A 56821-nucleotide genomic window follows, 5' to 3' on the forward strand; every position below is an offset into this window, starting at 1 on the left:
ACTACCCCCGGTACCCGATATCCGCACCGGTCGGTACTCGATACCGCCCTACCGGTACTAAATAGCGTCGCGCGTCAGTTGCAGTCGCAGTTCGACACCTTGGAACCGTTGGAAGAGGATGAAACTGGCCGCGTCTTCGATGTGACGCGGCCAGCGGAAGAGATTGCAGAAGACGCTGCTGCTTGGATAAAGACCGGCGCTTAAAAGACTGCAGCCGCGCCGTAGAGAACTAGGACGAGTGCGAAGCCAATGGCGGAGATGAGCATCTGATTAACGGTCCATGTCTTCAGCGTTGTCATCGTGTCCATGCCCATCAGGCGGCCAACGAGCCAGAAGCCGGAATCGTTGACGTGGGAGCCGAAGACAGAACCGGCTGCGGTGGCCACAACGATGAGCGCGAGTTGGAGTTCGTTGAAACCGCCAGCTTCCACGGCGGGGACCATGAGGGCAGCGGCGGTAGTGAGTGCGACGGTGGCTGAACCCTGTGCCAGACGGAGGGCTACGGCGATGAGGTAGCAGGCCAGGATGACGGGGATGCCGAGGCCGGAGAGGGAATCGGCAAGCGCATCGCCGATGCCGGAGGTGCGAAGCACGCCGCCGAACATGCCGCCCGCGCCGGTGATGAGCACGACGGAACAGATAGGCCCAAGCGAGGAGTCAACGAGCTTTTCCAGCGCCGTCTTTTCCACGCCGCGGCGCAGGCCGAGGACTACCAGCGCGATAAGCACCGTAATCAGCAGTGCGATTGGAGTTTGGCCGAGCATGACGAAGAACCTGACCCACGTTGCATCGGCATCAATAGTGCCATAGGAAGCTAGGGCATTGAGCCCAGTATTAAAGAAGATGAGCCCCATCGGGATCAGCAAAATAGAAATCACTGTGGTGGCGGAGGCAGGTGTTAAGGGTTGTTCTTCCTTTTCAAGGACAGGCCCGGCGATGGCGTCAGTGACCTTGAATGGGAACTTCTTTCCGGCAAAAAGTCCAAAGCGGTAGCCGGAGATATACCAGGTAGGCAGGGCCAACAGCAGGCCGACGAGCAGCACCAGGCCGAGATCGGCGCCGTAGAATTCACTGGCGGCGACAGGACCGGGGTGCGGTGGCAGGTAGACATGCATGACAGAAAATGCGCCGGCGGCTGGCAGGCCAAAAGCAAGGACTGGGCCATTCAAGCGGCGGGCGACGGCAAAGATAACCGGCAGCATCACGATAAGACCAGCGTCGAAGAAGATAGGAAAGCCCATAATCAGTGAGGCAATGCCGAGTGCAAGGGGTGCTTTATTTTCGCCAAAGCAGCGAACCATGGCATCGGCAAGCGACTGAGCACCGCCGGAAGCTTCCACGAGCCGGCCGATCATGGCGCCGAGTCCCACCAGAAGCGCCACCGAGCCCAGAGTGGAGCTGAAACTCTCCGTCATCGTAGGGACAATGCCTTCGAGCGGTATGCCAGCCGCAAGTGCTGTCAGCGCGGAGACCACCAGCAGAGTGAGAAAAGCGTGGAGCTTGAAATATATAACCAGCACCAAAATCACAGCGATTGCAGCGACCGCAATCCCTAGCAGCGGACCAGTGGACAATGTGGGTTCCCACGTCTCCATAGAGAAGGCTCCTTTTCATGTGCAAACCTTTGAATACGGGCAACGTTAGCAGTAGCTCTGCTAGCCGATGCCCACATTTCCCCAACGTGGCTTATCCACCGCCCCGAAACTGGGCAGATAAAAATCCCCTGGTTCCAGTGAAGGACCAGGGGAGAAGTCGAGGCGTGCTTAGTCGAACTGACCTTGGATGATGGCGGCCGCATCGAGCGGGGTTACGTGATAGGAGATCGGGTTCTGGTTGGAACCTGCCATAAGTGCGCCGGCGCAGGAATGTCCCGCGCCCATCATGTGGCCTAGCTCGTGAGCAATGGTGCCTTGGAGCGCCTCAGGGTAGGTGGCGTTGGGCATCTTGATGGACACCAACTTGTGATCTGGGTAAGCCGAGCCTTGGACGTAGCCGCGGGGATCCGGATTGTAGATGATGGAAATGGTGTCATCATCAGCTTCGGAAGGCTTTACTTCCTTAAGGGAGGCTTTTCCCTCGAGAGCCTCGTTCCATTCGGCAACGGCGGCGTCCAGCTGCTTGCGGTATGGGAAGTTATCCGCCACTTTGTACTTTAGTACGCCATCGCTGAAATAAGGTTTCACAGAGTCCTCATCGTGGAGGATGGAAGGATCTGGAACCGGCTTGCCCTCGTTAGCCAGCTTGGTGATGGCCTTGCAGGTTCCAGGATCGATGATGGAACGTACTGGGTCGCTCTTTGCGTTCGCGGCCGGCGCGGCGATAGTGCCGAGAATGGCGGTGGTGGCAAGGGCGGTGACAGATATCTTCTTCAGAGAGCGCATCGGCAGTTAGTTACCTTTCGATTGGCTTTATCGTTCGTGGAGTGCAGTTGGCCTTAGCAATATCCGCGGGAAACAGAATTGCGTGGATGCCTCAGGCAAGCGAGTAACAATCAATTTTTGCTACACCGGGCAAAATAAAAATTTACATTGTTAGCTTCGCTTTGTCGACTCTAATTTAGACGCTCACCAGTAGTAGAGCTAAATAGGTGGATACGGTCAGGATCTGGGGAAATGCGGAAAGTGTCACCAATCGTGTAATCACGGCGAGCACTTACCAACATCCCAGTTTGTCCGCCCATGCGGGTCGTCGACTGGAGATTTTCGCCCGAGTCTGCCAAGTCGCCATAGAGGTAGGTTTGATTGCCTAGCTCTTCAACGTGCTTAACGGTAAATTCCGCGCCTTCCTCTGTGTGCACCCAATCTTCAGGGCGAACGCCAACGGTAACGGATTGCGCACCATCGAAGTCGTAATTGGCCAAGTTGATGCGAGTAGATCCAAGTGAAAGCTGACTAGAGGTGTGCGCGAGGTTGTAGATATTCATGGCAGGGGAGCCGATGAAGCCGGCAACGAAGACGTTCTGGGGGCGGTCGTAGATTTCACGAGTGGTATCTACTTGTTGTAGGACACCTGCATTAAGCACCGCGACGCGGTCACCCATGGTCATTGCTTCGGTCTGGTCGTGGGTTACGTATACCGTGGTCGTGCCAAGACGACGTTGCAAATTTGAAATCTGCGCGCGGGTGGATACGCGCAGTTTTGCATCCAAGTTGGATAATGGCTCGTCCATGCAGAATACAGCTGGTTCGCGCACGATGGCGCGGCCCATCGCTACGCGCTGGCGCTGGCCACCTGAAAGGTTTGCGGGCTTTCGGTCAAGCAGATCCTCCATCTGTAAAATTTTGGCGGCTTCTTGCACCCGCGTCTTAATCTGGTCCTTGGGTACTTTCCGGTTCTCCAAAGCGAAGGACATATTCTGCGCGACCGACATATTCGGGTACAGGGCGTAGTTTTGAAAGACCATGGCTACGTCTCGATCTGATGGGCTGACTCCAGTGACGTCTTTTCCACCGATCCGAATGGAACCTCGGTCGGTCGGCTCAAGGCCCGCGAGCATTCGTAGGCTGGTGGATTTTCCGCAGCCAGAAGGCCCGACGAGGACCAAAAACTCGCCATCGGAAATATCTAGATTAAGACGGTCAATTGCGGGGCGCTCCGCGTCTTTGGAGTAGATGCGGCTTGCTCCATCAAATGTGACAGTAGCCATGGTGTTACCTTTCAGATACTAAGGAAAATTGGCAAGATTAGCCGTTAATGACGGGCTTTACCTGGTTGTCATAAATGGACTGCAGAGTCTTTTCCAGATCCGTGAGCACCTTGGTGACATCGTCGCGGTTGGTGACGATCTTCTCGAAGGCACCACCAATCTCCTGATCTGCACCGGGGAGGAATACACGGGCGTTGTCCTGTGGGCGTGTTTCTGGAAGCTGCTTGATAGCAGTCTCGAAATTCGGGTTCTCTTCCATGAATTTCTTCTGATTTTCGTTGTCGGCAGCAGAAGAGCGGACTGGCATATAACCCACATTTTGGGACCAGTACGAGGTGTTTTCCTCGTTCGTGATGAAATCAATCAGCTTAATGGCTGCCAACTGGCGGTTCTTGCTAATACCGGAAGGAATGGCGAGGCCGGCACCTCCGGTGGGGCAAGCGCCGTCTCCCTTTGGATTGGGAAGGAATGCGGTTCCTAACTCGAAGTCAGCGGTATCAGTGATACCTGCAAGATCGCCTGTGGATAGGACAGTGGCTGCAGCACGTCCGGTACCGAATTCCATGGCCATGTCATTGCCCATGTAGGAATAGCCATTCTTGTTATCGGTAACATCCTTGAGCCATTCCACAGCCTCGATGGTTTTGTCATCAGTGAACTTCAAATCCCATTCATCGGAGTAGGCGCCGCCCTTAGACCACAAGGGGCCTTGGAAAATCCATCCCAAGTAGCCGACGGCATCGCCCCAGCCAAAGGGCTTCATTTTAGAATCAGCGCTGGCGAGCTTTTTAGACCACTCATCCATTTCGTCCCAAGACTCCGGTCCGCGGTCCGGCAAGCCAGCCTTCTTCCACGCGTCCTTGTTGTAGTAGAACAGGGGAGTCGACCGGGCAAAGGGAAGCGCGAAGTGGCCGCCGTCGTAGTTGTAGTCCTCATAGAGCGGTTGGACATAGCTTGAAAGGTCAATATCGGCTTCTTTGGCTAGATCATCAACATTGGCAATCTGCCCATTGATGGCGAAGTTATACCACCACACATCAGACAGAACCACGATGTCTGGAAGATCAGATCCTGTGAGTGCAGCATTAAACTTTTGTGCTGCTTCCTCGTAGTTCTTTCCTGCGTCAACAAGGTTGACCTTGATATCAGGGTTTTCCTTCTCGAAGCGAGAGATGATTTCTTTTTCGATGTCCTTTGAGGAAGCTGGGTGGTTGGACCACCACGTCAATTCCGTGACCTCGCCACCATCGCCACCGTCGCTCCTGCCTTGGGAACTAGTAGACGAGGTGCCAGCACAAGCGGCAAGAAATGTAGCGGTAGAAGCAGTGGAAGCTAGCGCGAGAAAATTACGGCGAAGCATGGGTATCTCCTTATAGTGAAGTCAGATTGAGAAGAATAGGGTGATAACGGCGAGCGTGATGGGGATAGAAGCCTTCTAACCTTTGACGGCGCCAGTGGTGAGACCTTGAATCATGTATTTCTGCAGGCCAAGGAAGATGACGACCATTGGAAGAATGGTGAGAACGGTTGCTGCCATTACTGGTCCCCAGTTAGTAACGCCATCATTGTTTTGCAGCATGGTCAGACCCACCTGCAAGGGAGCAACCCGTTCCGTATCCGCCATCAGGAATGGCCACAAGTAGGTATTCCATTCGTTTACTAGTGTGATCACGGAAAATGCTGTCAGTGTTGGCCAAGAAACGGGAAGCAGCACCTTGGTGAGCAAGCGAATGGGGCCGGCACCGTCCATGCGAGCAGCTTCCACAAGCTCATAAGGCAAGGAAAGGAAGTGATTGCGCATGAGGAAGGTGCCGAATGCAACACCAGCCAGCGGGACGATGATGCCGACAAAGGTATTACGCCATCCCAGGGAATTGACCAAGGCGTAGTTGGAAATCACCGTGATTTCTGCAGGGACCATCAGGGAAGAAATCACCACGATGAAGACTAGATTGCGTCCTGGGAAGCGAAGGATAGATAAGGCGTAGGCGGAGATGACACCAAGCACAATCTTTATAGCGGATAGGACCGCGGTAATGACGACGGAGTTTCGCAGGTAGGTCCAGAAGGGAACGCGAGTTGTGGCGTCTGCGTAGTTTTTGGTTTCCCACGTCGGCGGTAGCCAGTTAACTGGGTCGGTGTAAATATCACCTCTGGCCTTGAAAGAGGTCATTAAGATCCAGAACAATGGCAGTCCCACGAGCAGGAGGACGAGGATAATTCCTACGTAGCCACCGATGAGCTTGGCACGCCTTGATACAGGGGAAGAGTCTGTGATCATGTGAAGATTTGAATCAGCCATAGGGTGGGTTAACCTCGCTTATCCATGATGCGGACCTGAATCAACGTAACGACGAGCAGGATGAGGAATAGGATTGTCGCAGCAGTGGCGCCGTAACCAGCACGGAAGTTGACAAAGGTTTCGTTATAAATCTGAAAAACCAGCGTCTGGGTGCCGTTTCCTTGAGGGCCGCCTCGGGTCATGACGTTGATGATGTCGAAGACCTGCACAGAGTTGAGCAGTACTGTAATGGAAAGGAAGAAGGTGGTATTGCGCAGTTGTGGCATTGTCACGCGCCAGAATTTGCGCCAACGCCCAGTTCCATCAATGGCGGCAGCTTCGTCTAATTCTTTATCTAAGCCTTGTAGGGCAGCCAAGTAGATGACAAACGTGTATCCCAAGTTCTTCCACACGAATGTGAATGTCACCATGAACAACGCCCAGCTAGGCACGGCGTAAAAGTTTGGAGAACTAATGCCAAACCACCCAAGGATTTCTTGAATCAATCCGAAGTTGGGGTCGAATACGAATTGGAAGGCGATACCAATCGCGGCACCGGAGATGGCATAAGGCGCAAAGACCACCGAGCGTGCAAAGTTGCGGCCTCTGATTTTTTGATTGAGAAGAAGCGCAAGCGCGAGCCCAATTACCATGGAGCCGATGACCGCGAAAAAGGTGAAAATGACGGTATTTAAGACGATCGTCTTTGTATCATCGCGCGTGAACCACTCCACGTAATTATCAAAACCAACAAAAGTGGAGCTTGAACTAGAAATATTCCAGTTAAAAAAGGAAAGCCGAATATTATCTAGCAGTGGCCGGTAGGTAAAAATGGCCAACAAGATGAGGTTGGGCGCCAAAAGTACGGCAGCCAGCAACCATTCCTTATTCCGGCTCTTTGTAGCCTTTCGCACGAGCTCCGATGAATTATCGTTGCTCGGACCGGTGGCCGTGGCAGTCGCGATGCCGTTCTTAGCGTCGGCGTGGTCATCCCTGAGAGTCACACAGCCAGCGTAAACCGCGTAGATTACGGGGTGTTTCACATAGTGGAAACTCTTGATGAATTGCAAACGTCGAGCCCGTAAAGACTAGGGGACTGTTGCGTACTCGATGGAAAACAACTCCAGCGCCCGGGCCTCAGTGAAGGGCCGCAGGGCGCTGGAGCTGGTTCTCTCTATCTCTCTTGCGTTCTCTCAAACGCTAAGGAAAGTATGGCGTTAGACCCTGTTATAGGCATTGAAAAAAGCTGAAATTTTCCTGAAAGTTAGTGGAGGCTAAGAAGGCCACGGGGTAGGTACGCGGTGCGCTAATCTGGAGGGTAGAAGAATTAGCCAAAATGTGGGTGGAAGCTGGGGCAATGGTCGCTGGGAAGTGGCCTACCTCGCAGCTTTCCCGCGAGGTAGAGGTGAAAGATTTGTCGTCGCAGTATGATCCGAATTTTCACCGGCAGATGGGCGTGGAAGCTGACGTCGTCTTGCGCGTCGGAATGATGCTGATGGGGGCTGGCACATCGGGGTACCGCGTGCTGCGCGGCATGAAGCGCAGCGCCCGAGCGCTGGGGTTTGATCACTTGGATGCCAACGTGGGGCTGACCCAGATTACCTGTACCTTTCACCGGGGCGATTCCTTTCGCACCGTGATTGCGCGCACGCATTCGCCGGCCGTCGATGCCTCCCGCATTGAGGCATTGGAGGATCTCACCCATAACCACCTGTATTCCGGAATTACCGCGGAAGAGCTTTCAGGGATGCTCGATTCCATTGAAAGTGACGTGAAAAAGCGCTGGAGCGTGTGGGTCCTATCCACAGTGGCCGCGGTCGCGTGCGCAGCGTTTGCATTCCTGAACTTCTTTCCGGTACAGGCGGTAGGGCTCGTGGCGCTGGCCGCATTCGTGGGGCAGTTCGTGCGATATGAGGTGCTCCACCAGCACGTGCACCAAATTGGCGGGATCATCGCCGGTGGCGCGGCAGCTAGCATCACGTTCTTTATCCTCATCGAGCTCCTAGGATTTGCCGGGGTGGTAGAGCCGAGCTCGCTTTCCTCGGGCTATGTAGCGGCGGTGCTCTTTTTGATTCCGGGGTTCCCACTGTTTTCGGCCCTGATTGATATTGCGCGCTTTGACTTCGATGCGGGCATCGCCAGGCTGGGGTATGCGTTTACGGTCATCTTTACCGCTACGTTTACCGTCTCCATGGTCAGTTGGCTGACGGATCTCAGCCCAGATCCGCCGGTTCCCGCACCGGATACGCGGTGGTATCTACTGGCTTCTGTCGCCAGTTTCTTCGGCATCGCGGGCTTTGCCTTCCTCTTTAATTCCTCGCGCCGCATGGTCCTAGTGGCCGCAAGCGTGGGAACCGTGGCCAACGCGGTGCGCTTAGGCCTCCTGGAGCTGGGCACGACCGTCTACTTTGCGGCTTTTATTGGCGGGCTGATTATCGGACTCTTGGGTGCGGTGGCCTCCCAAAAGGCACGATTGCCGCGCATTACCACCACCGTGCCAGCCGCCGTCATCATGATCCCCGGGGTGACGATGTTCCGCGCGGTCTATTACCTTAACGACGGCCAGATGGATCAGGCAGTGGCAAATGTGGCCACCGGCTTGATGGTGGTAGGCGCCATCGGCGCAGGGATGGTATTTGCCCGTCTGCTTACGGACCGCGATTGGGCGTTGGGGCGCCTTATTGACTTCGATAAGGAAATCCCGCGAAAGAAGCCCGCCTAGCGCCGGTGGCTCGGCCTCGCGGCAGCCACCAGCAACGGCAGCCAGAGGCAGCAGGCAAAGCGGCTGCCAAAAATACGGATAGGAAAACGCCAGCGGCACCCGGTTCCTTTCGGTTCCGAGTGCCGCTGACGTCTCTCTCTACAAGGGTGTTTCCATGTATCGGTTTGCACCGCCCTCTGGAAACTGAGGGGTTCTCTCTATCTCTCTCGTATGCGCTCTCTCAAACGCATGATTTAAGTATGGGGCATATGGCTGGAACAGCCATGGAATCTATCTGATAGGTCGCTGAAAATTACTGAAAGTTTTCTGTACATCCATTTGCTCTGGTAGAGCGGCCAGAGGATTATCCTTCTAGCAGCCCTTCATCGATGAGGAAATCCTGTGCCACGGCGGTATAGTCCTCACCGTCGACGTCCACGCGGGCATTGAGTTCCTGCATCTTTTCATCCGTCAGGAGCTCCGAGAGGGGAGCGAAGAGATCTTTGATCTCTGGGTATTCCTCCAAGACCTCGGTGCGCACAACCGGGGCGAGGTTGTACTTGGGGAAGAAGAGCTCAGGATCCTCCAGCACGGTGAGGTTCAGGGATTTAATGCGGCCATCGGTGGCAAAGATCGAACCGAAGGTGCACTCGCCCTTTTTCAAGGCGGCATAGACGGCGCCGGAATCCATGATCCGGATGCGGTCGCGCGGTGGTTGTTCAACGCCATAGCTATCCAACATGGTAAGCAGGCCGTCATTGCGGGCCAAGAACTCGCTATCGGTGCAATAGGTCTGTTCGTTGGCGGGAATAACCTTAATATCTGCTAGCGATTCGAGGCCGTATTTTGCGTGGGACTGCGCGCTAATGGCTAGCGCGTACGTATTATTCATCGGCGCTGGGGGCAGCCAGGTAAGTCCGTGGTCCTTATCGGCTTCTTTTACCGCCTCGTATTGTTCTTGCGAGCCGGGGACCGGATCGGCATTGCCCAGGTAAGTAATCCAGGCGGTGCCGGTGTATTCAAACATGGAGTCCATATCGCCGACCTCTAGCGCTTGGCGCGTCGAGGTAGAGCCGGGGATATTGGTCAAGTCCTTTACGTTGGCACCTGCAGATTCCAAGAGGATCGCGCCAATCTTGCCCAAGATGACCTGCTCGGTGAAGTTCTTGGAACCGATGGAAATATTGGCGCCGTCGAGGTCAATATCGGCCAGGTCACCCTTTAATTCCCCACTCGGGATGAGGCCACCGGCGGTGCCGAGGCCGCACCCGGCGAGGAAGAACGTGCTAGCGGCGGCAAGCGTTGCGAGGACGCGTTTCATTTGATCATTCCCTTCGGGGCGAAGACAACCTCAAGAACGCGGCCCACCCATTCGACCGCTAAGGCTAAGGATGCGATGAGGACCGCGCCGGAGATGAGAATAGGGTTGCGGTAGAGGGTGATTCCGGTGGTAATCAGCCCGCCGAGGCCGCCGGCATCAATAAAGGTGGCGAAGGCACCAGCGCCGACCAAAAGCACCAGGGAGGTGCGGATACCGGTCATGATGACCGGCAGGGCCATAGGCAGCTCGACCTTGGTGAGCACCTGGAGTGGCGACATGCTGAGGCCGTAGGCGGCCTCAACAAGCTGCTTATCCACACCCCGCAAGCCCGCAATTACGTTGGCGAGCACCGGCAAGAAGGCATAGAACCAGAGGCCGAGGATGGCCACCGGTTCGCCAAAGCCCAGCCAGATGGCCAATAAGACGATGACGCCAACGACGGGCGCGGCCTGGCCAATATTCGCGATGCTGGTGATAATCGGCGCCATGAACTTGGTGGACTTACGCGTTAACACGATGCCCAGGGGAACGGCCGTGGCGATGACCAGCAACGCGGAGATGACCACGAGGACCAAGTGTTCGCGGGTCATGGTGAGTACGGAGCTAATTTGCAAGGTGCGCTCTTCAATATCATCCAGCTCGGCCGTGGCGTGCCAGATGAGCCAACCGCCCACCGTGAGCACCACCAGGATGGGGATGCCGATGATAAGGAGGCGGTCTTCACCGGTGAGGCGCTTAAATTTCTCCACCGGAATCCACCTCCTTTTCATCTAAAGCCTCTTGAGCCGCGGCGTTCATCTGCTGGATATAATCCGTGACCGTTTCGTAGTACAAAACGCCTATGAATTCGCCGCGGCGGGTGACAAGCGCGCCGCTGTGGGAGGAAGCAAGCATGGCAGACATGGCATCGCTTAGCGTAGAGCGCGCATCCACAACGGAGTTGAGCTCGAACTGTGGCTCCGGGATGGTCTCGTAGCGCTCGAGCTGGCGGGCAAAAATCCAGTCGCGGGGATGGCCCTTGTCATCGACGATAACCACCATTTCTTCGCCGGCCTCGCGCAGGCGCGCTAGCGCCTTTTCGGTGGATTCACCGATGCGCGCGGTGGCCTGATCCGCAAGTTCTAGCTCGTCCGCGCGGCGTAAGTTGAGCTGCTTTAAGGCGGAGCCGGAACCAATAAAGTCAGCCACGAAGTCATTCGCTGGCGCGGCAAGGATATTTTCGGGCGTATCGTACTGGCTGATCTTTCCGCCTGGCTCAAAGATGAGGATGCGGTGGCCCAGCTTGATGGCCTCATCGATATCGTGCGTGACGCAGATGATGGTCTTTTTCAGCTCGGATTGGATATTGACCAATTCATCCTGCAGGCGGGTGCGGGTAATGGGGTCGACCGCGCCGAAGGGCTCGTCCATCAAGACCACCGGCGGATCCGCAGCTAGGCCGCGGGCAACGCCGACGCGCTGTTGCTGGCCGCCGGATAGCTCGCTGGGGAAGCGATCGCGGTAGGTGGCAGGATCGAGTCCCACCATTTCCAAAAGCTCGTCGGTGCGCTGAGAAATCTTATCGGCCTTCCACTTCTTCAGCTTGGGCACCAGGGCGATATTATCCGCAACAGACATGTGGGGGATGAGCCCGCCGCCTTGGATGACATAGCCAATATCGCGACGCAGCTGCGTGGGGTTTTTCTTGGTGGCGTCCTCGCCATCGATATAAATGGTGCCGCTGGTCGGCTCCACCAAGCGGTTAATCATCTTCAGCGAGGTGGTCTTACCGCAACCAGACGGCCCGACGAACGCGACCAGCTCGCCCGCCGGAATTTCGAAAGACAGATCCTCGACGGCAGGGGAACCTTGGCCCGAATAAGCCTTGGTGACGTGGTCAAATACGATGCTGGCACCGCTATTGCTCGCGTCCGCAGAGCGTGTGGACGAAGCGTGCGTTGAATCAGACATTCTTAGATACCTTTCGGGGTGGTCAATTTTTGGATTCCGGCGAGAATCGCATCCACGATGAGCGCAATAATGACGACGCCGATGGTGCCCACCAGCGTGAAATTAAGTGCGTTGGTGCCGCCGATTTGGCTGAGTCCTGAGTAGATATATCCACCCAGTCCTGGGCCGAGCGCATAGGCGGCGATGGCGGCAACACCCATAGACATCTGGGTGGAGACGCGGATGCCAGTCATAATCACCGGCCAGGCCAGCGGCAGCCGGATGCGGAAGAGGATAGCCGTCGAGCTCATGCCCTGCCCGCGGGCGGATTCGATGACATCGTCGCTGACATTGTGCAAGCCGACGATGGCATTTCGCAGGATGGGAAGGACGGCATAAAAGACCACGAGGGCAACCGACGGTATGGTGCCGATGCCAAACAGCGGGATGGCAAGACCAAGGAGCGCCAGCGATGGCAAGGTCAGGCCAATGGAGGTCAAGGCATTAGCGATAGCCGCACCGCGCGGGCGCTGGGCCACAAAGATGGCAATAACCAACGCGATGACCAGGGCCACGGCGACTGATTGGATGACAAGGCTTGCGTGTTGGTAACTGCGGAAAAGGATATCCTGCCAGCGCGCAGCGATAAATTCGTTCATTTCATCACCTAAAAGAAAGAGAATAGGGCGCAGGGAAAATTATTAGGGGCACAGGCTCTTTGGTCCTTCCTCTGCGCTGATGATGTGCTTCTAGCGTACAAGCCTTTTTACGCGCGAAACAATAGCGTGACAGGCTGGGCACAAAACCGGGGGCAGTGAGCACGAGGTAATACCGGTCTTAGTGGCGACCTAGAAAAACAGCACTTGGCCGATAAGGGCAAGGGCAGCGGTAATAGCTACCACCGTGACGATGCGGTTAAGGCGCTTGGTATCGATGAAGTGGTTTAGGTAGTTGGCAATGAACAGGCCGATGACCACCAAGGGGCTGTACGCCGCTGCGGCATAGACCTGCGGCTGGGTGACCTGGCCGCTATAGCCCAGGATGAAAAGGGACATGACGGTACCGATCACAAAGGTTCCGGCGAGGCTGCCGCGGGTGCGCTGTGGGTCAAAGCGCTTCATAATCAGCGCCATCGGCGGGCCACCGATGGAAGTAGAGGTTCCCAGGAACCCGGAGGTCAGACCGGCCAGGACGGTATTGCGCTTGGTGGGCTCGGGGCTCCAGCCGAGGCTGGAGAGGGACATCGCCAAGAGCACCGCGCAGCCGATGAAGATGGAAAGGCCATCGTGCGAGAGAGAAGCGATCGCCCACGCGCCGGCAAATGAGCCAGGAATGCGGGCTATGACGGATATGCCAACTAGGCGCCATGAGGTTTCGCGGTACGTGCGCGCCAGCGTATAGATGGAAATGCACAGCGCGAGGAGCAAAATGAGCGTGGGGACTAAATCCGGGCGCAGGAGCGCGACAATGGGGGTGGCGATGGTGCCGAGCCCAAAGCCGATCGAGCCCTGAGTGATAGTGCCGACCAAAATGAGCACACCAATAAAGATGTAGACCCACGCGTCTGAAGAGATTCCCAAGAACATGATGGAAGGCAAGTATAGGGCACTTGGCCTAGAGCCGGGCGGTTACTTTCTCATTCGCTGCAATTTCATCCAGGCGGGACGCGGGGCAGAGTCCAGCGACGATGACGGCGGAGCCGCCGGCCGCTAAGGGCTCGAGGACGGCGCGGGTGAAGGAAGATTTATCGCTCCACCCGGTAGATAGCAGCCGCTCGGCGCAGCCGGGCGGGGCCACCAATTCCGGCAGGGGCTGGGTTTCACCAAAGTATTGATCGCCATAAAAACGGACGGTGGGGCCGAAGTCGATGGTACCGGTGGGCAGATCCCCGCCGGATTCAACGATGCCGTGGCCAAAGGGGTCGTCGCTGATGAGCACGATATCGGCCTGCGGCTGGCGCTCTTGGGCGGCGAGGTAGCGGGAGGGGGAGGTAAAGACGACATCGGCAAGCGCGGCCGATTTACCGAAATCAAAGCTGGGCCCGGCGGCGAGGGCACCTAAGGCAATGACGGCGGCCTGCCACGAGGTGGGCACGTCGATGGCGATGGTGGAATCCGGCTCTAAGTCGAGCTCTTCTTCCAACATATTGGCGATCTTGGCCACCCAGTTATCGAGCGTCTGGGCGGAAAAATCCATGCGCGCGCCGGTGGATTCGTTATAAACAGTCAGCCGCGGGGTGGCGGCATCGGCGTTTAAAAGATGGGCGAGTAGTTCCATACCCGCCCATCGTAGGCCAGCCTGCTTAGTTCACGCAGCGCGGACCGTGGCCGCCGGCGTCGATTTCAGGCGAGACCTGGTTGGCGCCGAAGTCATTGCCCGGTGTTCCTACTAGGTCGGTATCTTCTTCGGCTGCGGATTCCTCCGCGCTGGCCTCCTCATCGGAAGGGCCCTGGTAATCATCGGTGGCCACGACGAGCAAGGTATTGTCATCGAGCTGCGGATTTTCTACCACAGGAAGGCCACCGAGCTTTTCCGCCAGCTTCTTGGCATCTTCGCTCTCCGGGTCTGCGGCCACGACCTGGGACTCGGAGTAGATACCGGGCTGGGCGTTGGCGGAGCGCTCAACGGTATAGCCGGTGTTTTCCAGCCAGGTGCCAATGCCAGCGGCCAATCCATCGATATTGCCGGCATTGAGGACGTGGACCTCGTTATCGGAGTTGATATCGGCATCGTGCTCCGGCGCGTTTTCGGAGTTTTCCTCCTTGTTGGCCGCGTCCTCTTCGGCTTCCTCGTGCGACATGGCTAGATCCTCCATGAAGCGGTGGACCTCATTGGTATCGATGGTGACGATGGATTCGCCGTAATCGCCGCGGCCATCGATAGAAGTGACCGGGATAGTGGTGAAGGTGACATTGCCGCCGGCTAGGCCGGCCAGCTGGGTGACAAAGCCCATGATGTCCCAGCCATCATCGATGACCACGGAGCGCTCCACAGCCTTCGCAATCTTGGATAGCTTGGACGGGCTGGTCAGCGTGTCATTATCGAGCACCTTATTCACCAGCGAGGCCATATACGCCTGCTGGCGCACGATGCGGTCAAGGTCACCGCGCGGCAGGTTATAGCGCTGGCGCACAAAGGTCAGCGCCTGCGCGCCATCGAGGGTCTGGGTGCCCTTATGGAAATTGGCGCCGGACATCTCGTCCTCAACATCCTCGTTGAGGCACACCTCGACGCCGCCGACGGCATCAGTAAGCAGCGTAAAGCCCAGCAAGCCCACCTCGGCGTAGTGGTCAATGGACACGCCGGTCAGGGAGTGCACCATCTTGAGCAGGCCTTCGCGGCCGGCTTCCACGCCGTGCTTTTCGATGTCCTTATCCGAATACGGTTTCTTCTCACCCTGCGCCTCCGCCTGGGCGTTTTCCTGCTGGAGCTGTTGCACCTTGTCGTTTTTGTGCGAGGCGTAGACGGCATTGATCTTCATATTGCCGTAGTCCGGATCGTTGACATAGGTATCGCGCGGAATGGAGACCGCGGTAGCGCGCGAGCCGTCTTCTGGAATGCGCACGAGCATGATGGTGTCGGTATTTTCCTCGCCCTCGGCAACGCCGGCGTGGAGATCCGCCAGCTCCTTTTCGGAGAGCGGATTGCCCTGGGCATCGGTACGCGAGTCCTTGCCCACGAGCAAGATATCGGCGGCGCCGTCCAAGGAAGGATCGGATAAACCATCCTCGCCTAAAGATAGGTCCGAGGCGGAGGACATGCCCGTATCCAGGCGCCCCACCGTGGCATAGCCCACGCCGGAGACAGCTAGGATGAGGGCAGAAATGACGGCCACGATGGTTTTGGTGGCCGTGGAACCCTTTTGCTTAACCGCGCTAGCGGCAGAGGGCGCGGGTTGGATATTGCGCGCCCGGCGAGTGTTCTCAGAAGTCACAAGTGAAGGCTTTCTACTTTCCGGGGATCTGGAGATAGTTTAGGGGAGATCTCGCCGAAATTAGGGATCCGTGACCAGTTTCGCGTGTTTGAAACAGTGTCTGTCTCCTGACGTGGCCCCTGGCATGACTAAGCTTGGGGCCCATTGTGACTACTGAAACTACAGCTCCGCTCGCCGTTATCACCGTGACCTATAACCCCGGTGAGTACTTGGCGCGCTTTTTAGACTCCCTGCCGGACGCCGGTGCTAACGGTACCCAGGTGGTGTTGGCGGATAATGGTTCGACCGACGGTATCCCCGAAGCCGCCGCTGCGGAAGAAGAGGACGTGCACTTCCTCGATACCGGCGGCAATATCGGCTACGGCGCCGGCATGAACGCCGGTGCGCGGTGGGTGCGCGAGAACCGGCGCGTAGACGATGAGTTCTTCCTTATCTCTAACCCGGATGTCACCTTTAGTGAAGGCGCCATTGACCAGATGATCGCGTGCGCACGCCGCTGGCCGGATGCCGCGGCGGTAGGCCCGCGCATCGTGGAACCAGATGGCAGCAACTATCCGTCTGCCCGGTCGGTGCCGAATATATCCACCGGGATTGGCCACGCGCTGTTTTCTAACCTATGGCCCTCTAATCCTTGGACGCGCACGTACCGCAATGATGCCGATATGTCCGTCCAGCGCCCCGCAGGCTGGCTGTCTGGGTCCTGCCTCTTGGTGCGCTGGGACGCCTTCGATGCCATTGGTGGCTTTGATGAGCGCTACTTCATGTACTTGGAGGATGTGGACTTGGGCGATCGCTTCGCCAGCGCCGGATATCAAAATATTTTCTGCCCGGAAGCCGTCATCAGCCACGCTAAGGGGCATTCCACCCAGGCGCACGCCGGGGCGATGCTGCGGGCGCACCATAGCTCCGCGTATCGCTTCCAAGCGGACCGTCACCCGGCGTGGTGGCAGGCCCCGCTGCGCGCCGCGCTGTGGCTGGGATTGCAGGCGCGGGGCGCGGTAACGGCCGCTCGCGCCAGCACGGCCAAAGATTCAGAGGCCTGAAGCGCGTGCCGTTGACCTGGTTTCTGGCCGCGGCCGCATACACTGACCTTCGAAAAACCTCAGAATAAGATTGTCTGCATACAAAGGATGACTATGACTGAAGCAGCCACCACTCATGGTGCCACCACCGATGCGGTGATTTTGGTGGGCGGGCGCGGTACCCGCCTGCGCCCACTGACCATTGGTACGCCCAAGCCCATGCTGCCGACGGCAAATTACCCGTTCCTGCAGCACCTGCTCGCCCGCATCAAGGCCGCGGGCATTGAGCACGTGGTGATGTCTACCTCGTATAAGGCAGAGGTTTTTGAGGAATACTTTGGCGATGGCTCCGAGCTCGGCCTGGACATCGAATACGTGGTAGAAGAAACCGCGCTGGGCACCGGCGGCGGTATCCGCAACGTCTATGACAAGCTGCGCAATGACACCGTCATGGTCTTCAACGGCGATGTTCTTTCCGGCATGGATCTAGAGGGCATCTTGACCACGCACCACAACAAGGGTGCCGATGTCACCATGCACCTGCTCAACGTGGCGGATCCGCGCGCCTTTGGCTGCGTGCCCACGGATTCTGAGGGCCGGGTCACGGCCTTTTTGGAAAAGACCGAGGATCCACCAACCAACCAGATCAATGCCGGTTGCTACGTCTTTGACCGCTCCGTCATCGAGTCCATCCCTGCAGACCGCGTGGTCTCGGTAGAGCGCGAGACCTTCCCAGGCTTGCTTGCCGATGGCCGCTTGGTCGTCGGCCACGTCGATAACTCCTACTGGCGCGATATGGGCCGCCCAGATGACTTCACCCGCGGCTCCTCCGACTTGGTGCGCGGCATCGCCCCATCGCCGCTGTTGGAAGGTCGCACCGGCGAGTCCCTCGTGGAATCTTCTGCGGGCATTGCCGGCGGCGTGCTGCTGCTATCTGGCACCGCGGTGGGCCGCGGATCCGAGGTGGGTGCGGGCTCCCGCCTGGAGGGAACGGTGGTCTTTGATGGCGTGCGCATCGAACCGGGCGCCATCATCCACAACTCCATCATTGCCTCTGGCGCCCACATCGGTGCCAATGCGGTCATCGAAAACTGCGTCATCGGCGAAGGCGCCCACGTGGGTGCCCGCTGTGAGCTTGTGGACGGCATGCGAGTCTTTCCCGGCGTGACCATCCCGGATGCCGGCATTCGCTTTAGCTCCGACGCCTAAAGCGCCCGCCGCCTTCCCTCCGCACCGCCTGCAGCTCGGTAACGCCGCGCGGTGTGGAGGGCTTTGTGATCCCTGCCCGGTCGAGATTTGGGAGACACGCCGAAAGTTCCTGAAAATTGTTGACAGAAAAACCGGGTACCACTATATCTAGTACCCCCTACCTACACCCCCGGATGGCACCGGGTGTTACTAATGTGACGGATGGGGATCGTGTGCAGCGTTTTTCCGATAAAGCGCGAAAAAGGCACTAATTCAGGTTGACGATATTTAGTGATCCGGTGTGAAATTACATCAGTGCAAGAAACGGCGACCGACGCACTTGTTTTCACGGATTGGTTCGCGGATTGACGGCGATTCAGCCGCACTTCAGCCTCGTGTACAGTCGGTTGCACTGATTAGGATTACCCAACCTCGGAGAAAGGAAAAGGCGTGGACAAAATGGCTAATAACAACGCCATTCTCCGTGGCGGTGCTGCTGCAGAGGTATCGCTCGATGAACTCTTCGGTGCCGTCGAGCAGGAGTGGCAGGATCAAGCGTTGTGTGCGCAGACGGATCCAGAGGCATTCTTCCCTGAAAAGGGAGGTTCCACCCGTGAGGCAAAGCGTATCTGCCAAGCCTGCGCGGTGCGCGATGAATGCTTGGAATACGCGCTGGAGCACGATGAACGCTTCGGAATTTGGGGCGGGCTTTCGGACCGCGAACGCCGCCGCCTTAAGCGCGAGATTGGTTAATTAAGTTGTGTGCTCTAGCCCTTGGCTGCGCCCCCTGAGTGGTGCGGTCAAGGGCTAGAGTTTTCTTTGTGGTGCGAAAACCTCCCTACCAGCTATAGCGCGGGTCTACCTCCTCTGGGGCGAGGTTTAAGTAATTGGCCACCAGGGCGGTAATGACCGTGCCGAGGAGTTCCGCGCGCTCGGCGGAGGTGACGGCACGCTGCTCAATGGGCATGCGGAAGATAACGAGCCGGGCGCGAGTGGGGGTGCCAGCAGAGTCGACACCGGCGGGCACGATGCGGCCGAGCGGCACTGGGCCATCAGCAATGATCTCATCTGGCAGCACCGTCATATCCGCCGAAAGTCGCATGCGCGGGATGGTATCTACCGCAAGGTCGAGCCCGCGCAATTGCGGGGCGAAGGCGTGCTGAATGGGTGCGTAGGCCTCGAGGACGGCGGCATCGAAGAGCTCGCGGGCGCTGCGGTAGCGCGGGGTTTGCTGCGGTAGCAAGGGCCCGTGCAGGCCGCGCCCGTGACAATCGCGGGCGGGACGAATATGCGGGCGGGGGCGAGCGGCGGTCATGGCGTTGATTCTAAAGCTCGGTGACGGCGCAATAAGTGCAGCCACGCCGGGGAAGTACTATCTAAATCTCAACCAAGGGTTTAGACTATTGTCCGTGACTGAATCTCGCCATTGCTCCCGCCCAGGCTGCGGCCGACCCGCCGTGGCGACGTTGACCTATGCATATGCGGATCAAACCGCAGTGGTTGGTCCGCTGGCAGAAGAGGATAACCCGCATAGCTGGGATCTGTGCAGCACCCACCGCGACCGCATCTCTGCGCCGGTGGGGTGGGAACTGGTGCGCGTAGACCGCATTGAGCTGGACGAGGATGATGACCTTATGGCCCTGGCGCAGGCGGTCAAGGAAGACGGCAGGGTAACCACGGGGCTTGTCGATGACCGCAGCGCCGGCTCCGGGGCAGATCCCATCGATTACACCGCCACCTTCGATGGCGCTGATCCTGCCAATTCTAATCACCCGGTATTTCGCACTCGCCGCGTGGCCTATGCCAAAAAGGCCCGCCGCGCTCACCTGTCCGTAGTTCCCGATGCGCACAGCGAAGATAATTCTGCCGAGAGGCAGGACACGGACTCTGAGTCTGACTAAACCACGGGCGCTGGGCACAGCGCCCGTGAAAGTTTGCGCTAGCTAGCTGCAGACACGGATGGAGCACTGCCCTAGTTGCCCGCAGGCGGGGAGTAATATTGCGAGGTATGCGAACTCGTGAGCATCTTGATGCAGTGATTAAGGCCTATGACGTCCGTGGCGTGGTGGGCGAAGATATCGATGAAGACTTCGTGCGCGATACTGGTGCCGCCTTTGCCGCAATCCTGCGCGAAGAAGGCGAAAACACCGTGGCCGTAGGCCACGATATGCGCCCGTCTTCTCCCGCGCTGGCGCAAGCCTTTGCTGAAGGCGTGGTGAGCCAAGGCCTCCACGTGACGCTTCTGGGGCTTACCTCCACCGATGAGCTCTACTATGCCGCGGGTTCTATGGAGTGCGCGGGCGCGATGTTTACCGCCTCCCACAACCCGGCGAAGTACAACGGCATCAAGCTCTGCCGCGCCGGTGCCGTCCCCGTTGGACAACAGACTGGGCTGGAAGAGATTAAGCAGATGCTTATCGATGGCACCCCAAACTACGACGGCCCCAATGGTGCTATCGCCGAGCAAGAAATCCTGACCGGATACGCGGACTTCTTGCGCCACCTCGTGCCGCTGGAAGAGTCCAAGCCGCTGGTCGTGGCCGTCGATGCCGCCAATGGCATGGGCGGACACACCGTCCCGGCCGTCTTCGATGGCCTTCCCTTTGATGTCCGCGACCTCTACTTCGAGCTCGACGGTACCTTCCCCAACCATGAGGCGAACCCACTGGATCCCAAGAACTTAGAGGATCTGCAGAAATTCACCGTAGAGCAAAAAGCCGATATCGGCCTTGCCTTTGACGGCGACGCAGACCGTTGCTTCGTGGTGGATGAGAAAGGCCAGCCGGTATCGCCGTCTGCCATCTGCGCGCTGGTGGCTAGCCGCTACTTGGATAAATTCCCGGGCGCGACCATCATCCACAACCTAATTACCTCCAAGACGGTGCCGGAGCTCATCGCGGAAAAGGGCGGTACCGCAGTGCGCACGCGCGTGGGTCACTCCTTCATCAAGGCTCAAATGGCCGAGCACAAGGCGGCCTTTGGCGGCGAGCACTCCGCGCACTACTACTTCCAGGAATTCTGGAATGCCGATTCCGGCATGCTGGCCGCCATGCACGTTCTGGCCGCGCTGGGGCAGACGGATAAGCCGCTTAGTGAGCTCATGGCGGAGTACTCCCGCTATGAGGCCTCCGGGGAGATCAACTCCACCGTGGCGGATCAACAGGCCGCCACCCAGGCGGTACTCGATGAGCTGGCGGATAAGATTGAATCCGTCGATGAGCTAGATGGCGTTACGGTCGAGCTTAAGGGCACGGATGCTTGGTTTAATGTGCGCGCTTCCAATACCGAGCCGCTGCTGCGACTCAATGTTGAGGCGAAGACCTCCGAAGAGGTGCAGCAGATCGTAGACGAGGTCCTCGCCATCATCAGGCGCTAATTACTGAATTACTGCGCGCGGGAGTGGGCGACCATGTCTTCCCACTCCACGTACTTCTTTCGCTCGCGGCCTTCGCGCTCGCCCAAAGCGCGCTCAGCGGCATCGAGGCGCTGCCAATCCTGCCACGTGAGGTAGTCGATGCCCTTATCTGCGAAGGCCTCGGTGATATCGCCGGCGGTGGGGGACGGTAGGGTGCCCGCGGCGGCATCATCAAGCAGCATGCCAATGGTTTCACTGGCATCGGACTTGGTATTGCCAATCAGGCCCACGGGCCCGCGTTTTACCCAGCCGGTGGTGTAGAGGCCGGGCACGATGGCGCCCTCTTCGTCGATGACGTGGCCGCCGTCATTGTTGATAACGTTTTTCTCGCTATTAAATGGCACGCCATCCACGGCGTCTGAGCGATAGCCCGTGGCAAAGTAGACCGCTTGCACTGGCCACGTGGTGAATTTACCCGTCCCGCGCACGCTGCCATCGCCGGTCAGCTCTGTGCGCTCCGTTTTAATCCCGCTGACTCGGCCGTTCTCACCGAGGATCTCCACCGGCTGCTCGAAGAGGTGGATCTGCAGCGTATGCGGGGCCTGTTTGGGATCGCGAATGGCATATTGCTCAAGAACCTGGCACACCAAATCCGTAGACTTGCTGGAAGCGCGAGCCTCTAGCGAGGCCTCGTCGTAATCAATATCTTCCGGGGAGACGACCACATTGATGTTCTCCGAATGGTCGAGCTCTTTGAGCTCTTGCGGGGTGAACTTGGCTTGGGCGGGCCCGCGGCGCCCGAAGACGCGTACGGTTTCTGCCTTATTTTGTGCCAGCGAATCGTAGACATTATCGGCGATTTCGGTCACCTTGAGTTCATCGCCCGTCTTGGCCAAGATGCGTGAGACATCCAGTCCCACATTGCCCACGCCGATGACGGCGACCTCGCTGGCGGAGAGATCCCACTCGCGCTCAAAGCGCGGATTTCCGTCATAAAAGCCCACGAACTCACCGGCGCCGTGCACTCCCTGCAGTTGTGCACCAGGGATATCGCGGTGGCGATCGCCTACGGCGCCAGTGGCGAAGATGACGGCATCGTAGTGCTGCTGGAGCTCATCAACCGTGATATCGCGTCCGATGTGCACGTTGGTAAGCAGGCGAATTTGCTCCGTATCTAAGACGCGGTGCAAAGATTTAATGATGCCTTTAATGCGTGGGTGGTCAGGGGCCACGCCGTAGCGGATGAGACCAAAGGGGGCGGGCATTTGCTCAATGAGATCGATGCGCACGTTTCCGCCGGTCTTTTTCACCAGAATGTCGGAGGCGTAAATGCCGGCGGGGCCGGCACCAATGACGGCTACGTTTAAGGGTTTGTCTGACACGGTAAATCTGCCTTTCTTGTATGCGTATTCTCCCGCGGCGATGCGAGGAGGAAATGGAGTCCTCAACAGATATGCGCAAATAGACTGGTTGGTCTATTTGCAGCAGGTGAGTACGGGATTTCTCTTAACAGAGTGAACCGTATGGTCTGTTTGCGCACAAGTGGGATAATTAGATTCTTTATTAAATACCTTTAATACGCTGGTCACAGCGCTGGCGAGAGTGAAAATAAAACAGACCGCTTTGTCTGTAATCTGTAGACGGGTAGGTTTTCCTTCAACGCTTTGAAAGGGAGGTCTACACCACATTATGGCTACCGCAACGACGACCAAACGCAAGCCACGCGCCAATAAGCCCGAGGGCCAGTGGAAAATTGACGGTAAGGAACCGTTGAATAACGATGAGGCCATCAAGCAGGACGATGGTGGTCTCTCAGCCAAGCAGCGCGTAATAGACATCTACTCTAGGCAGGGATTTTCCTCCATCCCACCGGAGGATTTAGCGCCGCGCTTTAAATGGTTGGGGCTGTATACGCAGCGCAATCAGAACTTGGGCGGGGAGATGACCGCCAAGCTGTCTAATGCAGAATTGCAAGATGAATACTTCATGATGCGCGTGCGCTTCGATGGCGGCCGCGCTGATCCGGCCAAGCTGCGCGCGGTGGGAGAAATCTCGCGCGATTATGCTCGCTCTACCGCGGACTTTACAGACCGGCAGAATATCCAGCTGCACTGGATTCAGATCGAAGACGTGCCCACCATCTGGGACAAACTCGAATCCGTGGGCCTGGGCACCTTGATGGGGTGCGGCGATGTGCCCCGCGTCATTTTGGGCTCGCCGGTCGCGGGAGTGGCTGAAGATGAGATTATCGATGCCACCCCAGCTATCGAGGAAATCAAGAATAATTACTTACCGCGCGAGGAGTTCCATAACCTTCCCCGCAAATTCAAAACCGCTATTTCCGGCAATGCGCGCCAGGACGTTACGCACGAAATTCAAGACGTTGCCTTCGTAGGCGTCAACCACCCCGAATATGGGCCCGGCTTCGATTGCTTCGTGGGCGGGGGACTGTCCACCAACCCCATGCTCTCGCAGTCATTAGGCGCGTGGGTGCCACTCGAGCGCGTGCCGGAAGTATGGGCCGGCGTGGTCAGCATCTTCCGCGACTATGGCTTCCGCCGCAACCGCAATCGCGCGCGCCTGAAGTTCTTGGTGGCTAAATGGGGCATCGAAAAGTTCCGCCAAGTGCTCGAGGAGGAGTACTTGGACAAGCCGCTGGCCGATGGCATCCCGCTCGAGGTCAATCCCGGCAGCCGCGATCACTTGGGAGTGCACAAGCAAAAGGACGGCAAATTCTACGTCGGCGTGAAACCTACCGTGGGCCATGCAACGGGCGAACAGCTCATTGCCATTGCTGATGTGGCAGAAAAGTTCGGCATCTCGCGCATCCGTACCACCCCGATGAAGGAATTGCTCTTCCTCGATGTGGAGGAAGACGATATTCCGGCGCTCTCGCGCGCGCTGGATGAAACGGGCCTGTATTCCCAGCCCACGGAGTTTCGCCGCGGCGTCATTTCCTGCACTGGTCTGGAATTTTGCAAGTTGGCGCACGTGACCACGAAGGCCCGTGCCATCGAATTGGTGGACATCCTCGAAGACACCCTGGGGGATTTGGATGTGCCCATTTCCATCGCATTAAACGGCTGCCCCAATGCCTGCGCGCGCTCCCAGGTATCCGATATCGGGCTCAAGGGCCAGATCGTCACCGATGCCGATGGCAACCGCGTCGAGGGCTTCCAAGTCCACTTGGGTGGCGCCTTAGGCCTTTCCCCTGACTGGGGCCGCAAGCTCCGCGGACACAAGGTCGTGGCCGATGAGGTCCCAGACTACGTCATACGGCTGGTCAATAAGTATAAGGAACAACGCGAAGAAGGCGAGCAGTTCCGCCACTGGGTACTGCGCGCCGAGGAGGAAGATCTGCAGTGAATTTTCGCCGTAAGCCTAACCCCAATCGCAATCACCCCACCTTTTGCCCCTACTGCGCCGGCACCGATCTCTTCCCGGATGAAGAAGACGACTTTGCCTGGAATTGCCAGGAATGCCTGCGCGTATTTTCGGTCCGCTTCCACGGACAAGACGATGCCCCCGTAGCACCGGCCCCAGCAGTCTCTTCCACCGAGGCCCTGCAGCGCTCCCTAGCCCGCCGCGGACACTCCACGGCTCCAGTGGATTAAGGATGCACCATGACCGCACTCATTACCTTGTCCCACGGCTCGCGCCACCCGGGCGCCGCCGCCGGCGTTGAACAGCTCACCCAGGCCGCTGCCGCCGCGATTCCAGACCGACCTGCTTATCGTGCGGCGCACCTGGAGTTCAATACTCCCGATCTCACCGCCGCTGCGGTCGATCTCGCTCGTTGCGGGGAGTATACGGCCGTAGTCATTCCATTGCTCTTTACGCAGGGTTACCACCAGCGCGTTGACGTTCCCCGCGTTATCGCTGCGGCCGAACAGGCTTCAGGCCTGCGCTTGGTGCAAGGTGAGTGCTTGGGCGGAGGGCGTGCCGTACGAGATGTGGGCAGGCGGGAAGCCGCTGAAGCCGAATTGGCGGCGGTGCTCGCGGCACGCGCCAGGTCTGGGGATACCCACCACGTCATCTACTCCGTTGGTTCCTCTGCTGCTGCGGCCAATGACTCCGTCCGCCGGCTTGCGGCTCAGGTATCCCGAATCACCGGCGTTCCGGCTACGGCCGCGTTTGCCACCCGCGGTGGCAGCAATGACATTCATGCATTGGCAAGAAGCACTGCGCGAATGCGGGTTATCCCGCTGTTTGTTACCGCAGGACTGCTTCTTAAACCACTGTCATCTACCCCCAGCAATGTCACCGTCGATCCCGTTCTGGGTACCGACCTAGCTGGCATCGTTGCTGCTCACTATCACATCGCCCAGGAGGTCGGTGTTCCATGCTAACCCTTATTTTAATCGCCGTGGCCGGTGCGGCCGCCCAGCTTGTTGATGGCGGCATCGGCATGGGCTTCGGCGTCACCTCAACCACCATCCTCCTCCTAGCAGGCCTGGGACCCGCCCAAGCCTCCGCCGTAGTCCACACCGCGGAACTTGGGACGACTGCAATGTCTGGTCTCAGCCACGCCCGCTTTGGCAATGTGGATTGGAAAACCGTCTTCCGGCTGGGCGTTCCGGGTTCTATCGCGGCGTTTATCGGCGCCACTGTGCTCTCCAATATCTCCACCGATGCGGCCGCTCCTATTACCGCGCTCATCTTGGTGGCCATCGGCAGCAACCTCATCTGGCGCTTTTCCCGCCCGCGCCGGGCGAAGTTTGTGCAAAAACGCAGCCATTCCACCCCATTTTTGATTGGCCTTGGTTCCGTCGGCGGATTCGTCGACTCCACCGGTGGTGGCGGCTGGGGTCCGGTGTCTACCTCGACGCTTATGGCAATTGGCCGTGAGCAGCCTCGCCGCATCGTCGGCACGGTAAATACCGCCGAATTCCTAGTCACACTGGGGGCCACCCTCGGCTTCGTCGTTGGATTGTGGCAGGATATCGTCGCCAACCTCTCCGCCGTGTTGGCCCTGCTCATCGGCGGTTCCATTGCCGCGCCGATTGCGGCATGGGTGATTTCCCGGATTGAGCCGGTCGTCCTCGGTGGTCTCGTGGGTACGGCTATCGTGGCGCTGAATATCGGCAAGGTCTTAGGCGGGCTAGAAACCTACTTCGGGCTGACGGCGCCGGGCTTCGTCTCCCCGCTGCTCATGGTCATCATCCTCGTCGTGGGCATTTCCGCCACCATACACGGCGCGCGGGCTACCCGGGCTGCTCGCGTAAGGGAACTGGAAGCCGAAAACGCCGAGACCAAGGCACATGCGGAATTTCATGCCGCAGGCTTTGCGCACAACGCGGCCGGTGCCTCCAAGGACGTGAGCATCGTGGAGGACTCCGCACCGCAGGCAGATAAGGCCTAATCCCCGGCTGAGTCGAGGCCGGCAACCTCGCCAATGACATAGACGGCGGGGGAGGAAACATTATTCTCCTCCATCGTCTGCGCAAGGTGTGCTAGTTCACAGCGAAATTCCCGCTGCGTGTTCAGGGTGCCCTCCTGGATAATCGCGCACGGTGTCGAGCCAGCGAGCCCACCGTCTTGCAATGCCCTTGCAATCGCCGGGGCATTTTTCACGCCCATGATGATGGATAAGGTCGCGCCGGACTGGGCCAGGGCGTGCCAATCCACGAGGGACTTCTCGTGCCCGGGAGGCAGGTGGCCCGATACGACGGTAAAGCCGTGAACCATGCCGCGCTGGGTGACGGGGATGCCAATGCCTGCGGGCACGGAAATGGCGGAGGTCACCCCTGGGATGACGGTAGTGGGGATTGATGCCTGGGTTAGGGCCTGTACCTCTTCAAAGCCGCGGCCGAACACGAAAGGATCGCCGCCTTTGAGCCGCGCCACCTTCCGCCCGGCTTGGGCGTGCTCGATGAGCAGCTCGTTGATCTTGTCCTGGGTGATCGACTTTTTGTAGGGCAGCTTGGAGACATCGATAAGCTCCTTTGCGGAAATATCGCAGAGCTTATCCAACTGCGGGGCAGGGCCTAGGTGATCGGTCAAGATGACCTCGGCCTCCTGTAAGGCGCGCATGCCGCGAACCGTAATCAGGTCCCAGGCGCCGGGGCCGCCACCGATAAGGGATACGGGATGAATCTGTACTGACGTCATGCCGCACCATCTTAGTGGGAGCCAGACTATGCTAGAGCGATATGGATAACGGTTTCACTGATGGTTCCGCCTATGACACCGAAACGGTGCGATTTTTTGATGTCGCCCACGAGGGCGCGCAGATTCGTCTGCTCGCCGGACAAGTGGAGCGCTGGGGTGAAATCTTAAACGGGCTCAACCCGCGCTCCCTGGTCATATTGCCCACCGACGCCATCGCCCGCGAGGCAGCGCACCTCGGAGTCGGCTTGGCCGAACCACTGCGCATTCCCTTGGTGGTGACGGAATCGCTGCCGCAGTACGTGGGCGCGCTCGATATCGTCGTAGCGGTAGGCGAGCCCGCAGAATGCGATTGGGCCTCCCGCGCGCTCATCGCGGCGAGCCAGCGTGGCGCCACCACCATTCTGGTGGGCCCGGCAAGCGGCCCCTTGGTAGAGGATTGCCCGGAAGACACCCTCATTGCCCCGTCGCTTCCCACCGCGGAGGGCTGCTCGCCGTCGCGATTTATCACGGCCCTATACGCGCTGTGCAGCATCGTGCATACCTCCCCGCATGCGGTGCGCGAGGAACTAGAGGATCTAGCCGCCGCCGTGGACCGCGAGATCGAGCAGCTTTCTCCAGAGCGCGATGATGCCATCAATCCGGGACGGCAGCTGCGCGAATACGCAGAGGGCGCGCGGATTATCCATTCTTGCGTTATCGATCCCTATGCATATGCCGAGCGTCGCGAGCGCGTGCACATCGATACCCTGGTCGCCCGCATGGCCGCGACTATCTGGGCCGTGCACGGGCTGCCCGGGACCTTCGTCGAGCCCGCTGACCTAAGTGGCGCACTCGATCGGGGTACCGAATCCAGCACGGCGTCCACGCCTGCCGATGACCTTTTCTACGATCCCTTCATCGACGGTGCCGGCGCGGATGCACCTTTGATACCCTTAAAAGTGATTTTCTGGGGGCAGGAAGAGGCGAACCTGCCCAACTCGCTTGCAGTCCGCAGCACCGACCCGGAACCGGGCCTTGGGCACCTTGCCCGCTCGCTGCAGCTTATTACGCGGAGTTTTGCCGCGACCGCCTACGAGATTTCTAAAGGATAGAAATAAATGCAATTACTGGAAGGCGCAATCCGCAACTATTCGTGGGGCTCGCGCACCCTCATCCCTGAGCTGCGGGGCGAAGAAGCCGCAGGAAAGCCGGTAGCAGAACTCTGGTTTGGCGCCCACCCCGGCGATCCTTCCACGGTGGAAGGCCAGCTTCTCAACGAGGTGATTGCGGAGGATCCAGAAGGCCAGTTGGGTACGCGAGTCTACAAAGAATACGGCGAAAAACTGCCGTTTTTGTTGAAGATTCTCGCCGCCGAAGACCCGCTATCTTTGCAGGCCCACCCCTCCAAGGAGCAGGCCGAAGAGGGTTTCTCCCGCGAAAACGAGGCGGGTATTGCCCTGCAGGCCGCAAATCGCAATTACAAGGACGATAACCACAAGCCGGAACTTATCGTGGCGCTCTCGGATTTCTACGCCATGGCCGGTTTCCGTCCCCTGGCACAAACCCGCGAGCTCTTTGCCGCCTTGGAGTGCCCAGAGCTTGAGCGTTATCTTGCCATGCTTGACGATGACCCCGCGGAATCCTCCGAATCCGCCAACCTCCGGGTGCTTTTCACCACGTGGATTACCATCCCTTCGGCCAAGCGCAAGGAGCTTATTAAGGCCATCATTGCCGCCGGCGAGCGCCTGATTTCCGCCGACCCGAAGGATTGGAAAGCGCGGGTCATGGCTACGGTGGTGGACCTGAATGACCGCTATCCTGGCGATATTGGCGTGCTTGGCGCGCTCTTGCTCAACCACATCGAGCTTGCCCCAGGTGAGGCCGTCTACCTCGACGCCGGGCAGCTCCATGCGTATGTCTCCGGACTTGGCGTAGAAATAATGGCCAATTCCGATAACGTCTTGCGCGGCGGATTGACCCCGAAATTCGTGGATGTGCCGGAGTTGGTGAAGGTCCTGACCTATGCGGCCGCCAATGAGCCGCGGGTACAGCAAAAAGATAAGCGGAACCAGGATAACGTCCATGGTTCCGAGGCTTGGTCCTATCCGGTGCCCATCGATGAATTTCTGCTTGATCGCGCCGAGTTCGGGCCCGATTCTTCTGTCGACCTCGATTATGACGGCCCCACCATCGCCTTGTGCACCGCTGGTTCCCTCAACCTTCGCAATGCCGCGGGCGAGGAATTGATCCTTTCTCCGGGCCAAGCCGCATGGCTGCCGGCCTCCGATGGTGTGGTTACCGCCCAAGCTCACGCTGTACATGAGTCAAGTCCTGAGGACCGCACGGCGCAATTATTCGTCGCCCGAGTCTAATAGGTCTTATAACTGTGCCCCCTTGCTAGAAAATCCCAGCAAGGGGGCACTTTTAGGTGTTGGCCGCATTTGGGCCGAGGCTAACTCCCTGGTACCAGTTGCGCTAGCCGCATAGAGGACTTAGCGCGCAGCGGAAGATCCCGCGGCAGAGCTTCCCGTTGCCGGGAGATCCGTGGGCTCTTGGTGTCCCGTCTGTTGCGTAGTGGCAGGCTTCCCGGTTGCTTCCGGCTCGGCGTGGGATTTATTTTTCGCCTGCGGTGCGCTAGAAGGCGCGCTCGTTCCCGCACCGTGATCCTCTGTGGTGGCATTACGAGCAGACGGGGTGCGCTGCGCGCTCCCGTTGGTATATGACTTTTGTGGGGTCTGCGTTGATGGCGACTCCGGGTTATCGGATCCGGCGGGCTCCTCCGGCTTAGGGGACTCGCTGCCCCGGTCTCCCGGACCAGGCTTCCCCTCGCCTGGGGCAGAAGATGGAGCTGGTGAGCTTGGTGCCGGAGAAGACGGTGCTAAGTTATCCGGCTTGCTGGGATTATCCGGCGCTGCCTGCATGGTGCCGGCACCGTTACCATTCTGCGGAGCCTGGCCGCCCTGGGCGGACGGGGCGTTATTAGCGGAAGCGTCTGGAGAGTAGACATTTCCGGGGCGGTACACCTTGGTAGGGCGGGTGGCCGCGTGGGGATGCGTGACGGCATTGGGCGCCAAGTATGGGTCCGTCGATTGCGGGCGCTGATGGTCCGATTCACCAGCGCCTGAATTAGACTCTGCGGAGGTGGAGTTTTCCGGCGAAGGCTTCTTATGCGTCGACGATGTCGTCGATTCTTCAGCGGAAGTATTTTTTGGTGCCACGCTAGAGGTAGGAGACTCATTCGCGGCGTTGGAATAACGGGCGCTCGGCGTGCTCATGCGCCACACGCCCACTCCCACGACGACGGCGGCGATAAGGCCGAGCACGATGAACACGTACACGCGACGTGAATCTGGCTTCATCGTGCTCTCCTTTCTTAGTTACATAGGGTGGGTAACAAGTTGATAACGAGAGTATCATGCATTGGAATTTTCGCGACAGCCTTTAGAATCCGTGAGATGTGAACAAAGCTCAAATGGGAAAGTGGATTTTCTATGCAATCCTTTTCATGCCCGATTTTTCTGCGCCGCAAAAGCGTGTATAAATGGCGCTAAACCCGTCGAAGGAGTGAGAAATGAGCAGCTGGGACGAAGAGATTTTTAGCACCGATCTCAACGTGGATTTTCTAGATGAATTGGCAAACCTCGATGAAGAAGGGGTAATCCGCGCAGTACAGGATGCCTGCGAGGTGGCTCGCAGCAAGAACGATTTAACCGAGGAAGAACAGCTCAACGCCCACGCTGCGGCCACGATCGCCGCCATTTGGGCAGGCGCGCCGTTCAGCGCCAGCGAAACCGTTGAAGACTACCCCTATATTAGGGACTTGGTGGGAACCGTTGACGATACCCTGACCGAAAATGCCCTTGAGATCCTGGATACCGTCGAAGGAGACTACGACGTGGAACCGTTTATCGAGGCACTTTCTTAAAAACCACCTCCCTCGGTGCCGCTGGCGCCGCCTAGGAGCAGAAAGGATTCTGCATATCTCACCATGCTTATAAGCATTGAAGGCATTGACGGCGCCGGAAAAAATACACTTGCGACCGCAGTGCGGGACGCCCTCCAAGTCCCAGTAAAAACCGTTTCCTTTCCGCGTTATGAGACCTCCATCCACGCGCAACTTGCGCGCGAGGCGCTCTACGGAAAGATGGGCGACCTTACGGATTCGGCCTATGCCATGGCCACGCTTTTCGCCCTCGACCGCTTTGGGGTAAAAGAGGAATTGCTGGCGGCGAAGCAAACGCGCGAGGTAGTGATTTTAGACCGCTACGTAGCCTCCAACGCTGCCTATTCCGCGGCCCGGTTGCGCGACGATAGCCTCTTCCAATGGGTCTATGACCTAGAATTTGGCACCTTGGGCCTGCCACAAGCAGACCTGCAGGTGTATGTGGATACGGCGGTGGAGGTGGCATCGGCAAGAGCGCAGTCCCGAGCCGCCAGCGATTCCACCCGCGAGCGCGACCACTATGAACGCGATGGGGGATTGCAGGAGCGTACCGCCGCCGCCTACCGGCGCCTAGTCGAGTCCGGGTGGGGCGGGCGCTGGATCGCCACCGCCGATGCGGATACTATTACGGCAGCAATAGATGACCTTGTAGGAGATTAAAACGTGGCGCCAACGATTTTGGTTGTGGATGATGATCCAGCGATCTCGGAAATGCTGACCATTGTCCTTGAATCTGAGGGACTCAATCCCGTCCCCGTCATGGATGGCAACGATGCCGTTCCTGCCTTCCGCCAGCACGAACCGGATCTCATCCTTTTGGATCTCATGCTGCCGGGCATGAATGGTGTGGATATCTGCCGCACCATCCGGCGCGAGTCCGCGGTGCCTATTGTCATGCTTACCGCTAAAACCGATACCGTGGATGTGGTCTTAGGCCTTGAATCTGGCGCGGATGACTACATCACCAAGCCCTTTAAGCCGAAAGAGCTCATCGCCCGCATTCGGGCGCGCCTGCGCCGCACTGACTCCGCGGAACCGGAAACCCTTGAGGTTGCCGATCTGGTCATCGACGTGCCGGAACACACGGTGCGTCGTACCGATGGCACCGAATTAAACCTGACCCCGTTGGAGTTCGATCTCCTGCTGGAAATGGCGCGCCACCCAGGGCAGGTGCACACCCGCGAATCGCTACTGGAATCCGTCTGGGGCTACCGCAATGCCTCCGATACTCGTTTGGTCAACGTGCACGTGCAGCGCCTGCGCGCCAAGATCGAGCACGATCCGGAGGATCCGCAGATCGTGCTGACGGTGCGCGGTGTGGGGTATAAGACCGGCAAGGCCGGTGCCGGGGAGTAAGGAATCATCAGAATTCTAGACCGCGTGCGGCGCATTCGTGACGCCATAGTAGATACGCTGCGCACCTCATTGCAGGCGCGCGTTATCGGCATGATTGTGGTCGCCTCCTCGGTGGTCATGATTATCTTGGCCTACGCCTTGGTCTCCGTGCTGACCCAGCGGTTGGTATCCCAAAAAGAAGACGTGGCGCTGCAGGAACTCGAGCGCGCCCGTACGGCGGTAGAGCAGCAAATCGATGCCACCAGTTCCGCCAACTCGGTGCAGGTGCGCATCAATTCCGCGCGCGCCTCTTTGGATCAGCTTTCTGCGCAACAAGGCGATGCGCAGGCGGTGTATGAACCCGTCATCGTGGTGGAAAACCAGGATGGATCCATTACCACCTCGCCGGAGGATTTCCCGGTGCCGGAACAAATGCGGCAGATGGTGGGCCAGGACCAGATTGCGCAGCAGTATTACCCTGTCCCGCGCGGCAATGGCGATTACTATAACGCGCTCATGGTGGGCACGCCCACTGATGCAGAGATTCCGAATTTGCAGGTTTACCTGGCCCTTTCCATGGAGTCGGAAGAATCCACGATGGCGCTTATGCGCGGGTTGCTCTCTGCTGCCGGTGTGGTGGTCGTGGTCTTGCTGGTGGGCATTGCCTGGTTGGCTACCCAGCAGGTCATTACCCCGATTAAGTCCGCGTCCCGCATTGCCCAGCGCCTAGCCGCGGGTCACCTCAAGGAGCGCATGGCCGTGGACCGGGACGATGAGATGGGCCGCCTTGCCGCTTCCTTTAATAATATGGCGGATAAATTGTCCTCCCAGATTGCACAGCTAGAGGAATACGGCGATTTGCAGCGGCAATTTACGTCCGATGTCTCCCATGAGCTGCGCACACCCATTACCACCGTGCGCATGGCCGCAGACCTCATTGAATCCGAGGCCGATAGTCTGCCCGCGGGCGCCCAGCGCGCCTCCAAGCTCATGTCCAGGGAACTGGACCGCTTCGAGGAGCTGCTGGCGGATCTGTTGGAGATTTCCCGCCACGATGCCGGCGTGGCGGACTTGTCCACCACGGCCATTGACCTGCGCTCTTGCGTGGATGCTGCCTACCGCCAGGTCGAGCACTTGGCGCAGAAGCTCGACGTGGAGGTCGTTCGCAATATGCCGGACGAGCGGATTACCATCCAGGCCGATTCGCGCCGCATCGAGCGTATTTTGCGCAACCTTTTGGCCAATGCCATCGACCATTCCGAGGGCAAACCTGTGGTGATCGATATTGCCACCACAGATAAGGCCGTCGGCGTGGCCGTTACGGACCACGGCGTGGGCCTGAAACCTGGACAAGAAGAACTAGTATTCAACCGCTTCTGGCGCGCGGATTCTTCCCGCAAGCGCCACTCCGGCGGCACCGGGCTAGGCCTTGCCATCGCCCGCGAGGATGCAGCCCTGCATGGCGGCACGCTCGATGCCTTTGGCGTATTCGGCTACGGTTCCCGCTTCCGCCTCATCATCCCGCGCGAGCCGAATACCGAGATTGGTGATGAGCCCATCTCCCGCGAGATTCCAGGTGCCCCAGGCACGGGTTCGGACTCTGGGCACGCTGCGCTTGCCGATGCCCCTGCTACCGCCGACCCCAGCGGCGCAACTGGCGCCGCGAATGCTAGTAACGCGGATATTAGTACCGAGGAAGCTGGGGAAGCGGAAGCTGATGCAACGGAGGATGGTGCAGCAGAAGATAAGGGCGGAGTGTCCGCTGGTGGGGCATCGCCAAGCAATAGCTCAGTGGTAGGTCGTGGAATTGGCATCGACGATGACTCCGCTGACGCAGCTGAGTCAGATGGTGACGGCATCCTGTGGCCCTCCGAACGCGAGCACAATCGCGGGGCCGCGTCGCCAGAGAGGCGCTCCTATAAGGCGCCAGATTTTAAGGGGGATATATAAATGAATTCGGTCGTACGCAACGGATTGTGGCGGCGGAGCACCGCAGTGGGCGCGGTGGCGGTGCTGTGCTTTGTTACCGGTTGCTCAACCTTGCCGCACGATACGAGCCCCCAGGTCGTAGGAACCTACCACAAACAGCCCGATGGCCCGGAAGAAGTCATTGCCCCAGAGGAGGGGGCAGACCCGGACCTTACCCTGCGCGATTTTTACCGCGCTGCGGCCGTTCCCACCAATGATCACGATGCGGCCCGTAGATTCCTCACGGATACCGCCCGCGGGGCGTGGGATGCCTCGGGCGATGTCATCGTGGTCGATAGCCTGGATATCGTGACCGCGTCTGATAAGAAACAAAACACAGCGGAGGATGTGCGCTCATTTAATGTGCGGGGCACCATCATTGGACGGCTTAAATCCGGTGGGGCGTATGTGCCGGAAAATGAAGGCTACGAAGCTACCATCGATATGAAAATGGTGGATGACCAGTGGCTTATTAATGGGCTGCCGACAGGATTGGTTATTGAGCGCAATGAGCTGCGCAATCATTACACCCCGCAATCGCTCTATTTTTATAAACAAACCGATGACGTCCTCGTCCCGGATCGCCGGTGGCTCTATAAAGACAGCGAAGAATCCGAGTCCACGCTGATTACCCTCTTGATGGAAGGCCCGTCCAGCAGCATCGCCCCGGCTACCCGCCGAGCAGCGGATGAAAAGGTCACCTTTGCTGGCTACGACAATGAAAACGGCTACCAATTCGAGGGCTTGTCAGATCTGGATGAAAATGACCGCACGCGTTTTGCCGCGCAATTGGTCTGGACGCTTTCCGATGCCGGGCATATCGGCCCCTTTAAGGTCAAGGCCGATGGCAGCAACTTGGTAGAAGGCATGGATACAGTCAGCGTGGATGATTTTGCTGACTATAACCCCAAGATCAATAGCAATTCCCTGTCCACGCTGTACGCATTGAACGAGGGCAACGTGCTGGAAGTTGATAGTGGGGTGGCCGAGCCGATCACTGGTGCCTTGGGCTCGAGCGGCAATGTGCAGTCAGTCGATGTCACCGAATCCGGCATGATTGCGGCGGTCAGCCGGAAGTCTAGTGGTGACTTCAAGCTGCAGATGGGCGAAATCGGCTCGGGCATGCAGGACTCGGTCGACGGCAAGACGTTGGCGCGGCCCACCTTTGAATTCAACGGGCAAGCAGCCTGGACTGTGGTCGATGGTGATCGCATCGTGCGCGTCGTGCGCTCCAAGACTACCGGGCGGATTTCGGAATCCGAGGTCGATGCCCGCAGCATTGACGAGATCGAAGGCGAAATCTCCGTTATTCGCCTCTCCCATAGCGGTGCACGCGCGGCGATGATCATTGATGGACACGTCTATATCGCCGCGGTGGCCCAATCCAGCAGCGGCGATAAGCGCATTGTTAATGCCCGCGAGGTGGGTCCAGAGGTTTCCGGATCGGCATTATCTCTGGATTGGAATAACGATGGCTCGCTCATCGTGGGTACGTCGTCTGGGCAGTCGCCGGTATGGCGCATCGAGCAGGATGGTTCTTCGGCTTCTACCATGCCGACGGGTAATATCACCGCCCCGGTAGTCGCGGTGGCGACCTCGCCGTCAAAGCTTTATATAACGGATTCCCATGCCATGTTGGAACTTCCCGCCACGGTGGTCGATGAGGTGAACTGGCGCGAGGTGCCTGGCCTGCAGGGCCGGCGTTCTTCGCCTATCGTGTCCGATTAGAAGGCGGTTGCGCTCTAGGTGGCGCCGCCGCAAAGGCCTTTCGGGGGGGATGGGGCGGTGGTGCGCAGTGAGCGTGCGAGAACTGATTTTTCCGCGTGCGTGTGCGGGGTGCCGCGCGCCGGGACATGTCTTGTGCGCGCAGTGCCGGGAGCACCTGCGCCAGCCTCCTTACCTGGTAAGCCGCCCGCGGCTGCTCGGGGCACCGGTATTTGCCCTGGGGTCCTATTCGGACATTCGCCGAAATATCATCATCAGCATGAAGGAACAGGGCAATAGGGAGGTGCGCGATTATATCGGTGCGGTGGTGGCCGCGGGCGTGGCGCACTTGGCTGCCCGCGGCGAGATTCCCCGCGAGCTGTGCCTAGTGCCGGCACCTACTCGTCGCCGTTCTGCGCGCATGCGCGGCGGCGATCCCGTGACGGTCATGTGCCAGGGTGCGGCGCGCCGGCAACGGTCCCTGCAGGTGAGCGAGGCGCTTATCATGGGCGCGAATATCGAGGATCAATCTGAGCTCAATGCGCAGGATAGATGGGCGAACCTACAGGGGCGCGTGGGGGTTTGCGTCCCAGTGAACGGTAAGCCGGCGCTGCTTGTCGATGACGTTATAACCACCGGCGCCACCCTTGCGGCCAGTATGGCGGCGCTACGCGCCGCCGGCGCCACGGTCTATGGGGCATTGGCCTTCGCAGATGCTTAAGATACATCACAGAGTAGGGTGCACGGTGCTACCCCCTAATGCCATCAGGTCATAACCACTGGTACTATTAAAGGTGTCACAGAGGAACAGTAACTGTGATTGTTTCTAGTCCCCACTACCAAAGGGAGGCATCTCAATGTCCCAGCCAAATAATGCTCAGGTAACGATTACGGGCCGTAACGTTGAAGTACCGGAACACTTCCAAGAGCGCGTCAATGAAAAGCTGGCAAAGATTGAACGCCTTGATCCCACATTGACCTTCTTCCACGTGGAGTTGCAGCACGAGCCAAACCCACGCCGCGAAGCAGAGTCCGACCGCATCCAGATCACTGCGACCGGCAAGGGCCACATCGCCCGCGCAGAGGCTAAGGAAGACTCCTTCTACGCAGCGCTGGAGACCGCGATGGGGAAGATGGAACGCTCCCTTCGTAAGGTGAAGGTGCGCCGTGAATACGTCAAGGGCGGCCACCGCGCACAGAAGGGCACCGGCGAAATCGCCGCTGAGATGGTTGCTGAGGCAGAAGCACAGCGCGCCAAGGAAGAGCGCTTGGTTGATCCTTATGCCGAGACTGTCGAGGACGTTCGCCCCGGCCAGATCGTGCGCACCAAGGAACACCCGGCCACCCCGATGAGCGTGGACGATGCCCTGAGTGAAATGGAGCTGGTTGGCCACGATTTCTTCCTCTTTGTCAATGAGGAAAACAACAAGCCATCCGTGGTCTACCGCCGCCACGCTTTCGACTACGGCATCATCTCCTTGTCTGAGGATGCAGAGGGCTAGAGCCTCCGGCGCCCGCCTGGAGCGCTAAACCTCTTTATTCCCCCTTCCTGCCAATCGGGCTATTGCTCGATGAGGTGGGGAAGGGGGATTTGTCATGCTGTGAGTTATCTGTTTTCTTAGTGTCCTTAGTGTGAAATCACTAGCGTTTAAGGGCGGGTAGAACGCGACAAGGCCAGCGGTGTGAGTACAATTGCGGGAAGTTAACGAATGTGTCGCGATAAGAAGGACTAACGAATAGTGTTTGGACTTTCCAAGCTGCTGCGCGCGGGCGAGGGCCGTACGGTCAAGCGTCTGGGCAAGATTGCAGACGATGTAATTGCACTCGAGGATCAGTACGCGGAGCTTTCGGACGATGAGCTAAAGGCCAAGACTGACGAGTTCAAAACTCGCCTCAAGGATGGCGAAAAAAAGAACGACATCTTGCTCGATGCTTTTGCTACCGTCCGCGAAGCCGCTTGGCGCGTCCTAGGGCAAAAGCACTACCCCGTGCAGATCATGGGCGGCGCCGCCCTGCACTTTGGCAATGTTGCAGAGATGCGCACCGGTGAGGGCAAGACCCTAACCTCTCTGTTGCCCGCTTACCTCAACGCTTTGGAGGGCGAGGGCGTACACATTGTCACGGTCAATGACTACTTGGCCAAGCGCGACGCCGAGATGATGGGTCGTGTGCACCGCTGGTTGGGCCTTTCCGTGGGCGTAATCTTGGCAGAAATGCGCCCGCAAGAGCGCAAGGAAGCCTATGACTGCGACATCACCTACGGCACCAATAATGAGCTGGGCTTTGATTACCTACGCGATAACATGGTGCGCACCCTTAATGATGTAGTTCAGCGCGGACACAATTTCTGCATCGTGGATGAGGTGGACTCGATTCTTATCGATGAAGCCCGTACCCCACTCATCATCTCCGGCCCGGTTGATGGCTCCTCCCAGTTCTACGGCGTCTTTGCCCAGCTGGCGCCGCGCATGCGCGAAGGCATCCACTACGAAGTGGACCACAAAAAGCGCACCATCGGCGTCTTGGAAGAGGGCGTAGAATACGTCGAAGATCAGCTCGGCATTGATAACCTCTACGCGCCGGAGCACTCCCAGTTGGTTTCCTACCTCAATAACGCGTTGAAGGCCAAGGAGCTCTTTACCCGCGATAAGGACTACATCGTTCGCAACGGCGAAGTGATGATCGTGGATGGCTTTACCGGCCGCGTTTTGGCAGGACGTCGCTATAACGAAGGCATGCACCAGGCCATTGAGGCCAAGGAGCAGGTGGAGATCAAAAACGAAAACCAGACGCTGGCGACGGTTACCCTTCAGAACTTCTTCCGTCTCTATGAAAAAATTTCCGGCATGACCGGTACCGCGGAAACGGAAGCCGCGGAGCTGCATTCCATCTATGGGCTGGATGTGGTTCCCATTCCTACCAATAAGCCGAACCAGCGCACCGACCACTCGGACCGCATTTACAAGACACAAGAGGCAAAATTTGCCGCGGTGGTTGATGATATTGCAGAGCATGTCGAAAACGGCCAGCCGGTCTTGGTTGGTACCACCTCTGTGGAGCGCTCCGAATACTTGTCGCAGTTGCTTAGCAAGCGCGGCGTGCAGCACAACGTGCTCAACGCCAAGCACCACGAAGAAGAGGGCCAGATCATTGCCCGTGCGGGCCGCCCCGGCACCGTGACCGTGGCAACCAACATGGCCGGTCGTGGTACCGATATCGTGCTCGGCGGTAACCCGGAAGTCATTCTCGATGAGAAGCTGCGCGAACGCGGCCTCGACCCCTTTGAGGATGAGGAAAAGTACCAGGAGGCCTGGGAAGCCGAGATCGACAGCGAGAAAGAGCGCTCGAAGCGCTTGGGCGATGAAGTGCGCGAATCGGGCGGGCTCTATGTTTTGGGCACCGAGCGCCACGAGTCGCGCCGCATCGATAACCAGCTGCGCGGCCGTACCGGCCGTCAGGGTGACCCGGGCGAGACCCGCTTCTACCTGTCCATGCGCGATGAATTGATGGTGCGCTTTGTGGGCCAGTCCATGGAGCACATGATGAACCGTCTCAACGTGCCTGATGATGTCCCCATCGAGGCTAAGATGGTCTCGAACTCCATTAAGGGCGCCCAGGCGCAGGTGGAGAATCAAAACTTCGAGATGCGCAAGAACGTGTTGAAGTACGATGAGGTGCTCAATGAGCAGCGCAAGGTGGTCTACTCCACGCGCTATTCCATCCTCGATGCAGATGACATCAAGGACGATATCCGCACCATGATCGATGACACGGTTTCTGCCTACGTCGCGGGTGCTACCGCCACCGGTTATGTCGAAGACTGGAACCTCGAGGAACTCTGGAACGCCCTTGAGGCGCTCTACGGCCCCACGATGTCCCCGGAGGAACTCGTGGAAGGCTCCGAGTACGGTTCCCCAGGCGAGCTCACTGCGGATCAGCTGCGCGATGCCCTCGTTACCGACGCGAACCGGGAGTACGACAAGTTGGAGGAAGCCGTTTCTGCCATCGGCGGCGACAAGCAGATGCGCAATACCGAGCGCATGGTGATCCTGCCGATTATTGACCAGAAGTGGCGCGAGCACCTCTATGAGATGGACTACCTCAAGGAGGGCATCGGCCTGCGCGCGATGGCGCAGCGCGACCCGCTGGTGGAATACCAGAAGGAGGGTGGCGATATGTTCACTGCCATGAATGAAGGCGTGAAGGAAGAAACCGTGCGCCAGTTGTTCATGCTGCGCAAGCAGTTCAAGCAGCAGGAAGAAAACCAAGAATCCGGCGGTGACTCGGGCTCTGGTCCTGCAGGCCAAGAAACCGTAGAGGCATAAAATCTCCGCGCTCTTTTGCACCCCTTCCTCTTCCTCCCCGCCCTCGCGCGGTGGGGAAGCGGGAGGGGCGCTGTTAGTTTTAGAGCAGCCGAAACGAGCGTAGCCCTTGGTCCGTGGCGGAGCCGGTAAAGGCGTGACGGTGCGTGCCGATGACCGCGGAACCGAAGTATTCGCCATTAGGCCGCGCGTGCAGGCTGGTAAGGCGCAGGGTATCGGTGTCGTAGGGGCTTTTTCGCCGGTGTACCCAAGAGCCGATATGCAGGCGGATGGAATCCGAAAAGCGCGGAGAATTAAGGTGTGCCAGCGGGCGGTAGCCGGCGGCGACCTCAAGGATAAAGACGACCCAGGCTTGGATATGGTGCTGGGCGGCTACCTCTGCCGTCGTGGGCAGACGGCCGTAATGGATGCGGTGCGGGGCGATGTATAGCTTGAGATGAGAGTAGCCGGGAATGGGCTCATACATGGTGAAATGAGTGCTCCTGCAAAAAGGGCAGGGAGGCGAACGCGTGATAATTATCTCATGGGGGCGCTGCGCGCGCTATTTCTGGCAGTTTCCTGTATGAGGCGGGCGAGAATATAAGCGCAGTTCGCTATACTTTCGGGAGTTACAAAGTATTCGTGTACTGAAGGATTAAAAATTATGCGTGGTCTCATCATTGACTATGTCGGCGTCCTCGATGGCGCTGAAGAGGACAATCGCCGCTGGAAGGCTCTGCTGTCTGCGGCGAAGGCAAATGGTGCCGCAACCGCTATTCTGTCTAATGACCCGGGTGGTTCCGGAGCCGAGCACATTCGCGAGTGGGAATATCGCGGCAACGTTGATGCCGTGGTGTTGTCTGGAGAAATCGGGGCGGAAAAGCCGGAGGTTGCGGCCTTCCAAGCGGCTGCCGATGCCCTCGAGCTGCCCTTGAGCGATTGCGTCATGGTCGATGATTCGATCCTTAACGTGCGCGCCGCCGTCGATGCCGGAATGATCGGTTTCTTGTACACCAGCTTCGACCGCGTTTCTGTAGAAATTCAAGCCGTATTCGATATTGAAGGGGAATTTTAGTGGCTGAAGCCCGCGTCTATATTCCGGCGACCTATGCCATGCTGGCGGAGCTCGCAGAAACCGGAACGCTCGCGGCGCGTTCCGGTTGGGGTTTCATGGTTACCCCGGCCCTGCGGGATTTTTATACCGCAGGCGATGAAGAAGAGATCGCCTACTCCGCCTTCCTTGAGGCCTCTATGGCCTCGCTGCGCCTGTTGACCATTGGGGACGAGGAGAAGTTCCCGCACCGGCGCGTGGTCATTTCCATCGACGTTGATGACACTGCAGTCACCCCGCGCCCAGATATGGGTGAGCCGGTGGTAGAGCTCCAGCCAGCGCAGTTTGGCACCGATAACCTCGCCGCCATTCACGTGGATATTGAAGAATCCGAAGAGGCAACCGCCAAGGCCATCGAAGCCATCGATTCCGCGGACCTGGGCGATGAGGATGCGGAGCTCGCGGTGGGTGATGCCCTGGATAACTTCATGGCCTTCTACCACCCAACGGAGCTGCCGTTCCTCGTGGAATTGCTCTAAGCCGCGCTAATTTTCCCACTCCACGTTGGTGCGCAGGGCTTGTAGTAGCCCGCGTACCGCATCGCGGCGGCGGGCGGTAGCGGTGCCCTCGGGAATGACCTCTGGATCATCGAGCCCGCATTCAGGATCCGCCGGTGGCCCAGCGTGCGTACAGCCGCGCGGGCACTCCTCAATAGCCGCGGCGAGGTCCTCGAAAACGCCAAGGACGGTATCCGCGTCCACATGCGCCAGCCCGAAGGAGCGAATGCCCGGCGTATCGATGATCCAGCCGCCCTGAGATTCGGTTCCTGGGGCGTCGGTGGGCAAGGGGAGGGCCACCGATTGCGTCGAGGTATGCCGGCCCTTGCCGATGCCCGATACTTCCCCCGTTTCCCTTTCTGCATCTGGAACTAGCCGGTTGACCAGCGTGGACTTGCCCACCCCGGAATGCCCGATGAGCGCGGTAATATGGCCATCTACCTGCGCGCGCACGGCTTCCAAGCCATCCTCGACCCCGGCCTCGACCACCGTGACATCCAAATCGGCGAACTCTTCTGCAAACGGCGTCGGGTCCGCGAGATCGGTCTTGGTAAGGCACAAAATGGGGTGCAGGTTGCCCACGAACGCGGCAATCAAGGCGCGCTCGACAAAGCCGGACCGCGGGGGAGGGTCGGCCACGGCAGAAACGATCAGCAATTGATCGGCATTGGCCACCACGATGCGCTCATACGGATCCGTGTCATCGGCGGTGCGACGCAGCACGGAGGTGCGATCCGCCAGCTTGACGATGCGCGCCAGCGTGTCCTTGGCACCAGAGGTATCACCAACCACGCCGACGCGGTCACCGACTTCGATGGCGGTGCGGCCCAGCTCGCGGGCGCGCATGGCGGTGACGTGGGGGCCATCGTCAAGCGCGACGCCCCACCGCCCGCGGTCCTTGGTGATTACCATGCCGTATTTGGCATTTTTGTGCTTGGGACGATCCTTGGTGCGCGGGCGCGAGCCCTTTCCGGGGCGCACGCGCACATCAGATTCATCAAAGGAACCGAAACGTCTAGCCATGTAAATCCTGTTGGTCGGGGTGCAACATCGTCTCCCACATGCGGGCGAAACCGGGCAGGGTCTTGGAAGTGGTGGAAATATCCTCAATCTGGATATCAGGGACTTTCAAACCCAGAATGGCACCGGCGGTGGCCATGCGGTGATCGGCGTAGCACGGCCAATCGCCGCCGTGGAGTTCGGCGGGTTCGATCACTAGGCCATCGTCAAGCTCGGTGACCCTGCCGCCCAGCGCATTGATATTCGCCGCGAGCGCCTGCAAACGGTCGGTCTCGTGGCCGCGCAGGTGGGCAATGCCCGTGAGCCGCGACGGCGTTTCCGCGAGCGCGCACAGGGCCGCAACGGTGGGGGTAAGCTCCCCGATATCGCCCATATTGCGCTCGATGCCCTGCAGCTTGCCTGCCGGGTTGCCCTCTGCCGTGACGCTGTTGTGCTCCTGGGTTACCATCACGCCCATATCCAGCAGGATCTGGCGGATGGCATCGCCCGGCTGGGTGGTATTCGCCGGCCAATTCTTGATGGTCAGGCGCCCGCCGGTGACCGCCGCGGCGGCGAGGAATGGCGTGGTATTGGAGAGATCCGGCTCGATGAACCATTCGCGCCCGGCAATGGGGCCGGGGTGCACCGTCCACGTCGTGCCGTCAGAATCCACGCGCACGCCCGCCTGGCGCAGCATGCCCACCGTCATTTCCACGTGCGGCATGGACGGCAGCTGGCCGCCCTCGTGGGTGAGTTGAATGCCCTGGGAAAAGCGCGCCCCGCTGAGCAGCAGGCCGGAGACGAACTGGGAAGAACCAGAAGCATCGATGGTGACCTTGCCGCCTTCTGGTACGCCGTTGGAGGACACCGTAAAGGGCAGGCTACTTCCTTCCACATCAACGCCGAGGCTGCGCAGCGCATCTAGCGTCGTGGACATGGGGCGGCTGTAGGCCTGTTTATCGCCATCGACGCGCACTGGGCCATTTGCCAATGCTGCGACCGGCGGCACAAAACGCATCACCGTGCCGGCAAGCCCGCAATCCACCGTGGCACCGTGCAGCTTCCCAGGCTGGACGTGGATATCGGAGCCGTCATGGGTAAAGCGAACCCCCATGGCACTGAGTGCATCCTCCATCAGCTGCGTATCGCGCGATACCAGCGGGGCGTGCAGGATAGACGGGGAATCAGCCAGCGCGGCCAGGATGAAGGCCCGATTGGTAATAGATTTCGATCCTGGCACCTGGTGCTCCCCCGTAACGGGGCTGGTAGCCAGCGGGGCGGTCCAAGGTTGAGACATAGTGTCCATAATAGAGGGCATGTGCGGAAGATTCGTTCTTTTTACCGAGTCCCTCCTCGATGAGGTGGGCAATCTCCCGGGAATCCAGGAAGTCCACGCCCCACAGGGCACGCCCGGGCCCCGATATAATATTGCCCCCACCCAGCCCATTCCCATCGTGCGCGTGCGCGAGGAGCTAGCGGAAGTCGATCCCGCGCGGTGGGCACTCTTGCCGCAGTGGAAGAAAGACTTGGATGGCCCGCCGCTTTTTAATGCCCGGGCAGAAACGTTGGCGAGCAAGCCATCTTTTCGCGCCGCCTTTAAATCCCAGCGCTGCCTTATCCCCATGAACGGCTATTACGAGTGGCACAAGGATGGCTCCACCAAGACGCCGTATTACGTCCATCCAGACCAGGGCCTGCTGTGGGCCGCGGGGCTCTGGGATACCGGGTTGGACCGGCTCTCTGCCACCATTGTGACTACCGCGGCTACCGAAGAGATGGAGTGGCTGCACCACAGGTTGCCGTGATTTTTGGCGCCGGAGGAGATGCGCACCTGGCTCGAGGGTAGCGCCGACGAGGCCAAGGAGCTGCTAGTGCCCACTAGCCTGCGGGGATTTGAGTACCACGCTGTGGATAAGGCTGTGGGGACTGTCTCAAATGACTACCCGGAGCTACTCAGCCAGTAGATCGGCAAAGTTAGCCCCGCACAAGCGCGCGAGGTCTTCTGCGTTGAGCTCAATATCTAAGCCGCGGCGGCCGCCGGAGATAAAGACAGTATCGAAGAGCACCGCGGATTCCTCGATCACCGTGGGCAGCGGATTCTTTTGTCCGAGCGGGGAAATGCCGCCGTGCACGTAGCCTGAGGATTTCTCGGCATCGTGCACCTGCGCCATGGCGGCCTTAGATACGCCAAGGGCGGCCGCCGCCTTCTTGAGGCTTAAATGGTGCGTGGTGGGAATCACGCACACCGCCAGCTCGCGGCGCGGGCCTTTGCCCGCGGTGAGATCAATAATGAGCGTTTTCAGCACGCGCTCGGGTTCTACGTCTAAGGCCGCCGCGGCGTGGTCACCGAAGTGGTCCTTGCCCGCTTCAAAGGTGGATATGGAGTGTTTGACTCCGGCATCTTCGATGACTTTCAGCGCCGGGGTAGCGGCATGCGGGGACTTTTTGGCCATATAGGAATTTTAGCGTGAGACGTTAGGATAGATTGTGTGGTTAAAGAAACAGTGAGCGAGAAGGAGCTGCAGCGCCGCTTTGAAAAGGAAGCGCTCCCGCTGCTCGATCAGCTCTATGGCGGCGCGCTGCGCATGACGCGAAACCCGCAAGATGCGGAAGACTTGGTGCAAGAGACCTATCTGAAGGCCTATAAGTCCTTCCATTCCTTTAAGCAGGGAACGAATCTGAAGGCATGGCTTTATCGCATCATGACCAATAACTACATCAACTCCTATCGCAAGGCGAAGCGGCGTCCTACCGAGTCTTCTGCCGATGATCTGAGTGATTTTCAGCTCTATACCACCGCAGGGCACGATTCCACCGGGTTGGAATCCGCTGAGGTGGCAGCGCTTAAAGAGATGCCAGATAGGTCTATCTCGCAGGCCATTAATGACCTGCCGGAGGATTACCGGATGGTGGTCTACTACTCCGATGTGGAGGGCTTAGCGTACAAGGAAATCGCCGAAATCATGGATACTCCATTGGGAACGGTGATGTCTCGCCTGCACCGTGGAAGAAAAATGCTCCGGAAGGCGTTGAAGGACGTAGCACGTGAACAAGGAATTGGATTAGAACACCCGGACATGGAGGAGAAGTAATGGAAGGCGCAACCGGAAAGAACTGTGGTGCGTGTAGCTCCACTGAGGTACACAACCTATTTTGCGAGCTTCTCGATGAATCCACGACCTACGCCCGCGCTTTAGCCATCCGCGAGCACATCGCCCAATGTGATTTTTGCCAGCAACGACTAGAGCGCGAAGAGCTCGTCCGCTCCCTCGTGCGCAATTGCTGTGCCGGCCAAGCTAAGGCACCGCAATCGCTGCGCCGCCGCATCTCGATAGAAATTACGGAGATCGAATCCCGCTGGTAAGAAGCGCCCTTCAGAGCTGCGAACGTCTCGCAACAAGAGTCGGGACAGTTCGTACTGCCGTGTTTCCTCATCCAGTTCAGAAGCAAGCATACTTACCGTCAGGCGCCCTCTGCCGAAGCGGTGCTGTAGAAAAAATTTTCCATAGGATCGCACTCGCAGCGGTCAACCCGCGAGTCAAACCCTACCCACACGCCCTGGGGCGTAATGCGAGTGGATAGGCAAATAGTAGGGGCCTAGCCCTGACGTGTCCATTTTCTGGGGTTATGTCCGGCCCCGACTGGTAAATACGCATCCTGCGAATAGTTGAAGAACGGGTTCTGTTTTTGGGGCTGGTACCTCTCTGGTGGTACCAGCGCTAGTTTTTCTGAATTCGCTGGCGGTAGTAATCACGATTGTCTTCTTGCATGTGAGCAAATTCCATGAGTACGCCCGGCCAGATGGGATACGTATCGATAAGGTTTTCTGCGATGTTTAGCAACGGTGAAAAAGCGATCTCGCCCCATCTGATGCCTATACCTACTCTTTCGGAGTAGGCCGTGCTACTTAAAGGGCCAAGTGCCCACTGACTCCCTGACATCGCATTCATCCATGTGCCGTTGATGGCGAGGATGCGGGATACTTTCTCTTCATAGCTGTGTTTAGAGTTTAAGATTTCGAGTACGATCTCGAAGGGAAACTCTTTTGTGCTATCGGTGACCTGCTTGCGCTGAAGAGGCGTCAACTCTGCAAGTGTCGTGGGGACTGTTGTTGAAAGGAAGTCTTCCAGCCTATTTCCGAATTGCTGATGGTATCCGTCAAGCCACATGAGATTCCTTTCGGGCTATGCAGGGCGTATAACCCAAGCCCCTCAATATTGATTTAAAGTCTTGTCGAAAACAGGTTGCGGATATAGCCCAGTACCCAGTTTTGCTGTCTTTTTAGACGATCGAGTGTATTCCAGCATTCACTTTTCTACAACGAAGATTTGGCTGTTGTGTCCTGAGGATTCAAGATTCGGCTCTGTGGGGTGCAGCAGAGACGTTGTCGAAGTGAAGAAGGCGAGAATCGCTGCCCCGAGGATAATTATGCGCCTAAATCGGTTTCTGGTGTCAGCAAGATTTAGTATGTCTCTACTCCATCAATTTGGGCGTAGTGAGGAGCGATGTTTGTGCGGGTTCCGGCTACTACCAGTTTGCACGGTGAGTCTCGGGCTAGTCCTGCATACTCGTCGTCGTCAAGTGTCTTTCGCCTTGAGGAGGTAGTTGAGGCGAACAGCTTACGGACGATGGGCACCCATATGTAACAGGGGCCACCATCGCCGATCGCTATACCTGCTAACGGAAGCCGGCAAAAGGAAACCACGAAATGAGTTCAATTAGTGCACTTCGGGGAAGCTATGACCGATGTCCCGATATGGACCAGTAGTACCAACCCAAATGAGCGCCCTGGTCGCTACTGCTCCGAGAGTCGGATTTCTAATAGAAAGATTAAAAACCCGGCCGTACGAGTTCTTAAGGTGAACTGGTACGAAACCGGGCTTTTAATATGTGCTGTACGTTATGCGCCAGGACGCTTGCCGTGATTAGCGGCCTTCTTGCGGCGATCCTTGCGCTTGCGACCACGCTTGCTCATTGCGCACTCCTTCGTTGAGGGTTTCTGAACTTTATTCAACTGTAGCGGCTAAGGGCGCCGAAACGAAAATTGGGGCGGGGGGTTAGGTTCCCCGGGTCCGCGCTTTTAGGCGGAAACGCGGGAACGGCCGCGGCCGCGGTTGCGGCGACGCTTGAGGGCGCGGCGCTCCTCTTCAGACAGGCCGCCCCAGACGCCGGCGTCGAGGCCAGACTCGAGTGCCCAGTTGAGGCAGGAAGAAGCGACGGGGCAGCGGTTGCAGACCAGCTTGGCCTTAGCGATCTGGGTAAGGGCAGGGCCGGAGTTGCCTACTGGGAAGAACAGCTCTGGGTCTTCGTCGCGGCAAACGGCTTCGTGGCGCCAATCCATGATTGATATCTCCTAACAAATTTTTGACAGCAGTAAATACGAGCGCAATCCGTGCGGGACAGGAAAGCACCTTGATTTTTAGGTGGTGTGTGAACTGGTCTGCTAGCAGTGGGGCCCGGTCTCGAGGTCGGGCCAGCGTCGCCGCCGCCTATGGTTCACGGTGTTGTTACCTGAAGTTTCCTCCAGGTTAAGAAGAGGTTTACGCCCTCTTTCTTTTTGCTACTAGAGAATCATGACATGTTTACCCGATCGCCGCTAGGGGTACAGGCTAAATTGTGGTTAACATCACGTAAATAGGCGCGGTGTGGGGGCCATAAATGCCAAAATCAAATTTTAAAGAATCCTGTGAGAATCGCTGTGAGCTGCAGCTATAGGTGCTATGTGGTGAGTGTGGTGAGGAAGAGACCGTCAAATCTCCCAGTTCATCCCCCTGCCCCCGCGCTACTGCAGGCAACATCGAGGCCCCGCCGTGGGTGGCACAGAAAAAAATCCGCGCCGCATTAGTAGACTGGGGATTTGTGTCTAAGCAGAACAAACGCCACGTAAATAAGCAGCAGCGAGATAAGTCGGCAGCGCCAGCGGCAGCACCGGATAGTGCCCCGCAGTCGGTGCTTATAGGCGCAGGCATTGCCACGGTGCAATCCATCGCGGTTATTTGTTTTGGCATATTCCTCATCGTGCGCGAAGCGATGGGCGCGGAAAATGACTCGATGGTTTCTGATTCCGGATCGGGAAGCTTTGTGGGGCTTGGCACCGCCATCTTTATCTTCATTGTCTTTGGCTTTGTCATCGCAGGCGCCTGGGCCATGGTGAAAGGAAAGCGATGGGGAAGAGGTGCCGTAGTCCTCGTAGAGCTCATTTTGGGCGCGAGCGCGTTTCAAATGTATAGCGGTGGATCCCCGGTACTGGGGACTATCACCCTGTTAAGCGCGGTTGCGGTGCTTTATCTCTTGATGTTTAGACGCGAGTCCTCAGAGTGGGCCGCCTCGAATTTCTAAGGGGCCACTCGCGCAGGGGCCACGAGTGGCACTCGCTTAGTCGCTGCTGAGGCCAACGATGGTATCGCCGCGGGTTTCTACAATGGTCTCGCCCGCTAACGTGAGGTGGACAGGACCGCGGTAATCTCCGCGGTCGACGGCAATTTCGCGCAGTACCTTACCGGTAGACCAGTCCACGACAGCTATGCCCTTTTCGGTGGGCATCAGCATGCGCCCAGCCACTGAAATTGGGGTGCCGATGGCGCCGTCAATGACGTGATCGATCCGCAAATCACTGGGGGTTAAAAGGTAGAGGCGCTGCCCATCAAACCACGTCATATGGTGCGGGAGATCCGCAACGGCCGGGGCGAAAGGGCTTGTGCCGGAATCGATGGCGTCGGAAGGCTTTACGGGGGTAGAAGAAAGCTTTTCGCCCTCGTTGTTATAGGACTCAATGCGGGGTTCTGGGCCGGGGATATAGACCGCGGCGGCGTCTTGGCCCACCGCGATAAGCCGCGCTCCATCGCGATCGACGGAGACATCGGCATCCATTTCTGGTTCCCGGGAGTCCTCCGGGGTGGTGTTTTGAAACCTTAACCACGTGGTGTGAAGTTCCTCCGGGCACGATTCCGTCAGCGCGAGATTCTCGGTACGCGTCAGCGCCGAAGAAATGGTGCACTCCTCGTGCGGTTGCTTCTGTGCCTCCTGCTTGGCCTCCACTTCGCCGTATTCCACGGTGCGCACGAGATCTGAGCGCCATAGATCGATTCGCCCGGCAGAAACGGTCCCTACCCGGTCATTGGACTGCACAGGTACAACGTCCGGGGAATTGATAGCGCTGCGGGTGGAGTCATATTCACCCGTCGCGGCGTTGATGGCAACCGTATCCCCGCAGCCCACGCCCGTGCGATAGGTGGCAACCACCTTGCCCCAGGCGGTCGATAGCGAGCAGAGATCGGCATCGCTGCGGGTATAGGTCCAGGCCGTGGAGCCATCGGCATGGGTGGCAGTGAGCACATCGCCATCGTGGCTAATGCTCAAGCCGTGAACGGAAATGGCGCGGTATTGGCCGGGTACGGGCTGGTTGGGCAGGCTGTAGGCGGTGGTGAGGGAGGAGGGGACATCGGCAAGCACAGCGGCATCGCCTTCCCCAGGAACCGCCTCTTGGTGCAGGTCAGCCTGGTGGATATTGGCGGTGGCGACCGCGCCGCCCACCGCGATGGCGCAGATAGCGCCGATGATGCCGGTGGCCTTCCAATCCGCCGCGGTAGCCCGCAAGATGGGGGCCTTAGTCATCGGCGCCCTCCTCGGGGCGCGCCATTATCGCGCCGAGCCCCGGATCGAGACCGCGACTGGGACCGGGATTGGGTCTGTCCCGCGGACCGCTTATGCGCCGGAAGCTGACCAATCACGCTGGTGGCAGGCCCCACCTTTTCCTGCACACCTGTGGGGATGGAAAGCGCCTGGGCAAGCTCCGGGGAGGTAGAAAACCAATGTGGCGGCGTGGCCGAATCTAGGCCTAGCTCATCGTTGATGACCTGCCATTTCGCCAGCTCATCGTAGCCCACCAAGGTGACGGCGGTGCCGGTATGCCCAGCGCGGCCGGTGCGCCCGATGCGGTGGATAAACGTCATGGGATCATCGGGAACCTGGTAGTTGATGACGTGGGTGACATCGTCGACGTCGATGCCGCGCGCGGCGATATCGGTGGCGACGAGGATGTCCACCTCGCCCGAGCGGAAGGCCTGCAGGGACTTTTCCCGGGACTTTTGCCCCAAGTCACCATGCACGGCGCCGACGCGGAAGCCGCGCTCAGCAAGGTCATCGGCCAATTGCGCCGCCGAGCGTTTGGTGCGGGTAAAGATGATGCTGCGACCCCGGCCCTGGGCCTGCAGGATATGTGCGATGACCGGCACCTTGTCCATGCGGTGGGCCTGGAAGGTGACCTTGCGGGTGGTTTCGTGCGTGACCTCATCCGCCTCCGATTCGGCCCGGATGTGTACGGGCTTATTCATGAACTGCCGCGATAAGTTCAAAATGGCGCCCGGCATGGTGGCAGAAAACAGCATTGTTTGGTGCGCATTGCCATCGAGCGCTTCCAAAATGGCCTCTATGGAGGGCAAAAAGCCTAGGTCCAGCATCTCATCGGCCTCATCGAGCACCACGATGGCGACGTGGTGCAGAACCAGATCGCCGCGCTCGTGCAGATCGAGCAGGCGGCCTGGCGTGCCGATGACCACATCAACGCCGCGCTGGAGGAGCTTAATTTGTTCCTCGTAGGGGCGCCCGCCGTAGATGGAGGCGAGGCGTACCGGCAAGTGCCCGGCCGCGTCCTGCAAATCCGCGGTGACCTGTTGGGCGAGCTCGCGGGTGGGCACGACGATAAGTGCCCGCGGCGTCCCATCCAGTGGAGCAATATCCGCGTCATCAAAAACGCGATCGAGCAGCGGCACACCAAAGCCAAAGGTCTTGCCCATGCCGGTGCGCGCCTGGCCAATGAGGTCTTGGCCATTGAGCGCAATGGGCAGGGTTAATTCCTGGATTGCAAAGGTTCGCGCGATGCCACGGTCAGCGAGCCCATCGCAGATTTCGGCGGCGACGCCGAGTTCCGCGAAGGTCGGTGGCTGGGGTTTTATGACAGACACACCTTGATAGTAGCCGGGATGGTTATAGTGGGGCCATTGGCATGTAAAACTCTCGTTAAAGGAGGATAATTTTTATGGATATCAAGTTTGGTTTTGCAGATACCCCGCGCGAGCTGATTATTAGCACCAGTGGCGAGCAGGCGGAGCTGACGCAAAAGATTAATAGCGCCCTGGCGGAAAACTCCACGTTGGAGCTAGAAGATGACAAGGGTCGCAAGTATCTCGTGCGCACGGACCGCGTGGTGTACGTCGAGGTTGGCGCCGCTAAGAAGCAGTCCGTCGGATTCGCCGGCGCTTAAGCCTGGGGCCTTTTAAAGGTTTGCTAATTCAGTTTTGAATAGGCAACCGGGTACCCTCAATGCCTATGGAAAGTAGGCAGAATCGCAAGGCTCAGCAGAGCCATGGGCGAATTCCGGATCACCCGAACCCGGTGGTTCGGTTCGCCCGCCGCTACGGCTGGTGGCGTGTGGTGGCTATCCCAGTGATGGTGCTGCTTACCGTCTGGGTGGTTGTGGATATCGCGTCCGGCTCTTCGGCCGATGACAACGGCGATGCATCCAGCGCGGAGACCACCGCTGCCGCCACCCCTACTCACGAGGATCTCACAGGTCCGGACCCCGCAAACGCGGAGGCGGTAGAGCGCGAGATTAGTGAGATGCCCCCTGGAAGTGACTTCACTAAAAAGGGCAAGGGCACTTTCCACGGAATCGGCCGCCCCGGCGCTGTAGCCGGTGAGGGCGGCGAGAAGAAGGTGCGCTATTCCATCGAGGTAGAAGACGGACTTAATACCGCCCCCTACGGCGGTGATGATGCCTTTGCCGCAATGGTGGAGGCAACCCTTGCGGATCCACGCGGGTGGACCGCCCAAGGTGATTTCGAATTCGAGCACGTTGCCTCCGCAGACGATCCCGATACCCGCATCCAGCTGACCTCTCTGGGCACGGCCGCGGAGCGGTGTGGAGAGAAGATCGAAACGGAAACCTCCTGCCACACCATGTTTACCGGAGAATCCACCACCATCATTAATGAGGCGCGGTGGGTGCGCGGAGCCACGCCCTTTGAGGGCGATTTGGGCAATTACCGCCAGTACGTCATCAACCACGAATTGGGCCACGCCATTGGCTATGCCTCCCACCAGCAGTGCGGCGGCGAGGGCAAATTGGCCCCGGTAATGATGCAGCAGACGCTGAGTTTGAACAATAAAAAATTGCATGACCGCAATCCCAAGGAGGTCTATCCTGATGAGGATGTGACCTGCGAGCCTAACCCGTGGCCATATCCCAATCCGGAGCAAAAGGATCCCCACCAACCCCAATAAGGAGTACTGGATGCCGCTTCCCCCAGAACATGTATTAAGCGCCTTCCACGCAGAAACCGGTGCGACAGGGTCGCGCCGGGCCCAAGGCGATCAGCTGGGCCCAGTATGGGATAACGGCATCAAGGTGGGCGATGTGGTCTACTCCCAGGCCGGCCCCTTCGCGGCGTGGTCTGCCAAGGTGCGCGAAAAGCTCAGCGTGCCGGGCGCGCGGGTATCGCGGCCGGTTCTCGCGAGCGACGGGCGCCATACCGCGGCCGGGTGGAAGGCGACGCAGTTCCTTCCCGGCGAGGTCACCGGGCGTATCGATGAAGCGGCGCAGACGGCCTTGCGCTTGGACGATGCCATGGCTAATGCGCCAGCACCTCCGGGTACGCACCGCGATGATGCCTTCGCCCGCGCGGAGCGCACCGCCTGGGCGGAGACGGGGGAGGCCTACGATAAGGCCGCGCTTGCCGATGTCCCCTTGGTCACCGCCCATACCGCCCTGCTGACCACCACGGTCTTTTATGGTGCGCACCCACCGGGAATCGTGGATCTCGTGCCGAGCCAATCCGCGCGCCCCGCCGGATGGAGCGCTGCGCTCGTGATCGTGGATGGGTTGATCGCGCAAGTGGTAGATGATGACATTTGCCAGCGGTTTGGCCACGTGCCGGGTATGCAGGAGCTTTTGCTGCGGGCTGTGTCCTATCGCCGGCATATCAATGATTTGAATCCGCGGTCACGCTCGAATGTGCGTTCTAATATTGAGCGGGTGGAACAGTTTCTTGTGTCTAGGGCATCTGCGATACTGGAGCGGTGACTTACAATCCCCATTCCACCGCCCGCGCGGGAGTGGTCCTACCGCCGTCGCCCGAGGTACGACTCATCGCCCGCACCCCGTCCGCACACGCCCGTTCCTGGCCCGTTGAGCTGCCGGAAACCGGTACCTGGAAGGTAACCGGCACCGCCGGAACAGGCGTATCCAGTTTTCTTATCGATACCGTCATTCATGCCCTCGACCGCGCCCAGGAGACGGGGGCAGATCCCTCCGGCATCCTCGTTGTTGCCGCCTCCAAGGAATCCGGTGCCCGCCTGCGCCGTGAGCTTTCAGAGCGCCTCGAAGATTATGCGGCGCAATCCTCCATGGTCCGCTCCATCCACTCCTTGGCCTTTGCCCTTCTGCGCAGTGCAAGCGACGAGGAATTGCGCCTTATCACCGGCGCGGAACAAGATGCCGTTATCCGGGAATTGCTCGAAGGCCACGCTGAATCCGGCCACGGCGAATGGCCGGAGGAAGTTCGCCCCGCCCTAGAGTATGTAGGCTTTGCCCGCCAATTGCGCGATTTTCTTTTGCGCTCCATCGAACGTGGCTTAAGCCCCGCGGATTTGGAGAGCCTCGGGGCTAAGTACGGCCGTGGAATGTGGGTTGCCGCCGGTACGTTCCTGCGCGAATACGAACGCGTCCAAGCACTTTCCGGTGCGCATTCTTATTCCGCGGCCGAGCTAGTCAACCAAGTCTTGCTGCGCCCAGAACTTACGAGTTCGCACCCGTGGCACACCATCGTGGTCGATGACGCCCAGCTATTGGATCCCACCGCGGGCAAGCTCATCTCTCGCCTGGCCCCCGATGCACAATTGCTGGTCATCGGCGGTGATGCGGACCAATCCGTCTTTGCCTTCCGCGGTGCTAATTCGCAGTTCCTTGAGGAATTTCCCGCGGAACACTCCGTGGAGCTTTCGCAGCCGCACCGCAGCGGATCCCCGGCCTGCGTTTCCATCGTGGATTCTGAGGGACGCCTGCGCGATGTGGTGGCCGATACCGTGCGCCGCCGCCATTTGGACGATGGCGTGCAGTGGCGCGATATCGCCATCATCGTCCGCTCGACGGCGGATATCGGCCAGATGCGCCGCACCTTGCTGGCCGCCGGTGTACCCGTGCATATCAGCCCGACCGACGTAATTTTGGCAGAACAGCGCTTAGTATCTGCCATGCTTCTTGCCCTGCGCGCCTTGGAAGAAGACCTCAGCAATGCGGAGCTCGAGGAATTGCTGACCGGTCCGGTGGGCGGGGCGGATCCCGTCACCCTGCGCCGCCTGATTCGCGGTCTGCGCCGCTGGGCTCCTGATACGCGCGGCATGGACAGCCTGCGCGAGCTCTTGCAGGGCGAGCTGCCGGACTTTAACGGGCAACTCACGGAACGCGAATTTTCCATCCTAGAGCGCGTGCGCGCGGTACTTTCGGCGGGCAGGCAGGCCGTACAAGCCCAGGCTTCTGTGGAAGAAATCCTATGGGAGGTATGGAGCGCCACCGAGTTGGATATGCGCTTGCAGGCATCCGCCTTGCGCGGCGGCGCCACCGGCTCGCAAGCAGACCGCGACCTCGATGCCATGATGGCGCTCTTTGATGCCGCCGGTGATTACTCCGAGCGCCGCCCCGGCTCCTCGCTGCAGTCCTTTTTAACCCACATCACCGAACAAGAACTGCCCACCGGCGTCCGCGACCGCCGCACCGCCATCCCGCAGGCCGTAGAGATCATCACCGCCCACGGTGCCGTTGGCCGCGAATGGGATACCGTCATCGTCGCCGGAGCCCAAGAAGGCGCGTGGCCCTCGCTGGGGGAGACCGGATCTATTTTTGGCCAAGAAGATCTCATCGATCTCCTGGACCGCGATATTGAGCCTGATACCCCTGTTAGCCACATCGCCTCCCGCCCGGCCGAAGAGCGACGGCTCTTCCACGTCGCCACCACGCGCCACCGGAGCCGGTTACTCATCGCTGCGGTGGAAAACCCCAATGAGGATGCCTTTGCAGAACCTTCCCGCTTCATCGCGGAATTTACCGGGCGCGGGGTCGATGTGCCCGGGACTATGGCGCGCCGGGAAGCCAGCCGTGCCTTGCGCGCCACCCAATTTTCCCGCGAGCTGGGCTTAGATGTTCCCGAGCCGGCACCGGTGTCCCTGCGCGATGGGCTCGAGGTCGATCCCCTCGATATATCGGTGCTTTCCGTTCCTTCCTTTGTGGCGCAATTGCGCCGCGTGGTCACGAATCCAGATTCTGGCGAGGCGGAGCGGCGCCAAGCGGCCCGGCAGCTGGCGCGCTTAGCGCAGGCGGGAATCCCAGGCGCCCATCCAGACCAGTGGTTTTCCGCGCGCTCTGTAGCCTCGCATACGCAGCTGCGCGGTAGCAAGAGTCTATCGCCATCCCGGGTCGAAGCCCTGCTCAACTGCCCGCTCAA

General features: G+C 58.8%; 55 protein-coding genes and 2 pseudogenes (1 of these 57 cut by a window edge). 31 read left to right on the forward strand and 26 right to left on the reverse strand.

Annotated features, from left to right (window positions below):
- Positions 1–204, forward strand: a pseudogene (locus ABRP88_RS06665) (hypothetical protein); the annotation flags it as partial.
- On the opposite strand, the gene ABRP88_RS06670 reads toward ABRP88_RS06665, so the two are convergent.
- The 6 genes from ABRP88_RS06670 to ABRP88_RS06695 form a co-directional block, all read right to left on the reverse strand.
- On the reverse strand, positions 201–1595 hold the full coding sequence (locus ABRP88_RS06670) for a GntP family permease (protein ID WP_349836700.1): 1395 nt from the start codon (positions 1593–1595) through the stop codon (positions 201–203). The pseudogene ABRP88_RS06665 and the gene ABRP88_RS06670 sit on opposite strands and share 4 nt — an antisense overlap.
- 168 nt (positions 1596–1763) lie before the next feature.
- Complete coding sequence (locus ABRP88_RS06675; protein ID WP_284770048.1) at positions 1764–2381, reverse strand: zinc metalloprotease; 618 nt, start codon at positions 2379–2381, stop codon at positions 1764–1766.
- Positions 2382–2551: 170 nt separating this feature from the next.
- Positions 2552–3646, reverse strand: coding sequence for an ABC transporter ATP-binding protein (locus ABRP88_RS06680; RefSeq protein ID WP_349836701.1), 1095 nt, complete (start codon positions 3644–3646; stop codon positions 2552–2554).
- Positions 3647–3683: 37 nt separating this feature from the next.
- Complete coding sequence (locus ABRP88_RS06685) at positions 3684–5006, reverse strand: ABC transporter substrate-binding protein (protein ID WP_349836702.1); 1323 nt, start codon at positions 5004–5006, stop codon at positions 3684–3686.
- A gap of 75 nt (positions 5007–5081) precedes the next feature.
- On the reverse strand, positions 5082–5927 hold the full coding sequence (locus ABRP88_RS06690; protein WP_349836764.1) for a carbohydrate ABC transporter permease: 846 nt from the start codon (positions 5925–5927) through the stop codon (positions 5082–5084).
- A 29-nt stretch (positions 5928–5956) separates the two neighbouring features.
- Positions 5957–6841: a carbohydrate ABC transporter permease gene (locus ABRP88_RS06695; protein WP_349836765.1), complete on the reverse strand. Its 885-nt coding sequence runs from the start codon at positions 6839–6841 to the stop codon at positions 5957–5959.
- A 536-nt stretch (positions 6842–7377) separates the two neighbouring features.
- On the opposite strand from ABRP88_RS06695, the gene ABRP88_RS06700 reads away from it, so the two are divergent.
- Positions 7378–8649 (forward strand): threonine/serine exporter family protein, encoded by a 1272-nt coding sequence (locus tag ABRP88_RS06700; protein WP_349836767.1) that lies wholly within the window; start codon positions 7378–7380, stop codon positions 8647–8649.
- Positions 8650–8992: 343 nt separating this feature from the next.
- On the opposite strand, the gene ABRP88_RS06705 is transcribed toward ABRP88_RS06700, so the two are convergent.
- The 7 genes from ABRP88_RS06705 to ABRP88_RS06735 all read right to left on the reverse strand — a co-directional run bounded on the left by ABRP88_RS06705 (position 8993) and on the right by ABRP88_RS06735 (position 15812).
- On the reverse strand, positions 8993–9949 hold the full coding sequence (locus ABRP88_RS06705; protein ID WP_349836703.1) for a glycine betaine ABC transporter substrate-binding protein: 957 nt from the start codon (positions 9947–9949) through the stop codon (positions 8993–8995).
- Positions 9946–10698: an ABC transporter permease gene (locus tag ABRP88_RS06710; RefSeq protein ID WP_349836704.1), complete on the reverse strand. Its 753-nt coding sequence runs from the start codon at positions 10696–10698 to the stop codon at positions 9946–9948. The genes ABRP88_RS06705 and ABRP88_RS06710 overlap by 4 nt, the downstream gene beginning before the upstream one ends.
- Positions 10685–11899 carry an ABC transporter ATP-binding protein gene (locus tag ABRP88_RS06715; RefSeq protein WP_349836705.1) on the reverse strand — a complete coding sequence of 405 codons (1215 nt, stop codon included), beginning with the start codon at positions 11897–11899 and terminating at the stop codon, positions 10685–10687. Before ABRP88_RS06715 ends, ABRP88_RS06710 begins: the two co-directional genes overlap by 14 nt.
- Before the next feature lie 2 nt (positions 11900–11901).
- Entirely contained in the window at positions 11902–12537 is a 636-nt protein-coding gene (locus tag ABRP88_RS06720; protein WP_005281738.1) for an ABC transporter permease, read from the reverse strand.
- A gap of 189 nt (positions 12538–12726) precedes the next feature.
- Positions 12727–13464, reverse strand: coding sequence for a sulfite exporter TauE/SafE family protein (locus ABRP88_RS06725; protein WP_349836706.1), 738 nt, complete (start codon positions 13462–13464; stop codon positions 12727–12729).
- Between the two features lie 28 nt (positions 13465–13492).
- Positions 13493–14155 carry a TIGR03089 family protein gene (locus tag ABRP88_RS06730; protein WP_349836707.1) on the reverse strand — a complete coding sequence of 221 codons (663 nt, stop codon included), beginning with the start codon at positions 14153–14155 and terminating at the stop codon, positions 13493–13495.
- A gap of 25 nt (positions 14156–14180) precedes the next feature.
- Positions 14181–15812, reverse strand: coding sequence for an LCP family protein (locus ABRP88_RS06735; protein ID WP_296087705.1), 1632 nt, complete (start codon positions 15810–15812; stop codon positions 14181–14183).
- A gap of 134 nt (positions 15813–15946) precedes the next feature.
- Here ABRP88_RS06735 and ABRP88_RS06740 point away from each other — a divergent pair, with 134 nt between their 5' ends.
- The 3 genes from ABRP88_RS06740 (at position 15947) to ABRP88_RS06750 (ending at position 18775) form a co-directional block, all read left to right on the forward strand.
- Positions 15947–16855, forward strand: coding sequence for a glycosyltransferase family 2 protein (locus tag ABRP88_RS06740; RefSeq protein ID WP_349836708.1), 909 nt, complete (start codon positions 15947–15949; stop codon positions 16853–16855).
- A 93-nt stretch (positions 16856–16948) separates the two neighbouring features.
- Positions 16949–18043, forward strand: coding sequence for a mannose-1-phosphate guanylyltransferase (manB, locus tag ABRP88_RS06745; RefSeq protein WP_284609975.1), 1095 nt, complete (start codon positions 16949–16951; stop codon positions 18041–18043).
- Between the two features lie 438 nt (positions 18044–18481).
- Positions 18482–18775, forward strand: coding sequence for a WhiB family transcriptional regulator (locus ABRP88_RS06750; protein ID WP_005277485.1), 294 nt, complete (start codon positions 18482–18484; stop codon positions 18773–18775).
- An 85-nt stretch (positions 18776–18860) separates the two neighbouring features.
- On the opposite strand, the gene ABRP88_RS06755 is transcribed toward ABRP88_RS06750, so the two are convergent.
- Positions 18861–19337 carry a metallopeptidase family protein gene (locus ABRP88_RS06755; RefSeq protein WP_349836709.1) on the reverse strand — a complete coding sequence of 159 codons (477 nt, stop codon included), beginning with the start codon at positions 19335–19337 and terminating at the stop codon, positions 18861–18863.
- Positions 19338–19431: 94 nt separating this feature from the next.
- Here ABRP88_RS06755 and ABRP88_RS06760 point away from each other — a divergent pair, with 94 nt between their 5' ends.
- Together ABRP88_RS06760 and ABRP88_RS06765 are read left to right on the forward strand one after the other, a co-directional pair.
- Positions 19432–19923, forward strand: a complete 492-nt coding sequence (locus ABRP88_RS06760; RefSeq protein ID WP_410762405.1) for a DUF3499 domain-containing protein — start codon at positions 19432–19434, stop codon at positions 19921–19923.
- A 107-nt stretch (positions 19924–20030) separates the two neighbouring features.
- On the forward strand, positions 20031–21398 hold the full coding sequence (locus ABRP88_RS06765; protein ID WP_349836710.1) for a phosphomannomutase/phosphoglucomutase: 1368 nt from the start codon (positions 20031–20033) through the stop codon (positions 21396–21398).
- Between the two features lie 8 nt (positions 21399–21406).
- Here ABRP88_RS06765 and ABRP88_RS06770 read toward each other — a convergent pair whose 3' ends face one another.
- Positions 21407–22759, reverse strand: coding sequence for an FAD-dependent oxidoreductase (locus tag ABRP88_RS06770; RefSeq protein ID WP_349836711.1), 1353 nt, complete (start codon positions 22757–22759; stop codon positions 21407–21409).
- A 307-nt stretch (positions 22760–23066) separates the two neighbouring features.
- Here ABRP88_RS06770 and ABRP88_RS06775 point away from each other — a divergent pair, with 307 nt between their 5' ends.
- From ABRP88_RS06775 to ABRP88_RS06790, 4 genes are read left to right on the forward strand one after another with little or no spacing between them, the layout of a single operon-like run.
- Positions 23067–24743 carry a nitrite/sulfite reductase gene (locus ABRP88_RS06775; protein ID WP_296087734.1) on the forward strand — a complete coding sequence of 559 codons (1677 nt, stop codon included), beginning with the start codon at positions 23067–23069 and terminating at the stop codon, positions 24741–24743.
- Entirely contained in the window at positions 24740–24991 is a 252-nt protein-coding gene (locus tag ABRP88_RS06780) for a hypothetical protein (RefSeq protein ID WP_005277497.1), read from the forward strand. The genes ABRP88_RS06775 and ABRP88_RS06780 overlap by 4 nt, the downstream gene beginning before the upstream one ends.
- A 9-nt stretch (positions 24992–25000) precedes the next feature.
- Positions 25001–25726, forward strand: coding sequence for a sirohydrochlorin chelatase (locus tag ABRP88_RS06785; protein ID WP_349836712.1), 726 nt, complete (start codon positions 25001–25003; stop codon positions 25724–25726).
- Positions 25720–26739 carry a sulfite exporter TauE/SafE family protein gene (locus ABRP88_RS06790; RefSeq protein WP_349836713.1) on the forward strand — a complete coding sequence of 340 codons (1020 nt, stop codon included), beginning with the start codon at positions 25720–25722 and terminating at the stop codon, positions 26737–26739. The genes ABRP88_RS06785 and ABRP88_RS06790 overlap by 7 nt, the downstream gene beginning before the upstream one ends.
- On the opposite strand, the gene cobA is transcribed toward ABRP88_RS06790, so the two are convergent.
- A complete protein-coding gene (cobA, locus tag ABRP88_RS06795) occupies positions 26736–27488 on the reverse strand; it encodes a uroporphyrinogen-III C-methyltransferase (protein WP_349836714.1) in 753 nt (250 codons plus the stop codon). The genes ABRP88_RS06790 and cobA overlap by 4 nt on opposite strands.
- Positions 27489–27529: 41 nt before the next feature.
- Here cobA and ABRP88_RS06800 point away from each other — a divergent pair, with 41 nt between their 5' ends.
- Both ABRP88_RS06800 and manA read left to right on the forward strand, forming a co-directional pair.
- On the forward strand, positions 27530–28579 hold the full coding sequence (locus ABRP88_RS06800; RefSeq protein WP_349836715.1) for an exopolyphosphatase: 1050 nt from the start codon (positions 27530–27532) through the stop codon (positions 28577–28579).
- A gap of 6 nt (positions 28580–28585) precedes the next feature.
- Positions 28586–29839, forward strand: a complete 1254-nt coding sequence (gene manA, locus ABRP88_RS06805) for a mannose-6-phosphate isomerase, class I (RefSeq protein ID WP_349836716.1) — start codon at positions 28586–28588, stop codon at positions 29837–29839.
- A 120-nt stretch (positions 29840–29959) separates the two neighbouring features.
- On the opposite strand, the gene ABRP88_RS06810 is transcribed toward manA, so the two are convergent.
- Complete coding sequence (locus tag ABRP88_RS06810; RefSeq protein ID WP_349836717.1) at positions 29960–30826, reverse strand: hypothetical protein; 867 nt, start codon at positions 30824–30826, stop codon at positions 29960–29962.
- Between the two features lie 212 nt (positions 30827–31038).
- Between ABRP88_RS06810 and ABRP88_RS06815 the strand changes: the two genes are divergently transcribed.
- The 8 genes from ABRP88_RS06815 (at position 31039) to secA (ending at position 40742) form a co-directional block, all read left to right on the forward strand.
- Positions 31039–31392, forward strand: a complete 354-nt coding sequence (locus ABRP88_RS06815; RefSeq protein ID WP_239269408.1) for a DUF4259 domain-containing protein — start codon at positions 31039–31041, stop codon at positions 31390–31392.
- A 63-nt stretch (positions 31393–31455) separates the two neighbouring features.
- Positions 31456–32070 carry a dTMP kinase gene (locus tag ABRP88_RS06820; RefSeq protein WP_349836718.1) on the forward strand — a complete coding sequence of 205 codons (615 nt, stop codon included), beginning with the start codon at positions 31456–31458 and terminating at the stop codon, positions 32068–32070.
- A 3-nt stretch (positions 32071–32073) separates the two neighbouring features.
- Complete coding sequence (mtrA, locus tag ABRP88_RS06825) at positions 32074–32766, forward strand: MtrAB system response regulator MtrA (RefSeq protein ID WP_284770025.1); 693 nt, start codon at positions 32074–32076, stop codon at positions 32764–32766.
- Between the two features lie 69 nt (positions 32767–32835).
- The gene (gene mtrB, locus ABRP88_RS06830) at positions 32836–34695 is read left to right on the forward strand and encodes an MtrAB system histidine kinase MtrB (RefSeq protein ID WP_349836768.1); all 1860 of its coding nucleotides are present in this window, start codon (positions 32836–32838) and stop codon (positions 34693–34695) included.
- On the forward strand, positions 34696–36441 hold the full coding sequence (gene lpqB / locus ABRP88_RS06835; RefSeq protein WP_349836719.1) for an MtrAB system accessory lipoprotein LpqB: 1746 nt from the start codon (positions 34696–34698) through the stop codon (positions 36439–36441). It begins immediately after the preceding gene.
- A 73-nt stretch (positions 36442–36514) separates the two neighbouring features.
- Positions 36515–37138 carry a ComF family protein gene (locus tag ABRP88_RS06840; RefSeq protein ID WP_349836720.1) on the forward strand — a complete coding sequence of 208 codons (624 nt, stop codon included), beginning with the start codon at positions 36515–36517 and terminating at the stop codon, positions 37136–37138.
- A gap of 136 nt (positions 37139–37274) precedes the next feature.
- Positions 37275–37919: a ribosome hibernation-promoting factor, HPF/YfiA family gene (hpf, locus tag ABRP88_RS06845; protein WP_023025625.1), complete on the forward strand. Its 645-nt coding sequence runs from the start codon at positions 37275–37277 to the stop codon at positions 37917–37919.
- Between the two features lie 237 nt (positions 37920–38156).
- Positions 38157–40742 carry a preprotein translocase subunit SecA gene (gene secA, locus ABRP88_RS06850; protein ID WP_349836721.1) on the forward strand — a complete coding sequence of 862 codons (2586 nt, stop codon included), beginning with the start codon at positions 38157–38159 and terminating at the stop codon, positions 40740–40742.
- Positions 40743–40821: 79 nt separating this feature from the next.
- Here the strand turns inward: secA and ABRP88_RS06855 are convergent, their stop codons facing one another.
- Positions 40822–41205 (reverse strand): hypothetical protein, encoded by a 384-nt coding sequence (locus ABRP88_RS06855; RefSeq protein ID WP_296087773.1) that lies wholly within the window; start codon positions 41203–41205, stop codon positions 40822–40824.
- Between the two features lie 177 nt (positions 41206–41382).
- On the opposite strand from ABRP88_RS06855, the gene ABRP88_RS06860 reads away from it, so the two are divergent.
- Both ABRP88_RS06860 and ABRP88_RS06865 read left to right on the forward strand, forming a co-directional pair.
- Positions 41383–41793: an HAD-IA family hydrolase gene (locus ABRP88_RS06860; protein WP_284781755.1), complete on the forward strand. Its 411-nt coding sequence runs from the start codon at positions 41383–41385 to the stop codon at positions 41791–41793.
- Positions 41793–42308, forward strand: a complete 516-nt coding sequence (locus ABRP88_RS06865) for a DUF6912 family protein (RefSeq protein WP_005277532.1) — start codon at positions 41793–41795, stop codon at positions 42306–42308. Before ABRP88_RS06860 ends, ABRP88_RS06865 begins: the two co-directional genes overlap by 1 nt.
- A gap of 6 nt (positions 42309–42314) precedes the next feature.
- Here ABRP88_RS06865 and rsgA read toward each other — a convergent pair whose 3' ends face one another.
- Both rsgA and aroA read right to left on the reverse strand, forming a co-directional pair.
- A complete protein-coding gene (rsgA, locus tag ABRP88_RS06870; RefSeq protein ID WP_349836722.1) occupies positions 42315–43349 on the reverse strand; it encodes a ribosome small subunit-dependent GTPase A in 1035 nt (344 codons plus the stop codon).
- Positions 43342–44643, reverse strand: a complete 1302-nt coding sequence (aroA, locus tag ABRP88_RS06875; protein ID WP_349836723.1) for a 3-phosphoshikimate 1-carboxyvinyltransferase — start codon at positions 44641–44643, stop codon at positions 43342–43344. Before aroA ends, rsgA begins: the two co-directional genes overlap by 8 nt.
- Between aroA and ABRP88_RS06880 the strand changes: the two are divergent.
- A pseudogene (locus ABRP88_RS06880) lies at positions 44642–45289 on the forward strand (SOS response-associated peptidase). The gene aroA and the pseudogene ABRP88_RS06880 overlap by 2 nt on opposite strands.
- On the opposite strand, the gene ybaK reads toward ABRP88_RS06880, so the two are convergent.
- Positions 45275–45778 (reverse strand): Cys-tRNA(Pro) deacylase, encoded by a 504-nt coding sequence (ybaK, locus tag ABRP88_RS06885; RefSeq protein ID WP_349836724.1) that lies wholly within the window; start codon positions 45776–45778, stop codon positions 45275–45277. The pseudogene ABRP88_RS06880 and the gene ybaK overlap by 15 nt on opposite strands.
- Positions 45779–45814: 36 nt before the next feature.
- On the opposite strand from ybaK, the gene ABRP88_RS06890 reads away from it, so the two are divergent.
- Both ABRP88_RS06890 and ABRP88_RS06895 read left to right on the forward strand, forming a co-directional pair.
- A complete protein-coding gene (locus ABRP88_RS06890) occupies positions 45815–46417 on the forward strand; it encodes a sigma-70 family RNA polymerase sigma factor (protein ID WP_239269418.1) in 603 nt (200 codons plus the stop codon).
- Complete coding sequence (locus ABRP88_RS06895) at positions 46417–46689, forward strand: anti-sigma factor (RefSeq protein ID WP_239269419.1); 273 nt, start codon at positions 46417–46419, stop codon at positions 46687–46689. The genes ABRP88_RS06890 and ABRP88_RS06895 overlap by 1 nt, the downstream gene beginning before the upstream one ends.
- Positions 46690–47044: 355 nt before the next feature.
- Here ABRP88_RS06895 and ABRP88_RS06900 read toward each other — a convergent pair whose 3' ends face one another.
- The 3 genes from ABRP88_RS06900 to ABRP88_RS06905 all read right to left on the reverse strand — a co-directional run bounded on the left by ABRP88_RS06900 (position 47045) and on the right by ABRP88_RS06905 (position 48666).
- Positions 47045–47494 (reverse strand): hypothetical protein, encoded by a 450-nt coding sequence (locus tag ABRP88_RS06900; RefSeq protein WP_349836725.1) that lies wholly within the window; start codon positions 47492–47494, stop codon positions 47045–47047.
- A gap of 731 nt (positions 47495–48225) precedes the next feature.
- Complete coding sequence (locus ABRP88_RS11455; RefSeq protein ID WP_369707509.1) at positions 48226–48300, reverse strand: 50S ribosomal protein bL37; 75 nt, start codon at positions 48298–48300, stop codon at positions 48226–48228.
- A 105-nt stretch (positions 48301–48405) separates the two neighbouring features.
- A complete protein-coding gene (locus ABRP88_RS06905) occupies positions 48406–48666 on the reverse strand; it encodes a WhiB family transcriptional regulator (protein WP_005277545.1) in 261 nt (86 codons plus the stop codon).
- Between the two features lie 518 nt (positions 48667–49184).
- On the opposite strand from ABRP88_RS06905, the gene ABRP88_RS06910 reads away from it, so the two are divergent.
- Entirely contained in the window at positions 49185–49664 is a 480-nt protein-coding gene (locus ABRP88_RS06910; RefSeq protein WP_349836726.1) for a hypothetical protein, read from the forward strand.
- A gap of 36 nt (positions 49665–49700) precedes the next feature.
- Here ABRP88_RS06910 and ABRP88_RS06915 read toward each other — a convergent pair whose 3' ends face one another.
- Both ABRP88_RS06915 and ABRP88_RS06920 read right to left on the reverse strand, forming a co-directional pair.
- Entirely contained in the window at positions 49701–50939 is a 1239-nt protein-coding gene (locus tag ABRP88_RS06915) for an Rv3212 family protein (RefSeq protein WP_349836727.1), read from the reverse strand.
- Complete coding sequence (locus tag ABRP88_RS06920) at positions 50936–52288, reverse strand: DEAD/DEAH box helicase (RefSeq protein ID WP_349836728.1); 1353 nt, start codon at positions 52286–52288, stop codon at positions 50936–50938. The genes ABRP88_RS06915 and ABRP88_RS06920 overlap by 4 nt, the downstream gene beginning before the upstream one ends.
- 74 nt (positions 52289–52362) lie before the next feature.
- On the opposite strand from ABRP88_RS06920, the gene ABRP88_RS06925 reads away from it, so the two are divergent.
- The 4 genes from ABRP88_RS06925 to ABRP88_RS06940 all read left to right on the forward strand — a co-directional run.
- Positions 52363–52587, forward strand: coding sequence for a DUF3107 domain-containing protein (locus tag ABRP88_RS06925; protein WP_239269424.1), 225 nt, complete (start codon positions 52363–52365; stop codon positions 52585–52587).
- Between the two features lie 65 nt (positions 52588–52652).
- On the forward strand, positions 52653–53606 hold the full coding sequence (locus ABRP88_RS06930) for a DUF3152 domain-containing protein (RefSeq protein WP_284854096.1): 954 nt from the start codon (positions 52653–52655) through the stop codon (positions 53604–53606).
- 10 nt (positions 53607–53616) lie between these two features.
- Positions 53617–54405 carry a hypothetical protein gene (locus tag ABRP88_RS06935; protein ID WP_349836729.1) on the forward strand — a complete coding sequence of 263 codons (789 nt, stop codon included), beginning with the start codon at positions 53617–53619 and terminating at the stop codon, positions 54403–54405.
- Between the two features lie 32 nt (positions 54406–54437).
- Positions 54438–56821 carry the 5' portion of an ATP-dependent helicase gene (locus ABRP88_RS06940; RefSeq protein WP_349836769.1) on the forward strand. It continues 724 nt past the right edge of the window, so only the first 2384 of its 3108 coding nucleotides appear in the window; the start codon lies at positions 54438–54440; the stop codon falls past the right edge of the window.

The sequence above is a fragment of the Corynebacterium sp. KPL2734 genome, from assembly GCF_040225595.1.
GTDB classification, from domain to species: Bacteria; Actinomycetota; Actinomycetes; order Mycobacteriales; family Mycobacteriaceae; genus Corynebacterium; species Corynebacterium rhinophilum.

What these genes read in the sequence shown, in the direction of transcription:
- ABRP88_RS06930 (WP_284854096.1), top strand. Translation starts at nt 52,653, where the DNA reads ATGGAAAGTAGGCAGAATCGCAAGGCTCAGCAGAGCCATGGGCGAATT.
- manA (WP_349836716.1), top strand. Translation starts at nt 28,586, where the DNA reads ATGCAATTACTGGAAGGCGCAATCCGCAACTATTCGTGGGGCTCGCGC.
- ABRP88_RS06755 (WP_349836709.1), bottom strand. Translation starts at nt 19,337, where the DNA reads ATGACCGCCGCTCGCCCCCGCCCGCATATTCGTCCCGCCCGCGATTGT.
- ABRP88_RS06720 (WP_005281738.1), bottom strand. Translation starts at nt 12,537, where the DNA reads ATGAACGAATTTATCGCTGCGCGCTGGCAGGATATCCTTTTCCGCAGT.
- ABRP88_RS06900 (WP_349836725.1), bottom strand. Translation starts at nt 47,494, where the DNA reads ATGTGGCTTGACGGATACCATCAGCAATTCGGAAATAGGCTGGAAGAC.
- rsgA (WP_349836722.1), bottom strand. Translation starts at nt 43,349, where the DNA reads ATGGCTAGACGTTTCGGTTCCTTTGATGAATCTGATGTGCGCGTGCGC.
- ABRP88_RS06810 (WP_349836717.1), bottom strand. Translation starts at nt 30,826, where the DNA reads ATGAAGCCAGATTCACGTCGCGTGTACGTGTTCATCGTGCTCGGCCTT.
- ybaK (WP_349836724.1), bottom strand. Translation starts at nt 45,778, where the DNA reads ATGGCCAAAAAGTCCCCGCATGCCGCTACCCCGGCGCTGAAAGTCATC.
- lpqB (WP_349836719.1), top strand. Translation starts at nt 34,696, where the DNA reads ATGAATTCGGTCGTACGCAACGGATTGTGGCGGCGGAGCACCGCAGTG.
- ABRP88_RS06685 (WP_349836702.1), bottom strand. Translation starts at nt 5,006, where the DNA reads ATGCTTCGCCGTAATTTTCTCGCGCTAGCTTCCACTGCTTCTACCGCT.
- ABRP88_RS06855 (WP_296087773.1), bottom strand. Translation starts at nt 41,205, where the DNA reads ATGTATGAGCCCATTCCCGGCTACTCTCATCTCAAGCTATACATCGCC.
- ABRP88_RS06860 (WP_284781755.1), top strand. Translation starts at nt 41,383, where the DNA reads ATGCGTGGTCTCATCATTGACTATGTCGGCGTCCTCGATGGCGCTGAA.
- ABRP88_RS06820 (WP_349836718.1), top strand. Translation starts at nt 31,456, where the DNA reads ATGCTTATAAGCATTGAAGGCATTGACGGCGCCGGAAAAAATACACTT.
- ABRP88_RS06750 (WP_005277485.1), top strand. Translation starts at nt 18,482, where the DNA reads ATGGCTAATAACAACGCCATTCTCCGTGGCGGTGCTGCTGCAGAGGTA.
- ABRP88_RS06775 (WP_296087734.1), top strand. Translation starts at nt 23,067, where the DNA reads ATGGCTACCGCAACGACGACCAAACGCAAGCCACGCGCCAATAAGCCC.
- hpf (WP_023025625.1), top strand. Translation starts at nt 37,275, where the DNA reads ATGTCCCAGCCAAATAATGCTCAGGTAACGATTACGGGCCGTAACGTT.
- manB (WP_284609975.1), top strand. Translation starts at nt 16,949, where the DNA reads ATGACTGAAGCAGCCACCACTCATGGTGCCACCACCGATGCGGTGATT.
- ABRP88_RS06730 (WP_349836707.1), bottom strand. Translation starts at nt 14,155, where the DNA reads ATGGAACTACTCGCCCATCTTTTAAACGCCGATGCCGCCACCCCGCGG.
- ABRP88_RS06725 (WP_349836706.1), bottom strand. Translation starts at nt 13,464, where the DNA reads ATGTTCTTGGGAATCTCTTCAGACGCGTGGGTCTACATCTTTATTGGT.
- ABRP88_RS06765 (WP_349836710.1), top strand. Translation starts at nt 20,031, where the DNA reads ATGCGAACTCGTGAGCATCTTGATGCAGTGATTAAGGCCTATGACGTC.
- ABRP88_RS06905 (WP_005277545.1), bottom strand. Translation starts at nt 48,666, where the DNA reads ATGGATTGGCGCCACGAAGCCGTTTGCCGCGACGAAGACCCAGAGCTG.
- ABRP88_RS06925 (WP_239269424.1), top strand. Translation starts at nt 52,363, where the DNA reads ATGGATATCAAGTTTGGTTTTGCAGATACCCCGCGCGAGCTGATTATT.
- ABRP88_RS06785 (WP_349836712.1), top strand. Translation starts at nt 25,001, where the DNA reads ATGACCGCACTCATTACCTTGTCCCACGGCTCGCGCCACCCGGGCGCC.
- ABRP88_RS06915 (WP_349836727.1), bottom strand. Translation starts at nt 50,939, where the DNA reads ATGACTAAGGCCCCCATCTTGCGGGCTACCGCGGCGGATTGGAAGGCC.
- ABRP88_RS06800 (WP_349836715.1), top strand. Translation starts at nt 27,530, where the DNA reads ATGGATAACGGTTTCACTGATGGTTCCGCCTATGACACCGAAACGGTG.
- ABRP88_RS06935 (WP_349836729.1), top strand. Translation starts at nt 53,617, where the DNA reads ATGCCGCTTCCCCCAGAACATGTATTAAGCGCCTTCCACGCAGAAACC.
- ABRP88_RS06815 (WP_239269408.1), top strand. Translation starts at nt 31,039, where the DNA reads ATGAGCAGCTGGGACGAAGAGATTTTTAGCACCGATCTCAACGTGGAT.
- ABRP88_RS06690 (WP_349836764.1), bottom strand. Translation starts at nt 5,927, where the DNA reads ATGATCACAGACTCTTCCCCTGTATCAAGGCGTGCCAAGCTCATCGGT.
- cobA (WP_349836714.1), bottom strand. Translation starts at nt 27,488, where the DNA reads ATGACGTCAGTACAGATTCATCCCGTATCCCTTATCGGTGGCGGCCCC.
- ABRP88_RS06670 (WP_349836700.1), bottom strand. Translation starts at nt 1,595, where the DNA reads ATGGAGACGTGGGAACCCACATTGTCCACTGGTCCGCTGCTAGGGATT.
- aroA (WP_349836723.1), bottom strand. Translation starts at nt 44,643, where the DNA reads ATGCCCTCTATTATGGACACTATGTCTCAACCTTGGACCGCCCCGCTG.
- ABRP88_RS06715 (WP_349836705.1), bottom strand. Translation starts at nt 11,899, where the DNA reads ATGTCTGATTCAACGCACGCTTCGTCCACACGCTCTGCGGACGCGAGC.
- ABRP88_RS06895 (WP_239269419.1), top strand. Translation starts at nt 46,417, where the DNA reads ATGGAAGGCGCAACCGGAAAGAACTGTGGTGCGTGTAGCTCCACTGAG.
- ABRP88_RS06675 (WP_284770048.1), bottom strand. Translation starts at nt 2,381, where the DNA reads ATGCGCTCTCTGAAGAAGATATCTGTCACCGCCCTTGCCACCACCGCC.
- ABRP88_RS06700 (WP_349836767.1), top strand. Translation starts at nt 7,378, where the DNA reads ATGGGCGTGGAAGCTGACGTCGTCTTGCGCGTCGGAATGATGCTGATG.
- ABRP88_RS06790 (WP_349836713.1), top strand. Translation starts at nt 25,720, where the DNA reads ATGCTAACCCTTATTTTAATCGCCGTGGCCGGTGCGGCCGCCCAGCTT.
- ABRP88_RS06705 (WP_349836703.1), bottom strand. Translation starts at nt 9,949, where the DNA reads ATGAAACGCGTCCTCGCAACGCTTGCCGCCGCTAGCACGTTCTTCCTC.
- ABRP88_RS06680 (WP_349836701.1), bottom strand. Translation starts at nt 3,646, where the DNA reads ATGGCTACTGTCACATTTGATGGAGCAAGCCGCATCTACTCCAAAGAC.